Source organism: Pseudomonas sp. Irchel 3H9 (assembly GCF_900187495.1).
GTDB classification, from domain to species: Bacteria; Pseudomonadota; Gammaproteobacteria; order Pseudomonadales; family Pseudomonadaceae; genus Aquipseudomonas; species Aquipseudomonas sivasensis.
In genome coordinates this window covers 1-56248 of record NZ_FYDK01000008.1, presented here as the reverse complement: position 1 = coordinate 56248, position 56248 = coordinate 1, and the positions used below count along the sequence as shown (strand labels likewise).

Annotated in this window: 62 protein-coding genes, 4 tRNA genes and 1 rRNA gene (1 of these 67 cut by a window edge); 5 read left to right on the top strand and 62 right to left on the bottom strand. The window is 56.2% G+C overall.

Going from position 1 to position 56248, the window contains the following annotated elements:
- From CKW32_RS24190 to CKW32_RS24170, 5 genes are all read right to left on the bottom strand, one after another.
- Window positions 1–752, bottom strand: partial view of a sugar nucleotide-binding protein gene (locus CKW32_RS24190; RefSeq protein WP_032884551.1) — the 5' portion only. The gene continues 133 nt to the left of window position 1, outside the view; only the first 752 of its 885 coding nucleotides appear in the window; it begins with the start codon at window positions 750–752; its stop codon lies off the left edge, out of view.
- 112 nt (window positions 753–864) lie between these two features.
- Window positions 865–2949, bottom strand: coding sequence for a mechanosensitive ion channel family protein (locus CKW32_RS24185; RefSeq protein ID WP_095186185.1), 2085 nt, complete (start codon window positions 2947–2949; stop codon window positions 865–867).
- A 58-nt stretch (window positions 2950–3007) separates the two neighbouring features.
- Window positions 3008–3838, bottom strand: coding sequence for a hypothetical protein (locus CKW32_RS24180; protein WP_050442793.1), 831 nt, complete (start codon window positions 3836–3838; stop codon window positions 3008–3010).
- Window positions 3839–5410, bottom strand: a complete 1572-nt coding sequence (locus CKW32_RS24175; protein ID WP_095186184.1) for a hypothetical protein — start codon at window positions 5408–5410, stop codon at window positions 3839–3841.
- An 18-nt stretch (window positions 5411–5428) separates the two neighbouring features.
- Window positions 5429–6871 carry an OmpA family protein gene (locus CKW32_RS24170; RefSeq protein ID WP_032884764.1) on the bottom strand — a complete coding sequence of 481 codons (1443 nt, stop codon included), beginning with the start codon at window positions 6869–6871 and terminating at the stop codon, window positions 5429–5431.
- 266 nt (window positions 6872–7137) lie between these two features.
- On the opposite strand from CKW32_RS24170, the gene CKW32_RS24165 reads away from it, so the two are divergent.
- Genes CKW32_RS24165 through CKW32_RS24155 form a run of 3 tightly spaced genes read left to right on the top strand, consistent with a single transcriptional unit; the run spans window position 7138 to window position 10116 of the window.
- On the top strand, window positions 7138–7917 hold the full coding sequence (locus CKW32_RS24165; protein ID WP_032884548.1) for an endonuclease/exonuclease/phosphatase family protein: 780 nt from the start codon (window positions 7138–7140) through the stop codon (window positions 7915–7917).
- Entirely contained in the window at window positions 7914–9182 is a 1269-nt protein-coding gene (clsB, locus tag CKW32_RS24160) for a cardiolipin synthase ClsB (RefSeq protein WP_095186183.1), read from the top strand. The genes CKW32_RS24165 and clsB overlap by 4 nt, the downstream gene beginning before the upstream one ends.
- Window positions 9172–10116 carry a lysylphosphatidylglycerol synthase domain-containing protein gene (locus tag CKW32_RS24155; protein ID WP_095186182.1) on the top strand — a complete coding sequence of 315 codons (945 nt, stop codon included), beginning with the start codon at window positions 9172–9174 and terminating at the stop codon, window positions 10114–10116. The genes clsB and CKW32_RS24155 overlap by 11 nt, the downstream gene beginning before the upstream one ends.
- Before the next feature lie 5 nt (window positions 10117–10121).
- Here the strand turns inward: CKW32_RS24155 and CKW32_RS24150 are convergent, their stop codons facing one another.
- The 3 genes from CKW32_RS24150 to CKW32_RS24140 form a co-directional block, all read right to left on the bottom strand.
- Window positions 10122–10877, bottom strand: coding sequence for a S9 family peptidase (locus CKW32_RS24150; RefSeq protein WP_095186181.1), 756 nt, complete (start codon window positions 10875–10877; stop codon window positions 10122–10124).
- Window positions 10867–11976: a DUF3182 family protein gene (locus CKW32_RS24145; RefSeq protein WP_095186180.1), complete on the bottom strand. Its 1110-nt coding sequence runs from the start codon at window positions 11974–11976 to the stop codon at window positions 10867–10869. Before CKW32_RS24145 ends, CKW32_RS24150 begins: the two co-directional genes overlap by 11 nt.
- Window positions 11977–12147: 171 nt before the next feature.
- Window positions 12148–13107: a GlxA family transcriptional regulator gene (locus CKW32_RS24140; protein WP_095186179.1), complete on the bottom strand. Its 960-nt coding sequence runs from the start codon at window positions 13105–13107 to the stop codon at window positions 12148–12150.
- Between the two features lie 96 nt (window positions 13108–13203).
- On the opposite strand from CKW32_RS24140, the gene CKW32_RS24135 reads away from it, so the two are divergent.
- Window positions 13204–13767 carry a cysteine hydrolase family protein gene (locus CKW32_RS24135; protein ID WP_032884542.1) on the top strand — a complete coding sequence of 188 codons (564 nt, stop codon included), beginning with the start codon at window positions 13204–13206 and terminating at the stop codon, window positions 13765–13767.
- A gap of 20 nt (window positions 13768–13787) precedes the next feature.
- On the opposite strand, the gene tam is transcribed toward CKW32_RS24135, so the two are convergent.
- From tam to CKW32_RS24115, 4 genes are all read right to left on the bottom strand, one after another.
- The gene (gene tam / locus CKW32_RS24130) at window positions 13788–14549 is read right to left on the bottom strand and encodes a trans-aconitate 2-methyltransferase (RefSeq protein ID WP_095186178.1); all 762 of its coding nucleotides are present in this window, start codon (window positions 14547–14549) and stop codon (window positions 13788–13790) included.
- 89 nt (window positions 14550–14638) lie between these two features.
- The gene (locus CKW32_RS24125; RefSeq protein WP_143499437.1) at window positions 14639–15445 is read right to left on the bottom strand and encodes a hypothetical protein; all 807 of its coding nucleotides are present in this window, start codon (window positions 15443–15445) and stop codon (window positions 14639–14641) included.
- A gap of 122 nt (window positions 15446–15567) precedes the next feature.
- Window positions 15568–16083 carry a single-stranded DNA-binding protein gene (locus tag CKW32_RS24120; protein ID WP_003232445.1) on the bottom strand — a complete coding sequence of 172 codons (516 nt, stop codon included), beginning with the start codon at window positions 16081–16083 and terminating at the stop codon, window positions 15568–15570.
- Between the two features lie 9 nt (window positions 16084–16092).
- Window positions 16093–17487: an MFS transporter gene (locus CKW32_RS24115; RefSeq protein WP_095186176.1), complete on the bottom strand. Its 1395-nt coding sequence runs from the start codon at window positions 17485–17487 to the stop codon at window positions 16093–16095.
- A gap of 178 nt (window positions 17488–17665) precedes the next feature.
- On the opposite strand from CKW32_RS24115, the gene uvrA reads away from it, so the two are divergent.
- Window positions 17666–20500 (top strand): excinuclease ABC subunit UvrA, encoded by a 2835-nt coding sequence (gene uvrA, locus CKW32_RS24110; RefSeq protein ID WP_032884538.1) that lies wholly within the window; start codon window positions 17666–17668, stop codon window positions 20498–20500.
- Between the two features lie 63 nt (window positions 20501–20563).
- Here the strand turns inward: uvrA and bfr are convergent, their stop codons facing one another.
- The 50 genes from bfr to rrf form a co-directional block, all read right to left on the bottom strand.
- Window positions 20564–21028 carry a bacterioferritin gene (bfr, locus tag CKW32_RS24105; RefSeq protein ID WP_032884537.1) on the bottom strand — a complete coding sequence of 155 codons (465 nt, stop codon included), beginning with the start codon at window positions 21026–21028 and terminating at the stop codon, window positions 20564–20566.
- Between the two features lie 155 nt (window positions 21029–21183).
- A complete protein-coding gene (locus tag CKW32_RS24100; RefSeq protein ID WP_095186175.1) occupies window positions 21184–22632 on the bottom strand; it encodes a catalase in 1449 nt (482 codons plus the stop codon).
- A gap of 237 nt (window positions 22633–22869) precedes the next feature.
- On the bottom strand, window positions 22870–23256 hold the full coding sequence (gene rplQ, locus CKW32_RS24095; RefSeq protein ID WP_003176402.1) for a 50S ribosomal protein L17: 387 nt from the start codon (window positions 23254–23256) through the stop codon (window positions 22870–22872).
- A gap of 41 nt (window positions 23257–23297) precedes the next feature.
- Window positions 23298–24299: a DNA-directed RNA polymerase subunit alpha gene (gene rpoA / locus CKW32_RS24090; protein ID WP_003176403.1), complete on the bottom strand. Its 1002-nt coding sequence runs from the start codon at window positions 24297–24299 to the stop codon at window positions 23298–23300.
- Between the two features lie 22 nt (window positions 24300–24321).
- Complete coding sequence (gene rpsD / locus CKW32_RS24085) at window positions 24322–24942, bottom strand: 30S ribosomal protein S4 (RefSeq protein ID WP_003176404.1); 621 nt, start codon at window positions 24940–24942, stop codon at window positions 24322–24324.
- Window positions 24943–24960: 18 nt separating this feature from the next.
- Entirely contained in the window at window positions 24961–25350 is a 390-nt protein-coding gene (rpsK, locus tag CKW32_RS24080) for a 30S ribosomal protein S11 (protein ID WP_002555466.1), read from the bottom strand.
- 30 nt (window positions 25351–25380) lie between these two features.
- Entirely contained in the window at window positions 25381–25737 is a 357-nt protein-coding gene (rpsM, locus tag CKW32_RS24075) for a 30S ribosomal protein S13 (protein ID WP_003210063.1), read from the bottom strand.
- A gap of 129 nt (window positions 25738–25866) precedes the next feature.
- Window positions 25867–25983 carry a 50S ribosomal protein L36 gene (gene rpmJ / locus CKW32_RS24070; protein WP_002555468.1) on the bottom strand — a complete coding sequence of 39 codons (117 nt, stop codon included), beginning with the start codon at window positions 25981–25983 and terminating at the stop codon, window positions 25867–25869.
- Between the two features lie 27 nt (window positions 25984–26010).
- On the bottom strand, window positions 26011–27339 hold the full coding sequence (secY, locus tag CKW32_RS24065) for a preprotein translocase subunit SecY (RefSeq protein WP_017736663.1): 1329 nt from the start codon (window positions 27337–27339) through the stop codon (window positions 26011–26013).
- Entirely contained in the window at window positions 27340–27777 is a 438-nt protein-coding gene (gene rplO, locus CKW32_RS24060) for a 50S ribosomal protein L15 (protein WP_003176407.1), read from the bottom strand.
- Window positions 27778–27780: 3 nt separating this feature from the next.
- The gene (rpmD, locus tag CKW32_RS24055; protein ID WP_003176408.1) at window positions 27781–27957 is read right to left on the bottom strand and encodes a 50S ribosomal protein L30; all 177 of its coding nucleotides are present in this window, start codon (window positions 27955–27957) and stop codon (window positions 27781–27783) included.
- Window positions 27958–27959: 2 nt separating this feature from the next.
- Window positions 27960–28460, bottom strand: a complete 501-nt coding sequence (rpsE, locus tag CKW32_RS24050) for a 30S ribosomal protein S5 (RefSeq protein ID WP_003176409.1) — start codon at window positions 28458–28460, stop codon at window positions 27960–27962.
- A 3-nt stretch (window positions 28461–28463) separates the two neighbouring features.
- Window positions 28464–28814 carry a 50S ribosomal protein L18 gene (gene rplR, locus CKW32_RS24045; protein ID WP_003176410.1) on the bottom strand — a complete coding sequence of 117 codons (351 nt, stop codon included), beginning with the start codon at window positions 28812–28814 and terminating at the stop codon, window positions 28464–28466.
- Between the two features lie 10 nt (window positions 28815–28824).
- Window positions 28825–29358 carry a 50S ribosomal protein L6 gene (gene rplF / locus CKW32_RS24040; RefSeq protein ID WP_003176412.1) on the bottom strand — a complete coding sequence of 178 codons (534 nt, stop codon included), beginning with the start codon at window positions 29356–29358 and terminating at the stop codon, window positions 28825–28827.
- A gap of 12 nt (window positions 29359–29370) precedes the next feature.
- On the bottom strand, window positions 29371–29763 hold the full coding sequence (gene rpsH / locus CKW32_RS24035; protein ID WP_010566853.1) for a 30S ribosomal protein S8: 393 nt from the start codon (window positions 29761–29763) through the stop codon (window positions 29371–29373).
- A gap of 208 nt (window positions 29764–29971) precedes the next feature.
- Window positions 29972–30277 (bottom strand): 30S ribosomal protein S14, encoded by a 306-nt coding sequence (gene rpsN, locus CKW32_RS24030; RefSeq protein WP_003176414.1) that lies wholly within the window; start codon window positions 30275–30277, stop codon window positions 29972–29974.
- Window positions 30278–30290: 13 nt separating this feature from the next.
- Window positions 30291–30830 carry a 50S ribosomal protein L5 gene (rplE, locus tag CKW32_RS24025; protein WP_003176415.1) on the bottom strand — a complete coding sequence of 180 codons (540 nt, stop codon included), beginning with the start codon at window positions 30828–30830 and terminating at the stop codon, window positions 30291–30293.
- 20 nt (window positions 30831–30850) lie between these two features.
- A complete protein-coding gene (gene rplX / locus CKW32_RS24020) occupies window positions 30851–31165 on the bottom strand; it encodes a 50S ribosomal protein L24 (RefSeq protein WP_003176416.1) in 315 nt (104 codons plus the stop codon).
- Window positions 31166–31176: 11 nt separating this feature from the next.
- Window positions 31177–31545, bottom strand: a complete 369-nt coding sequence (gene rplN, locus CKW32_RS24015) for a 50S ribosomal protein L14 (protein WP_002555479.1) — start codon at window positions 31543–31545, stop codon at window positions 31177–31179.
- A 23-nt stretch (window positions 31546–31568) separates the two neighbouring features.
- Window positions 31569–31835 (bottom strand): 30S ribosomal protein S17, encoded by a 267-nt coding sequence (rpsQ, locus tag CKW32_RS24010; RefSeq protein WP_003176419.1) that lies wholly within the window; start codon window positions 31833–31835, stop codon window positions 31569–31571.
- Between the two features lie 2 nt (window positions 31836–31837).
- The gene (gene rpmC, locus CKW32_RS24005; protein ID WP_002555481.1) at window positions 31838–32029 is read right to left on the bottom strand and encodes a 50S ribosomal protein L29; all 192 of its coding nucleotides are present in this window, start codon (window positions 32027–32029) and stop codon (window positions 31838–31840) included.
- Complete coding sequence (gene rplP / locus CKW32_RS24000) at window positions 32029–32442, bottom strand: 50S ribosomal protein L16 (protein ID WP_003232424.1); 414 nt, start codon at window positions 32440–32442, stop codon at window positions 32029–32031. Before rplP ends, rpmC begins: the two co-directional genes overlap by 1 nt.
- Window positions 32443–32454: 12 nt before the next feature.
- A complete protein-coding gene (gene rpsC / locus CKW32_RS23995) occupies window positions 32455–33141 on the bottom strand; it encodes a 30S ribosomal protein S3 (protein ID WP_003176422.1) in 687 nt (228 codons plus the stop codon).
- 13 nt (window positions 33142–33154) lie between these two features.
- The gene (gene rplV / locus CKW32_RS23990; protein WP_003103908.1) at window positions 33155–33487 is read right to left on the bottom strand and encodes a 50S ribosomal protein L22; all 333 of its coding nucleotides are present in this window, start codon (window positions 33485–33487) and stop codon (window positions 33155–33157) included.
- 11 nt (window positions 33488–33498) lie between these two features.
- Window positions 33499–33774, bottom strand: coding sequence for a 30S ribosomal protein S19 (rpsS, locus tag CKW32_RS23985; RefSeq protein ID WP_003232420.1), 276 nt, complete (start codon window positions 33772–33774; stop codon window positions 33499–33501).
- 16 nt (window positions 33775–33790) lie between these two features.
- On the bottom strand, window positions 33791–34615 hold the full coding sequence (gene rplB / locus CKW32_RS23980; RefSeq protein ID WP_032884535.1) for a 50S ribosomal protein L2: 825 nt from the start codon (window positions 34613–34615) through the stop codon (window positions 33791–33793).
- Between the two features lie 14 nt (window positions 34616–34629).
- Window positions 34630–34929 carry a 50S ribosomal protein L23 gene (gene rplW, locus CKW32_RS23975; protein WP_002555488.1) on the bottom strand — a complete coding sequence of 100 codons (300 nt, stop codon included), beginning with the start codon at window positions 34927–34929 and terminating at the stop codon, window positions 34630–34632.
- A complete protein-coding gene (gene rplD, locus CKW32_RS23970) occupies window positions 34926–35528 on the bottom strand; it encodes a 50S ribosomal protein L4 (RefSeq protein WP_017135963.1) in 603 nt (200 codons plus the stop codon). The genes rplW and rplD overlap by 4 nt, the downstream gene beginning before the upstream one ends.
- A gap of 12 nt (window positions 35529–35540) precedes the next feature.
- Complete coding sequence (rplC, locus tag CKW32_RS23965; protein WP_003194649.1) at window positions 35541–36176, bottom strand: 50S ribosomal protein L3; 636 nt, start codon at window positions 36174–36176, stop codon at window positions 35541–35543.
- Window positions 36177–36257: 81 nt separating this feature from the next.
- Window positions 36258–36569, bottom strand: coding sequence for a 30S ribosomal protein S10 (rpsJ, locus tag CKW32_RS23960; RefSeq protein ID WP_003186070.1), 312 nt, complete (start codon window positions 36567–36569; stop codon window positions 36258–36260).
- 159 nt (window positions 36570–36728) lie between these two features.
- Window positions 36729–37922, bottom strand: coding sequence for an elongation factor Tu (tuf, locus tag CKW32_RS23955; RefSeq protein ID WP_003176426.1), 1194 nt, complete (start codon window positions 37920–37922; stop codon window positions 36729–36731).
- 30 nt (window positions 37923–37952) lie between these two features.
- Window positions 37953–40058 carry an elongation factor G gene (gene fusA, locus CKW32_RS23950; protein ID WP_010206921.1) on the bottom strand — a complete coding sequence of 702 codons (2106 nt, stop codon included), beginning with the start codon at window positions 40056–40058 and terminating at the stop codon, window positions 37953–37955.
- A gap of 30 nt (window positions 40059–40088) precedes the next feature.
- Complete coding sequence (rpsG, locus tag CKW32_RS23945) at window positions 40089–40559, bottom strand: 30S ribosomal protein S7 (protein ID WP_002555493.1); 471 nt, start codon at window positions 40557–40559, stop codon at window positions 40089–40091.
- 118 nt (window positions 40560–40677) lie between these two features.
- Entirely contained in the window at window positions 40678–41049 is a 372-nt protein-coding gene (rpsL, locus tag CKW32_RS23940; protein ID WP_002555494.1) for a 30S ribosomal protein S12, read from the bottom strand.
- Between the two features lie 217 nt (window positions 41050–41266).
- A complete protein-coding gene (gene rpoC, locus CKW32_RS23935; RefSeq protein WP_032884534.1) occupies window positions 41267–45466 on the bottom strand; it encodes a DNA-directed RNA polymerase subunit beta' in 4200 nt (1399 codons plus the stop codon).
- Window positions 45467–45530: 64 nt separating this feature from the next.
- Window positions 45531–49604 carry a DNA-directed RNA polymerase subunit beta gene (gene rpoB / locus CKW32_RS23930; protein ID WP_032884533.1) on the bottom strand — a complete coding sequence of 1358 codons (4074 nt, stop codon included), beginning with the start codon at window positions 49602–49604 and terminating at the stop codon, window positions 45531–45533.
- 219 nt (window positions 49605–49823) lie between these two features.
- Window positions 49824–50189, bottom strand: coding sequence for a 50S ribosomal protein L7/L12 (gene rplL, locus CKW32_RS23925; protein WP_003176432.1), 366 nt, complete (start codon window positions 50187–50189; stop codon window positions 49824–49826).
- A gap of 78 nt (window positions 50190–50267) precedes the next feature.
- Entirely contained in the window at window positions 50268–50768 is a 501-nt protein-coding gene (rplJ, locus tag CKW32_RS23920; RefSeq protein WP_003232405.1) for a 50S ribosomal protein L10, read from the bottom strand.
- A gap of 199 nt (window positions 50769–50967) precedes the next feature.
- Window positions 50968–51663, bottom strand: a complete 696-nt coding sequence (rplA, locus tag CKW32_RS23915) for a 50S ribosomal protein L1 (RefSeq protein ID WP_032884532.1) — start codon at window positions 51661–51663, stop codon at window positions 50968–50970.
- Window positions 51663–52094, bottom strand: coding sequence for a 50S ribosomal protein L11 (gene rplK, locus CKW32_RS23910; protein ID WP_003176435.1), 432 nt, complete (start codon window positions 52092–52094; stop codon window positions 51663–51665). The genes rplA and rplK overlap by 1 nt, the downstream gene beginning before the upstream one ends.
- A gap of 117 nt (window positions 52095–52211) precedes the next feature.
- Window positions 52212–52745: a transcription termination/antitermination protein NusG gene (gene nusG, locus CKW32_RS23905; protein WP_003176436.1), complete on the bottom strand. Its 534-nt coding sequence runs from the start codon at window positions 52743–52745 to the stop codon at window positions 52212–52214.
- A gap of 9 nt (window positions 52746–52754) precedes the next feature.
- Window positions 52755–53123: a preprotein translocase subunit SecE gene (secE, locus tag CKW32_RS23900; protein WP_032884531.1), complete on the bottom strand. Its 369-nt coding sequence runs from the start codon at window positions 53121–53123 to the stop codon at window positions 52755–52757.
- 45 nt (window positions 53124–53168) lie between these two features.
- A tRNA-Trp gene (locus CKW32_RS23895) sits at window positions 53169–53244 on the bottom strand.
- 161 nt (window positions 53245–53405) lie between these two features.
- Window positions 53406–53481: transfer RNA gene (locus CKW32_RS23890), tRNA-Thr, on the bottom strand.
- A 25-nt stretch (window positions 53482–53506) separates the two neighbouring features.
- A tRNA-Gly gene (locus CKW32_RS23885) sits at window positions 53507–53580 on the bottom strand.
- A 24-nt stretch (window positions 53581–53604) separates the two neighbouring features.
- Window positions 53605–53689 (bottom strand) — tRNA-Tyr (locus tag CKW32_RS23880).
- A 142-nt stretch (window positions 53690–53831) separates the two neighbouring features.
- Window positions 53832–54278, bottom strand: coding sequence for a hypothetical protein (locus CKW32_RS23875; RefSeq protein WP_095186174.1), 447 nt, complete (start codon window positions 54276–54278; stop codon window positions 53832–53834).
- A gap of 7 nt (window positions 54279–54285) precedes the next feature.
- Window positions 54286–55035 carry a pantothenate kinase gene (locus CKW32_RS23870; RefSeq protein WP_095186173.1) on the bottom strand — a complete coding sequence of 250 codons (750 nt, stop codon included), beginning with the start codon at window positions 55033–55035 and terminating at the stop codon, window positions 54286–54288.
- Window positions 55025–55984 (bottom strand): bifunctional biotin--[acetyl-CoA-carboxylase] ligase/biotin operon repressor BirA, encoded by a 960-nt coding sequence (gene birA, locus CKW32_RS23865; protein WP_095186172.1) that lies wholly within the window; start codon window positions 55982–55984, stop codon window positions 55025–55027. Before birA ends, CKW32_RS23870 begins: the two co-directional genes overlap by 11 nt.
- Window positions 55985–56151: 167 nt before the next feature.
- Window positions 56152–56248, bottom strand: a 5S ribosomal RNA gene (rrf, locus tag CKW32_RS23860); the annotation flags it as partial.

The window sequence follows — 56248 nt, the reverse complement described above, 5'->3', positions numbered from 1 at the left end:
CGGGCCGCGTGGGCTTGGGCGGTGGGCGATTCAATGGCCAACGGATGGAAAGTACGCGCTTCGGTGAGGATCGCCTGACCCAGCGCCAGCGGCGTAGTCGCCTCCTGGCCGGCGTAATGGTAAGTGCCCCACAGCGGCGCCGCGCAATCAAGTTGCTTGAGCACCGAAATGATCACCCGCGCCGCATCATCCACCGGCGTCGGGTTGCCGCGGCGGTCATCCGCCATCAGCAATTCATCCGGTTTCTCGGCCCGGGCCAGGAAGCGCCCGAGGGTGCCATCCACACTGTCATCCAGCAGCCAGCCAAAGCGCAGCAACACATGCTGCGGGCACGTGGCGCGCACACTCTGTTCGATACGCCACAACGCCTGGCCACGCAGGCCCAAGGGCACCGGCTCGTCTTTTTCGCTGTAGGCGGTGGCACGGGAGCCATCGAATACGCGGTAGCTGGACGGTTGCAGCAAGGTGATGTTGTGGTGTTGGCACAGTTCGGCCAGGCGCTCGATAGCGAACTCCTGCGAAGCCAAACGGGTTTCGCTGACGGCTTCGGCCTGGAACCAGTCGAAGTAGTAGGCGAGATTGATCAAGGCATCGGGACGGGTGTCGTCGAGCAATTGGGTGAGGCTCGCGGCATCCCAGCCGTCTTGGGGCGGTTTGGGTGCGAGGAAACCGATGTCTTCCTCTGCACCGAGGCGAATCAGCGCCTGCCCGAGGGCATTCCCGCCGCCCAATAACATAAGGCGCATTCGCATAGATTGAGCAGGCCCGGTCTGTTTGGAACGTTGGCTATGGTCGGCAGGCCCGTGGGCCTTGCCGCTGGCATTTGCCAGAATCGTTGCATTTTGCGGGTTTGTAGCGCAACCGTCACGGATTAAGTGTCTTGACGCCTGGCTCTGCGGGCTCATGCTCCAACGCCGCACGCTGGGGCACCATGACCTGCTGGGGATAAGTTTGCGCGAAGTGCACCTCGGGGCAGTTATCCACAAGCTTTTTCAGACGCTGGTTAAACGCGCGACTGACAGCATATTGCCCACCCGATACCGTGCGGAACTGCGCTGTGAGCACCACACCATTGAGGTCCATCTTGTCGACACCAAACACTTCCAGGGGCCCTTGCAAGTTGTACTTGAGGAAGACATCGTCGCGGATCGACTGACCGGCTTCACGAATCAACTCCACGGCCTTGTCCACATCGGTGTCGTAGGTGAACTGCACCGAGAAGAACGCATAGGCAAATTGCCGCGACTGGTTGGTGACCGCCTTGATCTGCCCGAACGGCACCGAATGCACAAAGCCCTTGCCGTCACGCAGACGCAGGGTGCGGATAGTCAGGCCCTCGACGGTGCCGGCGTGGCCGGAGTCGAGCACCACCCAGTCGCCGATGGACAGCGTGTCTTCAATGATGATGAACAGCCCGGTGATCACATCCTGCACCAGTTGCTGAGAACCAAAACCAATGGCCAGGCCGACCACACCAGCACCCGCCAGTAGCGGCGCGACATTGATGCCAAGGTTGGCCATGGTGGTGATCGCGCAGATGACCACCAGGATGATCTTCACCGCATTACGCAACAGCGGCAGTATGGTTTTCACCCGCGTGCTCGGCTGGCGACTGGAGCGCTTGTTTACCGGCGGTTTCAGCGCTTCCTGGATCGCAGTGTCGAGCACCACCCAGAACAACCATGTCATCAGCAGGATCAGGCCGATGCTGCTCAAAGAGTCGCTGATCGCCCGCCCTACCGAGTTGCGCTGGGCAAACTCGAACAGGGACACGCCCCAGATCCGCCCAAGGATTTCGATAAAGGCGATCGCCATGACAATGCGCAGGATCGCGTGCAACAGGCTCAAGAAGCGATCTTTATAGGCGCTGCTGCGCTGGATCGCTACCTGGCTGCGGGACTTGAACAGGTGTTGCAACACGGTGCTCAAGAACACGGTGCCAATCAGCAGAATCGTGGTGAACAGCGCGCAACGCAGGGCTTTCTGGTTATCGTCACCGGCGCCGATGAGGTTGATTGCCGAGACCAGCACCATCAATAGAATCGGCCAGTACCAAAGGCCGGAAAACACCCGCAAAGATTGCTGCAACGCCGGATGTTTAAGGCGCTGGGCCAGTGGCCGATTGCGGATCAGATGGGCGACCGGCCGACGCAAGCGCACCACCAGCACGCCGAAAATCACCGCCGCGAACAGGCCGGTAAATACCGCAATACTGCTGGTGATATTGCCGCCAAGCTGGCGGGCGATTTGCGGGCTGGTCAGGGCATCGCTGAGGGCGGCGAGGAAGCCAATCAGGAACAGCGGCTTGGGGCAGTAATCGCGAATAATCTGCACCGCCGGCCGCTTGTGGCCGAAATTGAACATGACAATCACGCACAACAGCATCGAGGTGGAAAAGATCCCGCTGCTGGTGGCATAGGCAAAACACAGTGCCAACGCGCGCCCCACCGAAGTGGGCAGGAAGTGACTGACATAAAGGGTCAGCGGCAGGCAGATCAGCGCCGGGATCGTGTAGAGCACCACATACCCGAGCACCGCATGCAGGCGTTTGCGCTGTGCGACGAATGACCGTCGGCCCAAGCGCTGCACGATAAAACGCCCCAACAACGTCAGCACGGTAAATGCGCCGACCCACACACCTGACAGCAGCAGAAAATTCCCGGCCACACTCCACGGCGAACGTTCTGACGTTTGGTCGACCAACCGCCCTACTTCATCCGCCGCCCTGTCCGCACGCAGGCGCCAGGCGTCGATCAGGCTCTGATTGAGGTCGAGCTTGTCCTGCACGTCGTCGATGCTGGAACTGATGGCACCGAGCAGTCCGCCTTCCACCAGCAACTCTGGCTTGGCCGGCGTCTCGGGTTCGGGCGCAACCGCCGCGGCGTGCAGTGCGCCACTGCCGCAAAACAGCAGCGCACCGAGCAGTAATGCAGTCTTGAGATTCAGCAAAACACCGAGTTCCTTCAGAAGGGTCTGTAAGGAACTGACGGGTTTCAGCAGGGATGGTTCACTTCAGGTCGACATTCAGGCTTGGCGCGCCAAACGCTACCAACTGCGCGTTAGAGCCGGCGAAATAGCCTTTCCAGAAGCCTTCCAACGCTTGGATGGTCTTGCCGGAGCGATAAGCCTGCTTGACGTCCTTGGTCACCAACGCCGCACCGGCCACATAGACACGCGCGCCCTGCAGGTCGGCGAACAGGCCTTTGTCGGCCACCCGCTTCAGCTCGGCGTCGGGTTGCAGATCACGAATCCGGTTGTTGGCGTAGAAGCTGCCGAAGTCGCTGTTTTCCAGCATGTCGGAAATCAACAACACCACACGTTCCTGAGCCGGTTGCTGGCCCAGGTCTTTGCCGATATCACGCAACGACTGGAAGATCTCACTGCGCGCAATCTCTTCGGACGCTTCACGCAGCGTGGTCACAAACACCTTGCCAAAGGTCTTGTTGAAGAAGCTGCGTTGCTCGGCCAGGCACGTATCAAAGGTGCGCAGCGATTGCATGCCCACGCGCTCACGGACTTTCTCGTCGATGCCCTGGTTGAGTTCACCGGCAAAGCGCAATTGCATGAACTGCCCCGGCAGAAACGCCGAGAAGCTGTACAGTCGGACCTTATCGCCCGGCTGAACAAAGCGCTGCACCTGGGCCCAAGTGGCCTTCTGAATGACCTCAGGCATCGGGATCGTCTGATCAATGATCACCGTCAACTCGCGCCCCGCAGCCACGGGCCGAAACTCAGCGACCTTGGCGTACGGATAGCAATCCGGAATGTCGTTGCGCTCGCCGGCCACCGCCATCAATGGCGCCAGCAACAGGGCACAGAAAAAGCGCGGGATCATCATTCAGGCACCTGTTGCGTCAAAGTCTTTAACCAACTGCTGTTCGGCACGCAGCGCCAGCACATCTTCCAGGGCGTGGCCTTTGGCACGGCTGATCGTTGCCAATTGCTCTTCGGTGTAGGCCGTCAGGTCTTTGCCGCGCAGGGCGTCGAGACCTTCCGGGGCAGCCACCGCCACTGGTGCCTGCACCGGGGCTGGTGCTGGTGCTGGTGCAGCGACTTCCGCTACCGCCGGTGCGGCAGGTGCGGCAGGTGCAACCGGAACATTGACGGGTTTGGCCGCCGGTTGCGGATTCCCTGGCAACGCCTGTTTGCGCGCCACGAAGGTCTCGAAACTGCGATTGTGTGCAGTGGTCAACGCCGCCTGCTGCTGGGCGTTGGTGGTGGTGCGCCCGGCGAGCTTGAGCTGCAATTTGCTCAATTTGTGATCGGCATGGGAGGCAATTTCCACGCGCTGGCTCTGCATCCAGTTTTCCAGGGCTTCGCCGCTGGAGAACTTGTGGGTGTGCTCCCAGGCAGTCTTGGACTCAACCCCGGCAAAACCGAAGATCGACGCCAGCCAGATACTGGTGATCTGAATCGCGATGTAGATCACCGACAGCACGATGAAGGTGATCAGCGAGGCTTTGCGGATCGCGTCCATCTTGTCTGTCAGGGTTTGCTTGTCTGCCTGATCGTTGATCGCCGCCGAATCGGCCGGCAGTTCGAACGGGCTGGCCGAGTCGTAATTCTGCTGGGCAAAGGCATGCGGGCTGCCGACCATTTCGGTCTCGATGCTTTTGAGCTGCATGGTGCGGATACCGAACGCCGCAATCGCGATAATCGCGATCCAGATACCGGTGGTGATCATCCAGCCACGGCTTGGTGTCACGGTGTGGTTGGTGTTGATGCGCGCCAGGATACGGTTGTAGTCCTTGCCGTCTTTATCGCTTTCGGTGTCTTTGATCCCGATGCCCGGCAACTCCTTGAGCTGATTCGGGCGGTCGCTGTCGCTGTCGTTTTCCCACCAGTGGCGAGCCTTGCTGATCAGCGCGTTCTTGTGCGCGGCACGGCCGGTGACTTCGGCCAGGATCGCCGAGGCGACCGCCAGCAGGAAGGCGAACAACCAGCCCATCCAGCTTTGGTCATTGGCCGACAGGTTCTGGTTAATGAATGGCACCAGTACGTAGGCGAAACCCACGGCCTCGAACATGATCAGCATAAAAATCAGGGCAAACACCCAGAACGGTCGCTCCCGGCGGCCACGCTCGCCGATGGTGCGCAGGTAGGATTCGCTTTTATTAAAGAAGTCGACGTCTTCCGCGCCGATTTTTTCATAGCGCGAGTAGTACGCGTCGCACAGCTCGCTCTCGGATTTCGGCCAGCCATAAGCGTCGAGCATCAGGCTCTGCTTGGACAGGCGCGCCACCTTGCCGATCACGGGCACGCCGTGCCAAACACGCATGACGAAATAACCCACTTTTTCCCAATACGCTTGAATCAGGATCGCCGCCAGCAGCGTGGAAATCACCAGGCCGGTGATTAGCTTGTTTGCCCAGAGCAGGGCCGTCAGCGCATTAAAGCTGAAGTCTTCCATGGTGTATGTCCTTGAGTCTTACGCGCGAATCGGCACGAAACGGGTAGTGAAAGCTTCACGGCTGCGCGGGTAGAACAACGCACCGTCCGTGGCTTCGGAGTTTTTCTTGCTGAACACCACGTCGATACACGACACCGGTGCCTTGGGGTCTTGGATGAAAACGCGATAGAGCACCAGGTCCTCACCTTCGTAGGTGTTGGCCACGGCTTTGCTTTTGATCGACTTGCGGTTGCCGTCCTTGTAGCCCTGGACCACTTCGATGAAGGGTTGGCGGTCGACGCTGGCGCCGTCACGCAGGATCGAAACCGGCGACAGCGTCACCAGGTGGCCATTGACCACATTGGCCCACACGCGGTTGTTGTAGCCCGGCAGGTACTCGGTGGTGACTTGGGTGTCGAGCGCCTTGCCGCTGGCGAGGTTGAACACCTTGCCGGTTTCTCGCGGGCGGTCGGCTTCGCAACTGCTGTTGGGCAGATCGTTGGCTTGCGCGCTGCTGACCAGAGCGAACCCGGCCTTTTTCGGCGCGATGCCTTGGGCCAGGGTCCAACGCGTGTCGCTGGCCGGCTGGCCGCCAAAGTCGACCAAGGCGGTACCGGCATCGGCGGGCTTGCTCTCGGCAGCCGGTTTGGTGGTGGCAGCAGGCTTGTTTTTCGGCGCGCGGGCGACGGTGCGCGCAGGCTCGGTCGAGGTTCCGTGCGCCAGGTATTTGGAGTTGTTCTGTTCGGCGTTGACCCGTTTGACCAGCATGTTGCGGTCGGTCACTTCAACGATCTCAACCCGACGGTTCTTGCCGCGTTGCTGCACATCGCTGTTGTCGGCGATTGGCCGCGAAGCCCCCGCCCCCTGGAAAAACATACGCTGCGGGGCGATGCCTTGCTCGGCCAGGATCGACGCCACGGCGCGGGCACGTTGCTCGGACAACCGCTGGTTGGTGGCGGCGCTGCCGGTAGCGTCGGTGTGGCCGACGACCAGAATCGCCGCTTGGCTGTTCTGGCCCTGCTTGGGCGCGAACGCGGCGGCCAACTTGCGGACCTGGCGCTGACCATTGGCGCTCAACTGCGCGCTGCCGGTGGCGAACATGCCTTCATCCTGCACTTGGGCAACGATGCCCGCTTCAGTCGGTGCCGGCGCGCGGGCGTTGCCGCTGGCGACCTCCTGGCTCTGCAGGGTTTGCACCTGGATATTCAGGTTCTCTTCCTTGGCGATCCGCTCCAGTTCCTGCAAACGGTTCTGCCACAAGTTACCCGCCACACAACCGGCCGCCGCGCCCACACCACCGCCGACGATCGCCTTTTTGGCATCGCCCGTGATCGCATACGTCAGGCCTGCACCGAGCAATGCACCACCGGCGCAACCGATGGCCGTGCCGTAGTTTTTGCCGGCGTCGTTAAGCGTCGCACAGCCGCTGAGCGCCACGGCGCCAGCAAGCAGGCTGATTTTTCGGGTAAAGGAGGTATTCACTTGATGGGTTCCGGCCTTCATGAAAAGAGCCGCCGACCCACTGCCAACGCCGAATACGCGCCAACTGCATCATCCATGAACAGGCCCTGCACAATCGTTGAATGGGGTAAATAGCGCGGGATTGGATCACGTCAGTGATGGCAATTCAACAGCATTTGTAACTCCATGCGTCCTTCAGAACCGTCCGTAGGACGCTCGAAACTTTCTCCAGCCGCCAGCAGTCAGCCATTACATGAAGCCAAGCCCCACTCTTCACAGGAATACACATGACTGCGATCCCCGACTGGGTGCCCGTTACCCCCAGCGTCGCCATCACGCGCTTTACAGTGCTGACGGTCAATATCCACAAGGGCTTCACCGCCCTGAACCGACGCTTCATCCTGCCCGAGCTGCGAGAAGCGGTGCGCAGCGTGGGCGCAGACATGGTGTTCCTGCAGGAAATCCATGGCACCCACGAGCGCCATCCGCAGCGCTACAGCGACTGGCCGAACATGCCGCAGTACGAGTTTCTGGCCGACAGTATCTGGCCGCAGTTCGCTTACGGGCGTAACGCGGTTTATCCCCATGGCGACCACGGCAATGCGCTGCTGTCGAAATTCCAGATCGTGAGCTACGACAACCTCGACATCTCCCAAAGCGGCCATGAAAACCGTGGCCTGCTGCATTGCGTGTTGCGCTTGCCGGGCAGCGGGCAGGAAGTGCACGCAATCTGTATCCACCTGGGCTTGCGCGAGGTGCATCGCCAGCAGCAATTGCGTTTGCTGGAGCAGCGCATCCGCGAGATTCCCGCCGATGCGCCGTTGGTGGTCGCCGGCGATTTCAACGACTGGCGCCAGCGGGCCGATTTGAGCCAAAGCGGCCTCACCGAGGTGTTCGTGCACACCCTTGGCAAACCGGCGCGCACCTTCCCGGCACGCCTGCCGTTGCTGCCGCTGGACCGCATTTATGTGCGCAACGTGAAGGTTCACAACCCACAGGTGCTGACCACACGGCCGTGGTCCCATCTTTCAGACCATGTGCCGCTGTCGGTGGAGATTGAGCTATGAACATTGCGGTCGAGCACATCTCTACCGACCAGCCGCCGGACGAAACCAAGGCACGCGACCTGGATTACGGCTGGCAAAGCGGTAATCAGGTCGAGTTGCTGGAGAACGGCGAAGCGTACTTTCCCAAGGTATTCGAGGCGCTGCGCCAAGCCCGGCGCGAGATCCTGCTGGAGACCTTTATCCTTTTCGAAGACAAGGTTGGCCATGAGCTGCAACGTATCCTGATCGAGGCGGCGCAGCGTGGGGTCAAGGTCGTGGTCAGCCTGGATGGCTTTGGCTGCGGCGAGCTGAGCGCGGGGTTTCTCGGTGAGCTGGCCGAAGCCGGCGTGACGGTGCAGATGTTCGATCCGGCGTCCAAGACGCTGGGGATTCGCACAAACTGGTTCCGCCGCCTGCACCGCAAGATTGTGGTGGTGGACGCCACCGTGGGGTTTATCGGCGGGATCAACTTCTCTGCTGATCACTTGGGGGATTTCGGCCCCGAGGCCAAACAGGATTACGCGGTGCAGGTAATTGGCCCGGCGGTGGCAGACTTGCATCACTTTGCCTTGGCACAAAGCGGTCGCCAGGTGCGCACGCGGCGCGGGTGGCGACGGCGCCAGCAGCGGCCTTCAGCGTGGTCGAGCGAGCACGGCGACGGCCTGGTACGGTTGATTTACCGTGACAACCTGCAACACCGCGACGATATCGAAGAAGCGTATATCCATGCCCTGAGCAAGGCCCAACACCGAGCGGTGATCGCCAACGCGTATTTCTTCCCCGGCTACCGCCTGCTGCGGGAAATCCGCAACGCCGCGCGCCGCGGTGTGCATGTGCAGTTGATCATGCAGGGCCAACCCGACGTGCTGCTGGCCAAACTGGCAGCACGCATGCTCTACGACTACCTGCTCAAAGACGGTGTAGTGATTCACGAATACTGCCAGCGCCCGCTGCACGGCAAAGTCGCATTGGTGGATGACGAGTGGAGCACTGTAGGTTCGAGCAACTTGGACCCCTTGAGCCTGGCACTGAACCTGGAAGCCAACGTGTTGATTCGCGACCGCGCGTTTAATCAGCAACTGTACGAGCGCCTCGAAGTGCTCAGTAAAAATCACTGCCAGACCATGCCGGAAAACCGCAAGCCACGCCTGTGGTTGTGGCGATTGACCGTCGGCTTCCTGGTGTTCCATGTGATGCGCCATTTCCCCGCGCTGACCGGTTGGCTGCCTGCGCACAAACCGCGCTTGAAACCCTTCGTGCATGAGGAACAGCGCCATGAAAGCTGAGCGTTTCAAGCGTTGGAAGAAGCCCCTGACCATCGCCTTCTTCCTGCTGCTGATCGTGCTGTTCACCCTGCTCGCCCGCAGGATCGACTGGAGCGAGGTGGTCCAGACGCTGGGTGATTTCAAACTGCATACCTTGCTGATAGCAGGCGCGTTGACCCTGTGCAGCTTTATCGTCTACGCCTGCTTCGACCTGATCGGCCGCACCTACATCCGCCAGCCATTGCGCTGGAAGCAGATTCTGCCGGTGGGCATCATCAGCTACGCGTTCAACCTCAACCTCAGCGCGTGGGTCGGCGGCATCGCCATGCGCTATCGGCTGTATTCAAGGTTGGGCGTGAGCACCGGCAATATCGCCAAGATTCTGGGCCTGAGCCTGGCCACCAATTGGTTTGGCTACATGGCGCTGGCGGGCGCGGTTTTCAGCAGCGGGCTGGTGACCATGCCGCCGGGCTGGAAGCTGAGCAGCGGCGCGCTGCAAGGGGTGGGTGTATTGCTGGTGTTGGCCAGCCTGGGCTACCTGGCGGCCTGCCAATTTTCGAAAAAACGCGCGTGGTCGATCCGAGGCATCGAGATCAACCTCCCATCGCTGCGCATGGCCTGCTTGCAACTGGCGTTGGGCGCGTTGAACTGGTCGCTGATGGCGGCGGTGATTTTTACCCTGCTGCCCGCCAAGTTGGACTATCCGCTGGTACTGGGTGTGCTGTTGATCAGCGCGATTGCCGGCGTAGTCACCCATATCCCAGCCGGGCTTGGGGTGCTGGAAGCGGTGTTTATCGGGCTGTTACAGCATGAGGCGTCGCGGGGCAGTTTGCTGGCGGGGTTGATTGCGTATCGGGCGATCTACTTCATCTGCCCGCTGCTGATTGCACTGGTGATGTACTTGGGCGTGGAAGCCAAGGCCAAGGCGTTGCGGGTGAAGAAAACACCCGCCTGAACGAACTACTGGGATTGGAGGATGCTCAACCGCTCGCCGACCACCATCTCGGTGATCCAGTCCACCAGGATCGAGGTGTAGGCCTGTTGGGAAACCGGATCGCTGAGGGAGTGGTCAGCGCCATCGATGATGCGGTGAGTCAGGGAATGGGTCTGCTGGCACGCGGCGCGGTAACTCATGATGGTGGCGTGGGGCACATGATCATCGGTTTCCGATTCGACAATCAGCACATCACCGGTAAACGCCGCACAAGCATGTAAGGCGCGGTTAGTCTCGGCATGCACCAGGGTGCTGCGGTAATCCATCAAATCGACCTTATCCAGATCGCGCTTGGGCTTGAGCCATTCCTGATCGCGGTACAACGCCGGCACACGCAGCGCCAGCCAGCGTACCGGGCGCAGCGAGGTGAGGATTGCAGCCAGGTAGCCGCCATAACTGGTGCCCACGACCGCCACCGCCGAGGTGTCGATGGCAGGATGGGCGAGCAGCCGGTCATACGCCGCCAGCAGGTCCCGCAGGTTGTCTTCGCGGGTGACGCGGTTCAATGGAATACCGTTGCCAGCATGACCGCGCAGGTCGAAGGTCAGGCACACACACCCAAGGCCGGCTATGCCTTTGGCCCGCTCCAGATCCCGCTCTTGGCTACCGCCCCAGCCGTGCACAAACAACACGCCCGGCACTTTGGATTTAGGGCTCAGAAACGTGCCGCTCATTTGTTCGTCGTCGATATCGATGGAAATGCTTTCACTTCTAGCCGTCATAAGATTTAACCGTCACGTACTTGAGAAGAAAGTCGCTGTTTTCCGCGGGGCCGCGGTACACCTCAATGGCATCCGCCGGCAGCGCTTGGTCCACGTAGGTTTCTACCGAGGACACATGAATGGCTTTAAGGCCCGGGTGGTTGATGAAGCTCTGCAGCGCCGCGACTTCCGCGCTGCTGGCGCCGCCCATGCGCCAGGATTGTTCGAGCACGCCACTGCGACGCTGGCCGTGGTTATCCAAACCTTGAGCGATGTCGTAGTTGCGCCGTGAGGCATAGAAGCTGGGGTAGGTTTCATCAGCTGCCGTGTCGAAGACCTGCGCTTGCTCGATGGCCAGGCGTACGTCCTCGGGCAGATCGAGCTTAAGCAAGTCTTCGTAATAACCGGGTACGACCAGCAGGTCGGATCCGCCATAGACACCTTCGCCCTCCCCGTCTTCGGTCAGGTATTGCTCGCCGCAGTAACTGAACACGTGATCGCCTATAAAACTCTGGCCCACGCTATGGGTGACCACATCATGCAGGTCCTGCTCCAACACCACGCCTTCGTCGAACAATTGCACGGCCTCAGGCCTGGCCAGCACGGCTTTGAAGGCATCGAGGCTGTGGATAACTTCCTGGCCGCGTCCAGCGCAGGCGTGCACTGGTTTCAGGCGAATGGGCCCGTCGTTGAGCAAACGCGTGGCAGCGGGCAGTGCGTCTTCGAGCGCGAATACACTGAGGCCTTCCAACACGACTTTTTTTACCCGCTCGCAGAACAACGACGACCACCCCTCTGGCGCCTTGGCCTCAGGGCTTAGCAAGCCATGACTGATGGCTTTGGTGCAGATGAAGTCGTGATCGACATAGCCGCCCCACAGATCTTCGGGACCTTTGACGTTAAGGGCGCGGGCTTGCGCCGGGCCCACAAGGGTTTGCGTGGGCAGTAAATACAGCTCACGGCCAGCGTGTTTTTGCGGATCGTAGCTGCCACCGAATTTAAGCCCCAGAATTTGCGCCAGCCAGCGGGCCAGGGCGAGGTTTGTGTGGACTTCATGCTGAGGTGCGCCCTCTCGTATGGAGTAAGCGACCACCCATTTTTTGCGTTGTGTCGGGGTCATGCGTCCCCCTTGGCCTTCCGGCCATGTGTGTATCAAGAAGGCTGCAGGGATCAGGCCAAAACACAGAGGGGCGGGACCGTTTTGAAATCAATCAGTTACTGAAAAACCGATGGCATTTGGCCTGTTTTATTCTGCACGACGAGGCGTCAAGTGCGCGGCGTTCTGCACGATTCACACGCCAAAACGGCTGCGATAATCACTGGGCGCCAGACCTGTGATTTTCTTGAAAATGGCGCGAAAGGCGCTGGGATCCTGATAGCCCACGGTCCAGGCGATATGGTCGATGGTGCCGTTGGTGAACTCCAACATCTGCCGCGCCTTGCCCACACGCAGGTGCTGGCAGTATTCGGTGGGTTTCAAGCCAGTGGCGCCGCGAAAGCGCCGCAGGAAAGTACGTTCTTCCAACCCCGCCTCTTGCGCCATGGTCGCGACGGACACATCTACCGCCCCGCTGGCTTGCAACCAATGTTGAACCTTGAGAATGGCCGCGTCTCCATGACCGAGGATCGGCGCAAAGTTACTACCGCACTGGCTGGCGCTGTCGCTGTGTTCGATGACCAAGAACCGCGCGGTGTCGGCAGCGATGCTCGGCCCCATGAGACGGTCAACCAGACGCAGGCCCAGTTCGGACCACGCCATCAGCCCGGCCGTGGTAATCAGGTCGCCGTCATCGACAATAGGTTTGTCCGCCTCCAGGCGCACAGAGGGGTAACGTGCGGCAAAAGACTTGGCGGAAGACCAATGGGTAGTAGCGCTGCGCCCATCCAGCAAGCCACTGCGCGCCAGCATGATCGAGCCGATACAGACGCCACCGAGTACGGTCCCCGTCGCGTGCTGCTGACGAAGCCACTCCAGCAGCGCAGGCGGCGCTTGTTCTTCGGTGAACTCACCGATCGACGGGGGCACCAGCACGGCCATCATCGGCTGGTCGGGGCCTGGGTGGCTGTCGAATACCCTTTTCGGCGAGCCATCGGCACTTACCTGCCAATGACTGATACGCAGCAGCGGCAGTTGTGCAGACTGATGCTCGGCCGCAATCCGGTTGGCCACGCCGAACAGGTCGGTCAGGCCATGCACGGCGGCCAATTGCGCCCCTTCGTAGATCAACACGCCCAGCTCAACAACAGCCATTGTCAGTTTTCCCCCTGTTATTGTCGGTGCAGCCAATCCCCGGCGCCGGCGCCAGCTAAGATACTGGGCCCATCAACCCATCACGAGGCAATACCCATGGCCAAGCAAGCGCTCATCCTAATCGATATCCAGAACGACTACTTCCCCCAGGGCAAGTGGCCGCTTGATGGTGTGGAAGCTGCGGCGGACAAGGCTGCGCAGGTGCTCAAGGCGTTCCGCCAGGCAGGTGATGCGGTGATTCATGTGCGCCATGAATTCACGTCCGAAGATGCACCGTTCTTCACGCCTGGGTCACAAGGCGCGCAGTTGCATCCAAAGGTACTGAACGAAAGCAATGAGCCTGTGGTGCTTAAACATTTCGTGAACTCGTTTCGTGAAACCAATCTGCGCGCCTTGCTGGAACAACGCAGCATCACCGAACTGGTGGTGGTCGGCAGCATGAGCCATATGTGCGTCGATGCCGTGGTGCGGGCCGCAGCGGATCTGGGCTACAAGGTCACGGTGATTCATGATGCCTGCGCCACCCGCGATCAGGAGTTCAACGGGCAGGTGATTCCGGCCGCGCAGGTGCATGGCGCGTACATGGCCTCGTTGGCGTTTGGGTATGCGGGCGTGGTGTCGGCGGAGGAGTATTTGAAGGCGCAAGCAGCGGCGGCGTAAACGCTGCTTGCCTGGGTGTTTTAGCGGGTCGCGATAATAAAGAGGCGCGGGAACGGCAGTAACACGGTGCCATCGGCCAGGGCTGGATACGCCTGGGCAATCCGCGCCTGATATTCCTGTAGAAAGGCGGCTTTTTCACCATCGGTCAAAGGCGCAAGGAATGGACGCAATCCCGTGCCCTTGAACCACTCCACCACAGCCCCGTGATCTGCCAACGGGTGCAGGTAGGTCGTGCGCCATACGTCAACGGCAGCGCAGTGCTTGCTCAGCAACTCGTAGTAGTAGCTCGCCGCGTACCGCTCATTGTGTTTGACCGTACCAAGCTTTGCAGACCACGGGCCCTCAGCCGCGACTTCACGCGCAAGCCGGTGTGCAGGCTCATCGAGGTTGTCCGGGGTTTGCACTGCCAGCGTGCCGCCGGGCGTCAGTTGGTTGACCAGATGAGGGTAAAGCGTGCTGTGGTTGGGCACCCATTGCAGCGAAGCGTTGGCCAGGATCACGTCGAATTTTTGCGCGGGACTCCAGGCGCCGATATCGGCCAGTTCAAAGCTCAATTCCGGCAGGCGTTTGCGGGCGTCGATCAACATATCGTCGGAGCTGTCCATGCCGATGACATGTGCTTGAGGGAAGCGCTCGGCCAGCACTTCAGTGGAGTTGCCAGGGCCGCAACCCAGGTCAACGGCGGTTTTCACGTCACTATTTGGAATGGCTGCAACCAAGTCACGGACCGGACGGGTGCGTTGTTGCTCGAACATCGTGTACTGCTTGGCAGACCAGGTCATCGCGGCTTTCCTTGTTCTTTGGAAGGGGCTACAGCCTAAATCGTGTGACCCATGAGGACAAATGCCAGGGCCGGAGATCTTCTATGCCGTCATTTCATCCGCTTCAGAAAACTCATGTACGGATCGCCATTGAGGATAAAGTCTTCGCGCATCCGGCCGTCAAGCATGGGTTCAAGACTGGTAGGGGTGAGTAATTTGTGCTTTGGGAGACGAAACGCCTGTTCATGGTCCGAGTAGGTATACCGTTGGAAATGCAGTGCATTGCCTATCCAGTGGACGTCGTTGTAGAGGTAATGCCAGTTTTTGTCACTGGGCGTACTCAGGTAAAAAACCCCGTTCACATCTCGGGTAATTTCATACATCACAAAATTACTGGAGCTCCATTTGCCGACGTAGCGGTCCATACCCGGATGGTCGGGAATGGCTGGGGCAGCGACGAAATCACTGTCAGTGTAGGGCGTACTCCGGGCCTGCTCGGCCTTGAGCTGAGGGTAGCGTTCGCACACAGAATCGATGCTGTCGACTTTTTCAAGGTCGTACCTGATTTCCATGCCATCCGTTCGGGAAGTGAACTGCATGGCCTCGGGAGAAAAGGTCAGCACCTTCAGCTCAATGGTTTTGGTCGGTAATATCATGTTGATTACGTCCCCATTGTCAGCCACGGAATAAGCGACCACGTTCGTCGGTTCCCGAGTTGATTTCACGCAGTCGAAAGCGTGCATCAACAATTGGCCATCGGACCTGAACTCAGCCACGGTCGTTTGACCTTCGTTCAATGCCTGCATGGCCCAGAGGCCGACAATCAGGTTTTTAGAAGCCTTTGGCTCAGCGTGTAACGCGGTGCAGCCGGCCGCCAAAACGACGGCCAATACGTAGCGCAGCAGTGTGTTCGACACGATGTTCATCCATGACTGTGTGGGTCGGCGGTTCTCAATGCGAACCTACAAACAAAAAAGCCCCAAGAGCAGGGCTCATGGGGCTTTTCGGGAAAGCTTAACGGATTGCTCCGAGCGATATCCTAGAAAGGAATATCGTCATCAAAGCTATCGAAATCCGGAGCCGGTTGCGGAGCGGCCTGTTGTGGCGCCGGACGCGACTCACGCTGTGGCTGCTGGCTTGGCTGTGGACGCGACTGCTGTGGACGCGGTGCCGAGTTGGACATGCCGCCCTGGCCCTGTTGATCGCCTTGTGGACGACCGCCCAGCAGTTGCATGGTGCCTTGCATGTCGACCACGATTTCAGTGGTGTAACGCTTGATGCCGTCTTTTTCCCACTCGCGGGTCTGCAGTTTGCCTTCGATGTAGACCTGCGAACCTTTGCGCAGGTATTCGCCGGCGATCTCTGCAACCTTGCCAAACATCGACACACGGTGCCACTCGGTTTTCTCGACCTTCTGGCCGGTTTGCTTGTCGGTCCACTGTTCGCTGGTCGCCAGACTCAGGTTGGTCACGGCGTTACCGTTAGGCAAGTAGCGAACTTCGGGATCCTGGCCGCATGTACCGACCAATATGACTTTGTTAACCCCACGGGCCATAACGTTCTCCTAAGCTGGGCGCGCTGTCGGCACTGGATTGACCAGTTGCTCAAGCGTCGCGCGATCCAATAATTCGGTGTCCAATTTGATGTAAATGGCCGCCTCTTCGGCGACCACGACTGCATCTGTTACCCCTACGACTGCCTTCAGGCGCTCTACCAGACCGCTTTCACGGATCGCCTCAGGCGATAGCGGCAAACGCAGACTTGTGACGTAGGGAGGTTCGCGCATGGTAACAGCAAAGACCAGCCAAAGTGCAGCAAGCCCGGCGCATCCGAGGAACACAACCGACAAACCGCCATGCTGGAACATCCAGCCGCCCATGATGCCGCCCAACGCCGAGCCAAGGAACTGGCTGGTGGAATACACCCCCATGGCCGTGCCTTTGCCACCCGCCGGTGAAACTTTACTGATCAGCGAAGGCAATGAAGCCTCCAGCAGGTTGAACGCGGTAAAAAACACCACCGTCCCGATCACAAGCGCCCGAAGGCTGTCGCCGAACTGCCAGAAGAATAGTTCAGTGAGCATCAATGTCGCGACGGCGCCCAGGAGAACTCGTTTCATTTTGCGTTTCTTCTCGCCGTAGATGATGAACGGAATCATGGCGAAGAACGAAATCAGCAGAGCAGTGAGGTAGACCCACCAGTGCTGCTCCTTGGGCAGCCCGGCTTTTTCCACCAGGGCCAGGGGCAAGGCGACGAAGCTGCACATCAGCATTGCGTGTAATACGAAGATACCTAAATCCAGGCGCAGCAGGTCTGGGTGCTTGAGCGTCGGCAACAACGCCTTGCGTGCGACACCCGACTCCCGGTGCTGCAACGTGCCGGTGGAGCGCGGCACCATAAAGGCCACGATCACGATCCCGAACAACGCCATGCCGCCGGTGGCCAGGAATAAGCCGTGCAGGCCGAAAGCACGAGTCAGCAAGGGACCGACCACCATGGCCACCGCAAACGACAGGCCAATGGTCATGCCGATCATGGCCATGGCCTTGGTGCGGTGTTGTTCGCGGGTCAGGTCAGAGAGGAGCGCCATCACCGCAGCGGAAATCGCCCCAGCACCTTGCAGGATACGCCCGGCGATCACACCCCAGATGGAATCGGACTGCGCCGCGAGCACACTGCCGAGGGCGAAGACGATCAGCCCGAGGTAAATCACCGGACGCCGGCCAATGCGGTCGGAAATGATCCCAAAGGGGATCTGAAAAATCGCCTGGGTCAGGCCATAGGCGCCAATCGCCAGGCCGATCAGTGCGGGGGTCGCGCCTGCCAGATCCATTCCATAGGTCGCCAGTACCGGCAACACCATGAACATGCCAAGCATACGGAACGCGAACACCAGGGCCAGACCGCTTGCTGCTCGGGTCTCGCCGCTACTCATGCGTTCGCTGTGGGGATCGTGCATGGAAAAACCTCGTGTGAACCGGCGGCGATTCTACCAGTCCCATCGATTGAGAGGGTATATGCGGCGCTTTGCCGCGCAGCTTTCATGTAAGGCTGCACCCGGCACTTTGACAGTGTATATTCATCCAGTCTTTAGCCGTATACTCCGGCATTATTTACGCCCGCCGTGCGAGGCCATCTTGGACAAGATCCTGATTCGTGGGGCTAGAACCCACAACCTGAAGAACATCGACCTGACCCTGCCCCGGGACAAACTGATTGTCATCACCGGCTTGTCCGGCTCGGGCAAATCGTCCCTGGCGTTCGACACGCTGTATGCCGAAGGTCAGCGCCGCTATGTGGAATCGCTGTCGGCCTATGCCCGGCAGTTCCTGTCGATGATGGAAAAGCCTGACGTCGACACCATCGAAGGTCTGTCGCCGGCGATTTCCATCGAACAGAAGTCGACCTCCCACAACCCACGCTCCACCGTGGGCACCATCACCGAAATCTACGACTACCTGCGCCTTCTGTACGCGCGGGTAGGTATTCCCCGCTGCCCGGACCACGACATTCCGCTGGAAGCCCAGACCGTCAGCCAGATGGTCGACTTGGTACTGGCCCAGCCGGAAGGCGCCAAGCTGATGCTGCTGGCCCCGGTGATTCGCGAGCGTAAGGGCGAGCACCTTTCTGTTTTCGAAGAGCTGCGTGCCCAGGGTTTTGTACGCGCACGCATCAACGGCAAGCTGTATGAGCTGGATGAAGCGCCAAAGCTCGACAAGCAGAAGAAGCATTCGATCGATGTAGTGGTCGACCGTTTCAAAGTGCGCGCCGACCTGCAGCAGCGTCTGGCCGAGTCATTCGAAACCGCGCTGAAACTGGCGGACGGTATTGCCCTGGTGGCGCCGATGGATGACGAGCCGGGTGAAGAGATCATCTTCTCCGCACGCTTTGCCTGCCCGATCTGTGGCCACGCCATCAGCGAGCTGGAACCCAAGCTTTTTTCCTTCAACAACCCGGCCGGCGCTTGCCCGACCTGCGATGGTCTTGGGGTAAAGCAATTCTTCGACATCAAACGCCTGGTCAACGGCGAGCTGACGTTGGCGGAGGGGGCAATACGCGGCTGGGACAGGCGTAATGTCTACTACTTCCAGATGCTGGGTTCACTGGCGTCTCACTATAAATTCAGCCTTGAAGTGCCATTCAACCAACTGCCAGCAGATCAGCAGAAGGTCATCCTTAATGGCAGTGGCTCGCAGAACGTCGACTTTAAATACCTGAACGACCGTGGCGACATCGTCAAGCGCTCCCACCCGTTCGAAGGCATCGTGCCGAACTTGGAGCGGCGCTACCGCGAGACCGAATCGGCGAGCGTGCGCGAAGAGTTGGCGAAATTCCTCAGCACTCAACCTTGCCCGGATTGCCGTGGCACTCGCCTGCGTCGTGAGGCGCGGCATGTATGGGTGGGTGAGAAGACGCTGCCGGCAGTGACCAATCTGCCGATTGGCGATGCCTGTGAATACTTCGGTGTCCTCAAGCTGACAGGACGCCGTGGGGAGATTGCCGACAAAATCCTCAAGGAAATCCGTGAGCGGTTGCAGTTCCTGGTTAACGTGGGCCTGGATTATCTTTCGCTGGATCGCAGTGCCGATACTCTGTCGGGCGGTGAAGCGCAGCGTATTCGCCTGGCCAGCCAGATTGGTGCCGGGCTGGTAGGCGTTTTGTACATCCTTGATGAGCCGTCCATTGGTTTGCACCAACGGGATAACGACCGACTGCTGGGTACGCTGAAACACCTGCGGGATATCGGCAACACGGTAATCGTAGTCGAGCACGACGAAGACGCGATTCGCCTGGCGGATTATGTGGTCGATATTGGCCCAGGTGCCGGCGTACATGGTGGGCATATTGTTGCCGAGGGTACGCCGGCCGAAGTCATGGCTCACCCGGACTCGTTGACCGGCAAGTACTTGTCTGGCCGCGTGAAGATTGAGGTACCGGCTAAACGCACGCCGCGCAACAAGAAGATGGCGCTACACCTCAAAGGTGCACGCGGGAACAACCTGCGTAATGTCGACCTGGAGATTCCGCTGGGCTTGCTGACCTGTGTGACTGGTGTTTCCGGATCGGGCAAGTCGACACTGATCAACAACACGCTGTTCCCACTGAGCGCAACCGCCCTGAACGGTGCAACCACCCTGGAAGCGGCGGCACATGACAGCATCAAAGGCCTGGAGCATTTAGACAAGGTCGTCGACATCGACCAAAGCCCGATTGGCCGCACACCGCGTTCTAACCCAGCGACCTACACTGGGCTGTTCACACCGATTCGCGAGCTGTTCGCCGGTGTTCCGGAGTCACGCTCGCGTGGCTACGGTCCTGGCCGGTTCTCGTTCAACGTCAAGGGCGGGCGCTGTGAGGCGTGCCAAGGCGATGGCCTGATTAAGGTGGAGATGCACTTCCTGCCGGATATTTATGTGCCGTGCGACGTATGCAAGAGCAAGCGCTATAACCGCGAAACCTTAGAGATCAAGTACAAGGGCAAGAACATCCACGAAACCCTGGAGATGACCATCGAGGAAGCTCGCGTGTTCTTCGACGCGGTTCCAGCATTGGCGCGCAAGCTGCAAACACTGATGGATGTAGGCCTGTCGTATATCAAGCTGGGACAGTCGGCGACCACGCTGTCCGGGGGTGAGGCGCAGCGGGTGAAGCTGTCTCGCGAGCTGTCCAAGCGCGATACGGGCAAGACTCTGTATATCCTCGATGAACCGACCACGGGCCTTCACTTCGCAGATATCCAGCAACTGCTGGACGTGCTTCACCGATTGCGCGACCACGGCAACACTGTGGTCGTGATTGAGCACAACCTTGATGTGATCAAGACTGCTGACTGGTTGGTGGATCTGGGGCCGGAAGGCGGTTCCAAGGGTGGCCAGATCATCGCGGTAGGTACACCGGAGCAAGTCTCCGAAATGCCGCAGTCCCACACCGGTTACTACTTGAAGCCGCTGTTGGAGCGTGATCGGGCCTGATGTATGCCCCATAAAAAAGCCCCTGTCACTTTGCGGTGACAGGGGCTTTTTAGTAGCCGGAAATCAGAACTGCGATTGCAGATAATTCTCCAGCCCTACCAACTTGATCAGGCCCAACTGCTTTTCCAGCCAGTAGGTGTGATCTTCTTCGGTGTCGTTTAACTGCACACGCAGGATTTCCCGCGTGACGAAGTCGCTGTGCTGCTCGCAGAGCTCGATGCCCTTGCAGAGCGCAGCACGCACCTTGTATTCAAGGCGAAGATCGGCTGCGAGCATGTCAGGTACGCTGGTGCCCACGTCCAGATCATCGGGACGCATGCGCGGCGTGCCTTCGAGCATCAGGATACGACGCATCAGCGCGTCAGCGTGCTGTGCCTCTTCTTCCATCTCGTGGTTGATACGCTCATAGAGTTCGGTAAAACCCCAGTCTTCGTACATACGCGAGTGGATGAAATATTGGTCACGAGCTGCCAGTTCGCCCGTCAGCAACGTGTTGAGGTAATCGATTACGTCGGGGTGACCTTGCATCGCCCTACATCTCCCTGCTTGAAAGTCTGTAGTTTGAACCATGATGACTCGGAGGTCACGGGACTAACGGCATAAAAGTGAAGATTTCCGGAGAAAAGTAGCGGAAATAACGCAAAAACCGCCCAAATGAGGGCGGTTCTGCTTATCGTTTAGAGTCAGTTAAGCGATACACCCAATGCCTTTGCGATTGCTTCTCCATATGCAGGGTCCGCTTTGTAGAAGTGCGCCAATTGACGCTGAACCACATCATTGGAAACCCCAGCCATTGCACCCGCGATGTTATTGGTGAGCAGGGCTTTCTGATCATCGTTCATCAGGCGGAACAGCGCACCGGCGTGGCTGTAGTAGTCAGTGTCTTCCCGATGATCGTAACGATCAGCGGCACCGCTCAGGGCCAAGGCTGGCTCGGCGTACTGCGGAGCTTGCTTAGGTGCATCGGCGTAGCTGTTTGGCTCGTAGTTAGGGGCGGCACCACCGTTGTTGCCGAAAGCCATCGACCCGTCACGCTGGTAGCTATTTACCGGGTTGCGCGGCGCATTTACCGGCAACTGCTGGTGATTGGTGCCAACACGGTAGCGGTGGGCATCAGCGTAGGCAAAAACCCGACCTTGCAGCATGCGGTCTGGGGACAGGCCAACACCTGGGACCATATTGCTCGGGCCGAATGCTGCCTGCTCAACTTCAGCAAAGTAGTTTTGCGGGTTGCGATTGAGCTCAAGCTCACCAACTTCGATCAACGGAAATTCCTTCTGCGACCAGGTTTTGGTCACGTCGAAAGGATTCTCGTAGTGAGCGTTAGCCTGGGCTTCAGTCATGATCTGGATGCAGACGCGCCATTTCGGGAAATCACCGCGCTCGATCGCACCGAAGAGATCACGCTGGGCGTAATCGGGGTCGGTACCGGCCAAGCGTGCAGCATCGGCTGGAGCCAGATTCTTGATCCCCTGCTTGGTTTTGTAGTGCCATTTCACCCAGTGACGCTCACCATTAGCATTGATCAGGCTGTAAGTGTGGCTGCCAAAGCCGTGCATGTGACGGTAGCCGTCTGGAATGCCACGGTCCGAAAACAAGATGGTCACTTGGTGCAGCGCCTCAGGGGAGTGCGACCAAAAGTCCCACATCATCTGTGCGCTTTTGAGATTGCTTTGCGGCAGACGCTTCTGAGTGTGAATGAAGTCAGGGAATTTCAGCGGGTCGCGAATGAAGAACACCGGAGTGTTGTTCCCCACGATGTCCCAGTTGCCTTCCTCAGTGTAGAACTTCAAGGCAAAACCACGTGGGTCGCGCTCGGTATCAGCAGAACCACGCTCACCGCCCACAGTTGAGAAGCGCAGGAAGGTCGGGGTCTGCTTACCCACAAATTCAAACAGCTTGGCGCTTGTGTACTGAGTGATGTCTTGGGTGACTGTAAACGTTCCGTAGGCACCCGACCCTTTGGCGTGTACGCGGCGCTCAGGAATGTTTTCACGGTTGAAGTGAGCGAGCTTCTCGATCAGATGGAAATCGTCGAGCAACAGCGGGCCACGCGGGCCAGCAGAACGGGAATTCTGGTTATCTGCAACGGGAGCACCGCTGGCGGTAGTAAGGATTTTATTCTGGCTCATGCTCAATTTTCCTCAGGTCGGACTTAGAACTGCCGGCTAATCGGCTTGGGAGGATTATTGATCAGCAACATAACACGTACAAATTCATTAAATTTCACGCATCAATAGAAAATTACTACCAACAACCTCAACCGCATAGTGCCAAGCCCCTACCCCGAAAACTTGTACAAATCGCGCTTTCGTTACGCGCACAAAAAACCGGGCACTAGGCCCGGTTCTTTGTTACAGCTTGTCGTCTTACTCGGCGCTTACAGCTTCGCCGGCAGTAGCACGATCAACCAACTCAACGTACGCCATAGGCGCGTTGTCACCAGCGCGGAAACCGCACTTGAGGATGCGCAGGTAGCCACCCTCACGGGTAGCGTAACGCTTGCCCAGGTCGTTGAAGAGCTTACCAACGATAGCTTTCGAACGAGTACGGTCGAAAGCCAGACGGCGGTTAGCCAGGCTGTCTGTCTTAGCCAAAGTAATCAGCGGCTCAGCAACGCGACGCAGTTCTTTAGCTTTCGGCAGTGTAGTTTTGATCAGCTCGTGCTCGAACAGCGACACCGCCATGTTTTGAAACATGGCCTTGCGGTGCGAGCTGGTACGGCTCAGGTGACGACCACTTTTACGATGACGCATGGTTCATTCCTTACCAAACTCACGTTCGGTGATTACGACGATCAGGCAGTCGCCTTGTCGTCCTTCTTAAGACTTGCAGGCGGCCAGTTGTCGAGGCGCATGCCGAGGGACAGACCGCGGGAGGCCAGAACGTCCTTGATTTCAGTCAAGGATTTCTTGCCCAGGTTCGGAGTCTTCAACAGTTCTACTTCGGTACGCTGAATCAGGTCGCCGATGTAGTAAATGTTTTCCGCCTTAAGGCAGTTAGCCGAACGTACAGTCAGTTCCAGATCGTCAACCGGGCGAAGCAGGATCGGATCGATCTCGTCTTCCTGCTCGATTACCACTGGTTCGCTGTCACCTTTGAGGTCGACGAACGCAGCCAACTGCTGTTGCAGAATGGTTGCAGCGCGGCGGATAGCCTCTTCAGGATCCAGAGTACCGTTGGTTTCCAGATCAATAACCAGCTTGTCCAGGTTAGTACGCTGTTCGACACGGGCGTTTTCCACCACGTATGCGATACGGCGAACCGGGCTGAACGAAGAGTCGAGCTGCAAGCGACCAATGCTGCGGCTTTCGTCTTCATCGCTCTGACGCGAGTCGGCCGGTTCATAACCACGACCACGAGCTACAGTGAGCTTCATGTTCAGGGCGCCGTTAGACGCCAGGTTAGCGATTACGTGATCGGGATTAACGATCTCGACATCATGATCCAGCTGAATATCGGCAGCGGTAACCACCCCCGAACCCTTCTTCGACAAGGTCAGCGTAACTTCGTCACGGCCGTGCAGCTTGATAGCCAGACCTTTAAGGTTCAACAGGATTTCAATTACGTCTTCCTGTACACCTTCGATGGCGCTGTACTCGTGGAGCACACCGTCAATCTCGGCCTCGACTACTGCACAGCCGGGCATTGAGGACAACAGGATGCGGCGCAGCGCGTTGCCCAGGGTGTGGCCAAAACCACGCTCGAGAGGCTCGAGTGTGATCTTGGCGCGGGTTGGACTGACAACCTGCACATCAATGTGGCGGGGTGTCAGGAACTCATTTACCGAAATCTGCATGGATGCACCTATTTTCTAGCCCTTACTTGGAGTAGAGCTCGACAATCAGGCTTTCGTTGATGTCGGCGGACAGATCACTGCGAGCAGGAACGTTCTTGAAAACGCCCGACTTCTTCTCAGTGTCTACTTCTACCCATTCTACGCGGCCACGTTGGGCACACAGATCGAGAGCTTGGACAATGCGAAGTTGGTTTTTTGCTTTCTCGCGAACTGCGACCACGTCACCAGCACGAACCTGATAAGACGGAACGTTTACGGTCTGACCGTTAACGCTGATCGACTTGTGCGATACCAGCTGACGGGATTCGGCACGAGTCGAACCAAAGCCCATACGGTATACAACGTTGTCCAGACGGCATTCGAGCAGTTGCAGCAGGTTTTCACCAGTTGCACCTTTCTTGCCAGCAGCTTCTTTGTAGTAGCCGCTGAACTGACGCTCGAGAACGCCGTAGATACGACGAACCTTCTGCTTTTCACGCAGTTGGGTGCCGTAATCGGACTGGCGACCGCGGCGTTGGCCGTGGATACCAGGTGCTGCTTCAATGTTGCACTTCGATTCGATCGCGCGCACGCCGCTCTTCAGGAAGAGATCGGTGCCTTCGCGACGAGCGAGTTTGCATTTTGGACCAATGTAACGAGCCATTCTTTACAATCTCCTGGATTACACGCGGCGCTTCTTCGGCGGACGGCACCCGTTGTGCGGGATTGGCGTCACGTCGGTGATGCTGGCGATCTTATAGCCACAGCCGTTCAAAGCACGGACAGCAGACTCACGACCTGGACCTGGACCTTTGACGTTAACGTCGAGGTTTTTCAGGCCATATTCCAGCGCAGCTTGACCAGCACGTTCAGCAGCTACTTGAGCAGCAAACGGGGTGGACTTGCGGGAACCGCGGAAACCCGAACCACCGGAGGTAGCCCAAGAAAGCGCGTTACCTTGACGGTCGGTGATGGTCACGATTGTGTTGTTAAAAGATGCATGGATGTGGGCGATGCCATCAACCACTGTCTTTTTAACTTTTTTACGAGGACGAGCAGCAGGTTTTGCCATGATTAATTTCCTGTCGATTCGCGTGGGCGATTACTTGCGGATCGGCTTACGCGGACCTTTACGGGTACGCGCGTTAGTCTTGGTACGCTGACCGCGTACTGGAAGACCACGACGATGACGCAGACCACGGTAGCAACCGAGGTCCATCAAACGCTTGATTTTCATGTTGATTTCGCGACGCAGGTCACCTTCAGTGGTGAACTTCGCCACTTCGCCACGCAACAGCTCAATCTGCTCGTCGCTCAGATCCTTGATCTTAGCGGCTGGGTTTACCCCAGTGTCTGCGCAAATTTTCTGCGCAGTAGTGCGACCAACACCATAGATGTAGGTCAGCGAGATAACAGTGTGCTTGTTATCTGGAATGTTAACGCCTGCAATACGGGCCATTCAGTGGGACTCCAATTGACAGCTACCTACGCCCCGGAAGCCAAGAAATAGGGCGCGAGATAATATCGCTGTAATAACAAATAATCAACCCGGCAGCGCACTAGCTGCCGGGCTTCAAGCGGATCACACTCAGCCTTGGCGCTGTTTGTGACGCGGTTCCGCGCTGCAAATTACTCGAACAACACCTTCGCGGCGAATAATCTTGCAGTTACGGCACAGCTTTTTCACCGATGCACGAACTTTCATCACCAACTCCTCGAACCTTATGGGTACTCAGCGCAACATGCCGCTGCCGTAACCCTTCAGGTTGGCTTTCTTCATCAGGGATTCGTACTGGTGCGAAACGAGGTGCGATTGTACTTGGGACATGAAGTCCATCACAACCACGACCACGATCAGCAACGAGGTCCCGCCAAGGTAGAACGGAACGTTTGCTGCAACCACAAGGAACTGGGGCAACAGGCAGACGGCCGTCATATATAGAGCACCGAACAGGGTCAAACGAGTCAGAACGCCATCAATGTAGCGCGCAGACTGCTCACCTGGACGGATACCCGGAATAAAGGCACCGGACTTCTTCAGGTTTTCCGCTACGTCTTTCGGATTGAACATCAACGCCGTATAGAAGAAGCAGAAGAAAATAATCCCTGCACTAAACAGCAGAATATTCAACGGCTGACCAGGAGCGATCGACTGAGAGAGGTCCTGCAGCCAGCCCATATTTTCAGACTGACCAAACCAGGTACCCAACGAAGCCGGAAACAGCAAAATGCTGCTCGCGAAAATTGCCGGAATAACACCGGCCATATTCACTTTCAGCGGCAAGTGGCTAGTCTGCGCAGCAAAGACCTTACGGCCCTGCTGACGCTTGGCGTAGTGAACAGCAATACGACGCTGGCCACGCTCAATGAACACCACAAAACCGATAATCGCTACTGCCAGCAAACCGATAGCAACTAGGGCAAAGATATTGATATCACCCTGACGTGCAGACTCGAAAGACTGCCCAATCGCTCTCGGAAGACCGGCGACGATACCTGCGAAAATCAACATCGAGATACCGTTACCAACACCGCGCTCAGTAATCTGCTCACCCAGCCACATCATGAACATCGCACCGGCCACAAATGTGGATACCGCGACGAAATGGAAGCCAAAGTCACCAGTGAACGCAACGCCCTGCCCAGCCAGGCCAACGGACATGCCGATAGCCTGAACCAGAGCGAGAGCAACAGTGCCGTAGCGGGTGTACTGGCTAATCTTGCGACGGCCAGCTTCACCTTCCTTCTTCAACTGCTCCAGCTGCGGGCTGACGGCGGTCATCAACTGCATGATGATCGATGCCGAGATATACGGCATGATCCCCAGTGCAAAGATGCTCATCCGTTCCAGCGCGCCGCCGGAAAACATATTGAACAAGCTAAGAATGGTCCCCTCATTCTGTCGAAACAGGTCTGCGAGTCGGTCCGGGTTGATACCTGGAACCGGGATGTGTGCGCCTATTCGGTAGACGATAATCGCCAGGAACAGAAAACGCAGACGAGCCCAAAGTTCAGACATACCGCCTTTGCCGAGCGCTGAGAGAGCACCTTGCTTAGCCATTTATTCCTCGAACTTGCCGCCAGCTGCTTCGATAGCCGAACGCGCACCTTTGGTGGCGCCGATTCCCTTGCCGATAGTGACAGCGCGAGTCACTTCACCGGACAGCATGATTTTCACACGCTGTACGTTGACGTTGATCACGTTGGCATCTTTCAGGGTCTGCACAGTAACGATGTCGCCTTCCACTTTAGCCAGCTCGGACAGACGCACTTCTGCGCGATCCATAGCTTTCAGGGATACGAAACCGAACTTAGGCAGGCGACGATGCAGCGGCTGTTGACCGCCTTCAAAGCCTGGAGCAATGGTGCCACCGGAGCGGGAGGTTTGACCTTTGTGACCACGGCCACCAGTCTTACCCAAACCGCTACCGATACCACGGCCCGGACGATGCTTTTCGCGACGGGAGCCCGGCGCTGGACTCAGATCATTGAGTTTCATCGATTAACCCTCTACACGCAGCATGTAGTAAGCCTTATTGATCATCCCGCGATTCTCGGGAGTATCCTGGACTTCTACAGTGTGACCGATGCGACGCAGACCCAAACCTTTAACACACAGTTTGTGGTTAGGAATGCGGCCGGTCATGCTTTTGATCAGCGTTACTTTAACGGTAGCCATGATCAGAAGATCTCCTTGACAGTCAGACCACGCTTAGCAGCGATGGACTCAGGAGATTGCATGGCTTTCAAACCTTTGAAAGTGGCGTGAACCACGTTTACAGGGTTAGTCGAGCCGTAGCACTTGGCCAGAACGTTCTGAACACCAGCAACTTCGAGGACAGCACGCATAGCGCCGCCAGCGATGATACCGGTACCTTCAGAGGCAGGCTGCATGTACACCTTCGAAGCGCCATGGGCGGACTTCATTGCGTACTGCAGAGTGGTACCGTTCAAATCAACTTGGATCATGTTGCGACGAGCAGCTTCCATTGCCTTCTGGATCGCAGCAGGCACTTCACGTGACTTGCCACGGCCGAAGCCAACGCGCCCTTTACCATCACCTACCACGGTCAACGCAGTGAAAGTGAAGATACGGCCGCCTTTAACGGTTTTAGCTACGCGGTTAACTTGAACCAGCTTCTCAATGTAGCCTTCGTCGCGCTTTTGGTCGTTATTTGACATAACTTAGAACTCCAGCCCAGCTTCACGAGCAGCATCAGCCAGCGCTTTCACGCGGCCGTGGTACTTGAAGCCAGAGCGGTCGAAAGCCACTTGCGAGACGCCCGCGGCCTTAGCACGCGTAGCGACCAGCTGGCCAACCTTAGTGGCCGCGTCGATGTTGCCAGTGGCACCATCACGCAGTTCTTTATCCAAAGTCGAGGCGCTTGCCAGGACTTGGTTGCCGTCGGCCGAGATGACCTGGGCGTAGATGTGCTGCGACGAACGGTACACGCAGAGACGCACGACTTCGAGTTCGTGCATTTTCAGGCGTGCTTTGCGAGCGCGACGCAGTCGAGTAACTTTTTTGTCGGTCATTTGCTATGCCCTACTTCTTCTTGGCTTCTTTACGACGGACGACTTCGTCCGCGTAGCGCACACCTTTGCCTTTGTAAGGCTCTGGTGGACGGAAGTCGCGGATCTCAGCGGCCACCTGACCTACCAGCTGCTTATCGATACCCTTGATCAGGATATCGGTTTGGCTAGGGGTCTCAGCGGTGATGCCTTCCGGCAGTTCGTAATCCACTGGGTGCGAGAAGCCAAGGGCAAGGTTCAAAACCGTGCCTTTTGCTTGCGCTTTGTAACCAACACCGACCAGCTGGAGCTTGCGCTCGAAGCCTTGGCTTACGCCTTGGACCATGTTGTTTACCAACGCACGCGTGGTACCGGCCATTGCGCGAGTTTGTTGATCGCCATTGCGAGCAGCGAAACGCAGCTCACCAGCTTCTTCAACGATCTCAACGGACGAATGGATGTTCAGTTCAAGAGTGCCCTTGGCACCCTTCACCGAAAGCTGTTGGCCTGCGAATTTGACTTCGACACCGGCTGGCAGCTTAACGGGGTTCTTAGCGACGCGAGACATGCTTATCCCCCCTTAGAACACAGTGCAAAGAACTTCGCCGCCGACACCGGCAGCGCGCGCAGCACGATCCGTCATCACACCTTTGTTGGTGGAGACGATAGACACGCCAAGACCGCCACGAACTTTCGGCAGATCTTCAGCGGACTTGTACTGACGCAGGCCTGGACGGCTAACGCGCTTCACTTCCTCGATGACCGAACGGCCTTCGAAGTACTTCAGCTCGATGGACAGCAGTGGCTTGGTTTCGCTGCTGATCTGATAACCCGCAATGTAGCCTTCGTCTTTCAGGACTTTGGCAACAGCTACCTTCAACTTGGAAGATGGCATGCTTACGACGGACTTTTCAGCCATCTGGGCATTACGGATACGAGTTAGCATGTCCGCTAACGGGTCCTGCATACTCATGGGCTAGACGCTCCTAATACAAAAAAATTAGCCTTGCGGCTACATATGTCGCCGAGAATCTCCGAGCGTAAAAAACACGGGCTCAGGCGAGCCGCGTATTTTAGACACACTCCGGAAATGAAACAAGCCCCAAAAGGGGCTTGTTCCAGATTCAAGGTCACCGGCGGTCAGTATCTTGCGATGCAGACCCCCTAGACGCTGAAAGTACTTACCAGCTAGCTTTAACCAGACCTGGTACGTCACCACGCATTGCAGCTTCACGCAGTTTGTTACGGCCGAGGCCGAACTTGCGGTAAACGCCGTGTGGACGACCGGTCAGGCGGCAGCGGTTACGCATGCGCGAAGCGCTTGCGTCACGTGGCTGCTTCTGCAAAGCAACTGTAGCTTCCCAACGCGCTTCTGGACTTGCGTTCAGATCAACGATGATTGCTTTCAGTGCTGCACGCTTCTTGGCGTACTTGGCAACCGTGAGCTGACGCTTCAGCTCGCGGTTTTTCATGCTCATCTTGGCCATGGTCCTACTCCAATCAGTTGCGGAACGGGAATTTGAAAGCACGCAACAGAGCGCGACCTTCATCATCGTTCTTGGCAGTGGTGGTCAGGGTGATGTCCAGACCGCGGAGAGCATCGATCTTGTCGTAGTCGATTTCCGGGAAGATGATCTGCTCTTTCACGCCCATGCTGTAGTTACCACGACCATCGAAGGACTTGGCATTCAGGCCGCGGAAGTCGCGAACCCGAGGCAGGGAGATCGACAGCAGACGATCCAGGAATTCGTACATACGCTCACGGCGCAGAGTCACTTTGACGCCGATCGGCCAACCTTCACGGACTTTAAAGCCAGCGATGGATTTCCGAGCGTAAGTCACAACGACTTTTTGACCGGTGATCTTTTCCAGGTCAGCAACAGCGTGTTCGATGACTTTTTTGTCACCGACCGCTTCGCCCAAACCCATGTTCAGGGTGATTTTGGTAACGCGTGGAACTTCCATCACGTTCGAGAGCTTAAGTTCTTCCTTAAGCTTCGGTGCGATTTCTTTCCAGTAAATCTCTTTTAGTCGTGCCATGGTCTTCTACCTAGCAGTGTTCAAGCATCAACCGCTTTTTGGGTCGACTTGAAGACACGAATTTTCTTGCCATCTTCTACTTTAAAACCAACGCGGTCAGCCTTGTTGGTTTCGCCGTTGAAAATGGCGACGTTAGAAGCGTCCAGAGGAGCTTCTTTTTCGACGATACCGCCCTGCACGCCCGACATAGGGTTAGGCTTGGTATGGCGCTTAACCAGGTTCAGACCACCAATAACCAGACGGTTATTAGCGAGAACCTTAAGAACCTTACCGCGCTTACCTTTGTCTTTGCCGGCGATCACGATGATCTCGTCGTCACGACGAATCTTTTGCATGTCGGATCTCCTTACAGCACTTCTGGGGCGAGCGAGACGATCTTCATGAACTTCTCAGTACGAAGTTCACGCGTCACTGGCCCAAAGATACGGGTGCCGATCGGCTCTTGCTTGTTGTTCAGAAGAACAGCAGCGTTGCCATCAAAGCGGATAATAGAGCCGTCTGCACGGCGTACACCGTGACGAGTGCGAACTACAACAGCAGTCATCACTTGGCCTTTTTTCACCTTACCGCGAGGAATTGCTTCCTTCACGGTAACTTTGATGATGTCACCGATACCAGCGTAACGACGATGGGAGCCACCCAGCACCTTGATGCACATAACACGGCGAGCGCCGCTGTTATCGGCCACATCGAGCATGGATTGAGTCTGAATCATATAATTTCTCCGACCCCTAGTCCTTAGACTTCCACAGCGCGTTCGAGAACATCAACCAGCGCCCAAGACTTGGTCTTGGCCAGCGGACGAGTTTCACGAATAGTGACCTTGTCGCCGATGTGGCACTGATTGGTTTCGTCGTGCGCGTGCAGCTTAGTCGAACGCTTAACATATTTACCGTAGATCGGGTGCTTAACGCGACGCTCGATCAAAACGGTGATGGTTTTGTCCATCTTGTCGCTGACAACACGGCCAGTCAGCGTACGGACAGTCTTTTCGGCTTCAGCCATGATCACTTACCTGCCTGCTGGTTGAGCACAGTCTTCACGCGAGCAATGTCACGCTTAACTTGCGAGAGCAGATGAGACTGCCCCAACTGGCCAGTTGCTTTCTGCATACGCAGATTGAACTGGTCGCGCAGCAGGCCGAGCAGTTGCTCGTTCAGCTGCTGTGCGGATTTTTCACGAAGTTCATTCGCTTTCATCACATCACCGTCCGTTTAACAAAGGCGGTGGCGAGCGGCAGCTTTGCAGCAGCCAGGGCAAAAGCCTCACGCGCCAGCTCTTCAGTTACACCCTCGATTTCATACAGGACTTTGCCTGGCTGAATCTGGGCTACCCAGTATTCCACGTTACCCTTACCTTTACCCATCCGAACTTCGAGGGGTTTTTTGGAGATCGGCTTGTCCGGGAATACACGGATCCAGATCTTGCCGCCACGTTTAACGTGACGGGTCAGTGCACGACGCGCTGACTCGATCTGACGAGCGGTGAGACGACCACGAGCTACAGACTTCAGCGCGAACTCGCCGAAGCTGACTTTGCTACCGCGCTGAGCCAGACCACGGTTGTGGCCTGTCATCTGCTTGCGGAACTTCGTACGCTTTGGTTGCAACATTTGGCGTACCCCTTACTTAGCAGCTTTTTTACGAGGCGCTGGTGCTTGTGGTTTCAGTTCTTCTTGGCGACCACCAATTACTTCGCCTTTGAAGATCCAAACCTTTACACCGATCACACCATAAGTGGTGTGAGCTTCGTAGTTGGCATAGTCGATGTCGGCACGCAGGGTGTGCAGTGGCACACGACCTTCGCGATACCATTCAGTACGTGCGATTTCAGCACCGCCGAGACGACCGCTCACTTGGATTTTGATGCCTTTGGCACCAATGCGCATGGCGTTCTGTACGGCGCGCTTCATAGCGCGACGGAACATTACGCGACGCTCCAGCTGCTGAGCTACGCTCTGCGCAACCAGCATACCGTCGAGCTCCGGCTTACGGATCTCTTCGATATTGATGTGCACAGGCACACCCATTTGCTTGGTCAGGTCCTGACGCAGTTTCTCAACATCTTCACCTTTCTTCCCGATAACGATACCTGGACGAGCGGTGTGGATGGTGATACGTGCAGTTTGTGCCGGGCGATGGATATCGATACGGCTTACGGACGCGCTTTTTAGTTTGTCTTGGAGATACTCACGCACCTTCAGATCAGCGAACAAATAGTCCGCATAAGTCCGACCGTCTGCGTACCAGACGGAGGTGTGCTCCTTGACGATTCCCAGGCGAATGCCAATGGGATGTACTTTCTGACCCATCTCTTCGACTCCGTTACTTGTCAGCAACCTTGACAGTGATATGGCAAGACCGCTTGACGATGCGATCAGCACGGCCTTTGGCACGTGGCATGATGCGCTTCAGCGAACGCCCTTCGTTGACGAAAACGGTGCTGACCTTCAGGTCATCAACGTCTGCGCCTTCGTTATGCTCGGCGTTGGCTACGGCCGACTCCAGCACTTTCTTCATGATCTCGGCGGCTTTCTTACTGCTGAAAGCCAACAGGTTGAGCGCTTCGCCCACCTTCTTCCCGCGGATCTGGTCGGCGACCAAGCGGGCTTTCTGGGCGGAGATTCGAGCGCCCGACAACTTAGCGGCTACTTCCATTTCCTAACCCCTTAACGCTTGGCTTTCTTGTCTGCCACGTGCCCACGATAAGTGCGGGTACCGGCAAACTCGCCTAGTTTGTGGCCGACCATGTCTTCGTTCACGAGAACTGGGACGTGCAAGCGACCGTTGTGTACAGCGATGGTCAGACCGACCATTTGTGGCAGGATCATCGAACGACGCGACCAGGTTTTCACCGGTTTGCGATCGTTCTTTTCCGCCGCCACTTCGATCTTCTTCAGTAGGTGAAGATCAATAAAAGGACCTTTTTTCAGAGAACGTGGCACTGTCGTATCCCTCTATTTACTTGCGACGACGGACGATCATTTTGTCGGTACGCTTATTACCACGAGTCTTCGCGCCCTTAGTCGGGAAGCCCCATGGCGATACCGGATGACGACCACCAGAGGTACGACCTTCACCACCACCGTGTGGGTGGTCAACCGGGTTCATGGCAACACCACGAACGGTTGGGCGAACGCCACGCCAGCGCTTGGCACCAGCTTTACCCAGCGAACGCAGGCTGTGCTCGGAGTTCGAGACTTCACCTAGGGTCGCGCGGCATTCAGCCAGAACTTTACGCATCTCACCAGAACGCAGACGCAGGGTCACGTAGACACCTTCACGAGCGATCAGCTGAGCCGAAGCACCAGCGGAACGAGCGATTTGCGCGCCTTTACCTGGCTTCAATTCGATGCCGTGTACGGTGCTACCAACTGGAATGTTACGCAGCTGCAGAGCGTTGCCCGGCTTGATCGGCGCCAAGGCACCTGCGATCAGCTGGTCGCCAGCACTCACACCTTTAGGTGCGATGATGTAGCGACGCTCGCCATCTGCGTACAGCAGCAGAGCGATGTGAGCAGTACGGTTTGGATCGTATTCGATACGCTCAACAGTGGCAGTGATGCCATCTTTGTCGTTGCGACGGAAGTCGACCAAACGATAATGCTGCTTATGGCCACCACCGATGTGACGAGTGGTAATACGACCATTGTTGTTACGACCACCAGTCTTCGATTTTTTCTCGAGCAGCGGTGCGTGAGGAGCGCCTTTATGCAGCTCCTGGTTGACCACCTTGACCACAAAACGGCGGCCAGGGGAAGTCGGTTTGCATTTAACGATTGCCATGATGCACCCCTTCCTTACTCAGCACTGCTGCTGAAATCGAGATCTTGGCCTGGCTGAAGGGAGATAACTGCCTTCTTCCAGTCATTACGCTTGCCCAGACCGCGAGCAGTGCGCTTGCTCTTACCCAGAACATTCAGGGTAGTAACACGCTCTACTTTCACGCTGAACAGGCTTTCGACGGCCTTCTTGATTTCCAGCTTGGTTGCGTCAGTTGCAACCTTGAAAACGAACTGGCCTTTCTTGTCAGCCAGAACCGTAGCCTTTTCGGAAACGTGCGGGCCAAGCAGAACTTTAAATACGCGTTCCTGGTTCATCCCAGCAGCTCCTCGAATTTCTTCACGGCCGACACGGTGATCAACACCTTGTCGTATGCGATCAGACTAACTGGATCGGAACCTTGCACGTCACGTACATCAACGTGTGGCAGGTTGCGAGCAGCCAGGTACAGGTTCTGATCAACAGCTTCAGACACGATCAAAACATCGGTCAGGCTCATGTTGTTCAGTTTGCCCAGCAGATCTTTGGTTTTTGGACTTTCAACAGCGAAGTCCTGAACCACGACCAGACGATCAGTACGCACGAGTTCAGCAAGGATGGAGCGCAGAGCTGCGCGGTACATCTTCTTGTTGAGCTTCTGAGTGTGATCCTGTGGACGAGCTGCGAAAGTGGTACCGCCGCCACGCCAGATTGGGCTACGGATAGTACCGGCACGAGCACGGCCAGTGCCTTTCTGACGCCATGGGCGCTTACCGCCACCACGAACGTCGGAACGGGTCTTTTGCTGCTTGCTACCTTGACGGCCGCCGGCCATGTAGGCCACGACTGCTTGGTGAACGAGCGTCTCGTTGAATTCGCCGCCAAATGTCAGTTCGGAAACTTCGATCGCTTGAGCGTCATTTACATTTAATTGCATGTCAGCTTCCCCTTAACCGCGAGCCTTGGCCGCTGGACGTACAACCAGGTTGCCGCCAGTAGCGCCAGGAACAGCACCCTTGACCAACAACAGATTGCGTTCAGCGTCGACGCGCACTACTTCGAGGGACTGCACGGTCACGCGCTCAGCGCCCATATGACCGGACATTTTTTTGCCCTTGAATACACGACCAGGAGTCTGGCACTGGCCAATAGAGCCCGGGACGCGGTGGGAGACGGAGTTACCGTGAGTGTTATCTTGACCACGGAAATTCCAACGCTTGATCGTACCCTGGAAGCCTTTACCTTTGGACTGACCGGTTACATCAACCAGTTGACCAGCGGCGAAGATTTCAGCGTTGATCAGATCGCCAGCCTGGTAGTCGCCATCTTCAAGACGGAACTCCATAACAGTGCGACCAGCTGCAACGTTTGCTTTAGCGAAGTGACCTGCTTGAGCAGCAGTCACGCGCGAAGCACGACGCTCGCCGACAGTGACTTGCACTGCACGATAGCCATCGGTCTCTTCAGTTTTGAACTGGGTGACGCGATTCGGTTCGATCTCAATGACCGTAACCGGAATGGAGACACCTTCTTCGGTGAAAATACGGGTCATACCGCATTTACGACCGACTACACCAATAGTCATGTTGTAAACCTCATGAGTGTACGGGGCTTTCACCCGCTATGGCCGCCCATTTCAGAGCGTTACACGACTAAGACCCGAGTCTTAGCCGAGGCTGATCTGAACTTCCACACCGGCCGCCAGATCAAGCTTCATAAGTGCATCAACGGTTTTATCCGTTGGCTGGACGATGTCCAGTACGCGCTTATGAGTACGGATCTCGTACTGGTCACGCGCGTCTTTGTTGACGTGCGGGGAGACCAGAACGGTGAACCGCTCTTTACGGGTAGGCAGTGGAATTGGACCACGCACTTGAGCACCAGTACGTTTCGCGGTTTCCACGATTTCCTGGGTGGATTGGTCGATCAGGCGATGGTCAAAAGCCTTCAACCTGATACGGATTTGCTGATTTTGCATTGGATTTCAGACTCCGGCTGCTATTCCCACCGAGCGCAATACGCCCGTTAAAAGGAGGCGCAATTCTATAGACGGCCCAGATGGGTGTCAACCCAATAAAAAAGGCCCCCGCTAAGCGGGGGCCTCCTCAAAACATCAGAGCTATCTCAGAAGAGATAATTACTCGATGATTTTAGCTACAACGCCAGCACCAACGGTACGGCCGCCTTCACGGATTGCGAAGCGCAGACCGTCTTCCATAGCGATGGTTTTGATCAGGGTGACAACCATTTTGATGTTGTCGCCTGGCATTACCATTTCTACGCCTTCCGGCAGTTCGCAGTTACCAGTAACGTCGGTAGTACGGAAGTAGAACTGTGGACGGTAGCCTTTGAAGAACGGAGTGTGACGACCGCCTTCTTCTTTGCTCAGCACGTACACTTCAGCTTCGAACTTGGTGTGCGGCTTAACCGAACCCGGCTTAACCAGAACCTGGCCACGCTCAACGTCGTCACGCTTGGTACCACGCAGCAGAACGCCGCAGTTCTCGCCAGCACGACCTTCGTCGAGCAGCTTACGGAACATTTCAACACCGGTGCAGGTGGTGACGGTAGTGTCACGCAGACCAACGATTTCCAGTGGATCTTGAACCTTAACGATACCGCGCTCGATACGACCAGTCACAACAGTACCACGACCGGAGATCGAGAATACGTCTTCGATTGGCATCAGGAACGGCTTGTCGATAACACGAACTGGATCTGGGATGTAGCTGTCCAGAGTCTCAACCAGTTTACGAACGGACGTGGTGCCCATTTCGTTGTCGTCTTTGCCTTCCAGAGCCATACGAGCAGAACCGATGATGATCGGAGTGTCGTCACCTGGGAAGTCGTAAGTGCTCAGCAGATCGCGCACTTCCATCTCAACCAGTTCCAGCAGCTCAGCGTCGTCTACCAGGTCAGCCTTGTTCAGGTAAACCACGATGTACGGAACGCCAACCTGGCGGGACAGCAGGATGTGCTCACGGGTTTGTGGCATCGGACCATCAGCGGCCGAACAAACCAGGATCGCGCCGTCCATCTGGGCAGCACCGGTGATCATGTTCTTCACATAGTCGGCGTGACCTGGGCAGTCAACGTGAGCGTAGTGACGGATCAGCGAGTTGTATTCAACGTGCGCAGTGTTGATGGTGATACCACGAGCTTTTTCTTCTGGCGCGCTGTCGATTTTATCGAAATCAACGATTGCGGAACCGAACACTTCGGAGCAAACGCGAGTCAGAGCAGCAGTCAGAGTGGTTTTACCATGGTCAACGTGACCGATGGTGCCAACGTTGACGTGCGGTAGGGAACGATCAAATTTTTCTTTAGCCACGACAATTAACTCCTTGCCTAAAGGACTGAATCAGCCTTGTTTTTTGGATACAGTTTCAGCGATGTGCGCCGGAGCTGTGTTGTATTTTTTGAATTCCATAGAGTAGCTTGCGCGACCCTGGGACATGGAGCGAACGTCGGTCGCATAACCGAACATCTCACCCAACGGAACCTCGGCGCGAATCACTTTGCCGGAAACCGTGTCTTCCATACCCAAGATCATGCCGCGACGACGGTTAAGGTCGCCCATGACATCACCCATATAGTCTTCAGGTGTAACAACTTCTACCGCCATGATTGGCTCAAGCAACTCACCACCGCCCTTTTGGGCCAGTTGCTTGGTTGCCATGGAAGCAGCCACCTTAAACGCCATCTCGTTGGAGTCGACGTCGTGGTAAGAACCGTCAAAAACGGTTGCTTTCAGGCCGATCAGCGGATAGCCGGCAACAACACCGTTCTTCATCTGCTCTTCGATACCCTTCTGGATAGCAGGGATGTATTCCTTAGGAACAACACCACCCACTACTTCGTTCACGAATTGCAGACCTTCCTGACCTTCGTCAGCAGGAGCAAAACGGATCCAGCAGTGACCGAACTGACCACGACCGCCGGACTGACGAACGAACTTGCCTTCGATTTCACAGTTTTTCGTGATGCGCTCACGATAGGAAACCTGAGGCTTACCGATGTTGGCTTCGACGTTAAACTCACGGCGCATCCGGTCAACCAGGATGTCCAGGTGCAGCTCGCCCATGCCAGAGATGATCGTTTGACCAGTCTCTTCATCAGTCTTAACGCGGAAAGATGGATCCTCCTGAGCAAGCTTGCCCAAAGCGATACCCATTTTTTCCTGGTCATCCTTGGTCTTAGGCTCTACGGCAACCGAAATAACCGGCTCCGGGAAGTCCATGCGAACCAGGATGATTGGCTTAGCAGCGTCGCACAAAGTCTCACCAGTGGTGACATCCTTCATGCCGATCAGGGCCGCGATGTCACCAGCGCGCACTTCCTTGATCTCTTCACGGGCGTTTGCGTGCATTTGCACCATACGACCCACGCGCTCTTTCTTACCTTTAACCGAGTTGATCACACCGTCGCCGGATGCCAACACGCCCGAGTAAACGCGGACGAAAGTCAAGGTACCCACGAATGGGTCGGTAGCGATCTTGAACGCCAGGGCCGAGAACGGCTCGCTGTCGTCTGCATGACGCTCCATTTCCTCTTCCTCGTTATCAGGGTTGGTACCCTTGATAGCAGGAATGTCGGTTGGAGCAGGCAGGTAGTCGATCACAGCATCGAGAACCAGGGGAACACCCTTGTTCTTGAACGAGGAACCGCAAACAGCCAAGACGATCTCACCAGCGATAGTACGCTGACGCAGAGCGGCCTTGATTTCCACGTTGGTGAGTTCTTCACCTTCGAGGTACTTGTTCATCAGCTCTTCGCTGGCTTCGGCAGCTGCCTCAACCATGTTGTTGCGCCACTCGTCAGCCAGCTCCTGCAGTTCAGCAGGGATAGGCTTACGAACAGGAACCATACCTTTGTCGGAATCATTCCAGTAGACCGCTTCCATGTTGATCAGATCGATCTGACCCTGGAAGTTGTCCTCGGAACCGATAGCCAGTTGGATTGGCACCGGAGTGTGACCCAGACGCTGCTTGATCTGACCGATCACGCGCAGGAAGTTGGCACCAGCACGGTCCATCTTGTTTACGTAAACAAGACGTGGAACGCCGTATTTGTTGGCTTGACGCCATACGGTTTCCGACTGAGGCTCAACACCCGAAGTACCACAGAACACAACGACAGCGCCATCGAGTACGCGCAGGGAACGCTCAACTTCAATGGTGAAGTCTACGTGGCCCGGGGTATCGATTACGTTGAAGCGATGCTCGTCTTTGTACTGCTTCTCAGAACCTTTCCAGAAGGCGGTAATAGCAGCAGAAGTAATGGTAATACCACGCTCCTGCTCCTGAACCATCCAGTCTGTGGTCGCGGCGCCATCATGCACCTCGCCCATTTTGTGACTTTTGCCGGTGTAAAACAGTACGCGCTCGGTGGTGGTGGTTTTACCAGCATCCACGTGAGCAACGATACCGATGTTACGGTAGCGGCTAATCGGAGTAGTACGAGCCATAAAGCCCTCGCAAAATTAGTGAAGCTAAGATTAGAAGCGGTAGTGCGAGAAAGCTTTGTTAGCTTCAGCCATACGGTGCACGTCTTCACGCTTCTTAACAGCAGCACCTTTACCTTCAGCAGCGTCCAACAGTTCGCCAGCCAAACGCAGAGCCATAGACTTCTCGCCACGCTTACGGGCGAAGTCTACCAACCAGCGCATTGCCAGGGCGTTACGACGGGACGGACGAACTTCAACCGGAACCTGATAAGTAGCGCCGCCTACACGGCGCGACTTCACTTCGACCAGCGGAGCGATGGCGTCGAGAGCTTTCTCGAAGATTTCCAGGGGGTCGCTGTTCTTGCGTTCTTTAACCTTTTCCAGCGCGCCATAAACGATACGCTCGGCAACGGCTTTCTTGCCGCTTTCCATCACGTGGTTCATGAACTTGGCCAGAATTTGGCTTCCGTATTTTGGATCGTCAAGCACTTCGCGCTTGGCTGCTACGCGTCTTCTTGGCATGGATAAGCCCTCAAACGGTCTTCAGGTTCGCTCGGAATCAGTGCCCTTTCGGGACGCCTCCGACCTTACTCTTATCGACTCAGAAAATAAGATGGTTCAGTTTTACAAAAAGCCGCTACTACTTAGGCTTCTTGGTACCGTACTTCGAACGACCCTGGTTACGACCTTTAACGCCGGAAGTATCCAAGGAGCCGCGTACGGTGTGATAACGAACACCTGGCAAGTCTTTTACACGACCGCCACGAATCAGCACCACGCTGTGCTCTTGCAGGTTGTGGCCTTCACCGCCGATGTACGAGGAAACCTCGAAACCGTTGGTCAGACGCACACGACACACTTTACGCAGTGCCGAGTTAGGTTTTTTCGGCGTAGTGGTATACACGCGAGTGCATACGCCACGACGTTGCGGGCAGTTCTGCAGCGCAGGCACGTCGGATTTCTCGACGATACGCTTACGCGGCTGACGTACCAGCTGGTTGATAGTTGCCATCTACTAGCTCCACTGTTGTCTTGCGACGCTATTGTCTTGCAAGAAAAGCAAAAATGGCAGGAACGAGTTCCCGCCAAATTTAGGGGTACAAGAGTCTAAAGAGGATCTTGCCCCCAGTCAAGGCAAGGCCCCGACCTCCCCTCTCGTCGAACCGGGGCAAAATTGCCTCGATCCGACGAATGGGACTGCCAGGGCCCAGACTTATTTATTGCAGAACTCAGTTACCGCTTGAGTTCAGCGCTTCGGTCAGTGCAGCTTCCACTTCACTGGCGCTTACGCGCAGCGGCTTGTCAGCATCACGGCGGCGCTTACGCTCGCTGTGGTAAGCCAAACCGGTACCAGCCGGGATCAGACGACCCACGACCACGTTTTCTTTCAGGCCGCGCAGGTAATCGCGCTTGCCGGTTACCGCTGCTTCGGTCAGTACGCGAGTGGTCTCCTGGAAGGAGGCCGCCGAGATGAACGACTCAGTGGACAACGACGCCTTGGTGATACCCAGCAGAACACGAGTGAACTTGGATACGAATTTCTCGTCGCCAGCCAGACGCTCGTTCTCTACCAGTACGTGAGTCAGTTCCATCTGGTCGCCCTTGATGAAACTGGAATCGCCGGATTCAGCGATTTCAACTTTACGCAGCATCTGACGCAGGATGGTCTCAATGTGCTTATCGTTGATCTTCACGCCTTGCAGACGATAAACATCCTGGATCTCGTTAACGATGTACTTGGCCAGCGCACTCACACCCAGCAGACGCAGGATGTCGTGTGGATCGCTCGGGCCGTCGGAGATAACTTCGCCGCGGTTTACCTGTTCGCCTTCGAAGACGTTCAGGTGACGCCACTTCGGAATCAGCTCTTCGTACGGATCGCTACCGTCGTTCGGGGTAATAACCAGACGGCGCTTGCCTTTGGTCTCTTTACCGAACGCGATGGTGCCGCTGACTTCAGCCAGAATCGATGCTTCTTTCGGACGACGAGCTTCGAACAAGTCGGCAACACGCGGCAGACCACCGGTGATGTCACGGGTCTTCGAAGTTTCTTGCGGGATACGAGCGATAACATCACCGATCGCAATCTTCGCACCATCCGCTACACCGACCAGGGCGTTAGCTGGCAGGAAGTACTGAGCGATTACGTCAGTGCCTGGCAGCAACAAATCCTTGCCGTTGTCATCGACCATCTTAACGGCAGGACGGATGTCTTTACCGGCAGCTGGACGATCTTTCGCGTCGAGTACTTCAATGTTGGTCATACCGGTCAATTCGTCAGTCTGACGCTTGATCGTGATGCCTTCTTCCATGCCCACGTAGGTCACGGTACCTTTCATTTCGGTAACGATTGGGTGAGTGTGCGGATCCCACTTGGCCACGATTGCGCCAGCGTCGACCTTGTCACCTTCTTTAACCGAAATCACAGCACCATACGGCAGCTTGTAACGCTCACGCTCACGACCGTAGTCGTCAGCGATTGCCAGCTCACCGGAACGGGATACCGCAACCAGACAACCATCCACTCGCTCAACGTGCTTCAGGTTGTGCAGACGGACAGTACCGCCATTCTTCACCTGAACGCTGTCAGCTGCGGAGGTCCGGCTTGCCGCACCACCGATGTGGAACGTACGCATGGTCAGCTGGGTACCCGGCTCACCGATGGATTGGGCAGCGATAACGCCGACCGCTTCACCGATATTCACCTGGTGACCACGAGCCAAGTCACGGCCATAGCACTTGGCGCAAATACCGTAGCGGGTTTCGCAGCTAATCGGCGAGCGAACAATCACTTCGTCGATGCTGTTGAGTTCGATGAACTCGACCCACTTCTCATCAACCAGAGTGCCGGCAGGAACGATGATTTCCTCAGTACCTGGCTTGAACACGTCACGCGCAATAACACGACCCAATACGCGCTCACCCAGCGGCTCTACAACGTCACCGCCTTCAATGTGCGGAGTCATGAGCAGGCCGTGCTCGGTGCCGCAATCGATCTCGGTTACAACCAGATCTTGTGCAACGTCTACCAGACGACGTGTCAGGTAACCGGAGTTAGCGGTTTTCAACGCGGTATCCGCCAGACCTTTACGAGCGCCGTGAGTGGAGATGAAGTACTGAAGTACGCTCAAACCTTCACGGAAGTTCGCAGTAATCGGCGTTTCGATGATGGAACCGTCCGGCTTGGCCATCAGGCCACGCATACCGGCGAGCTGACGGATCTGCGCAGCAGAACCCCGTGCGCCCGAGTCGGCCATCATGTACATCGAGTTGAAGGACTCCTGGTCGACTTCGACGCCATGACGGTCGATGACTTTCTCTTTCGAGAGGTTGGCCATCATCGCCTTGGAAACTTCATCGTTCGCCTTGGACCAAAGGTCGATCACTTTGTTGTACTTCTCGCCCTGTGTTACCAGGCCCGAGGCGTACTGGCTTTCGATCTCTTTCACTTCGTCAGTAGCAGCACTGATGATGCGGGCTTTTTCATCCGGGATAACAAAGTCGTTAACACCGATGGAAACGCCGGAAATGGTCGAATAAGCAAAACCGGTGTACATCAACTGGTCAGCGAAGATAACAGTCTCTTTCAAACCAACCACGCGGTAGCACTGGTTGATCAACTTGGAGATCGCCTTTTTCTTCATCGGCAGGTTGACGACATCGTACGACAGACCTTTTGGCACAACTTGATACAACAGTGCACGGCCGACAGTAGTGTCGACGATACGAACGTTGCTCACGCTTCCGCCATCACGATCGTTGACGGTTTCGTGGATCCGCACCTTGACCTTGGCGTGCAATGCGGCTTCGCCGGCACGGAACACACGGTCAACTTCCTGCAAGTCCGCAAATACACGACCTTCGCCTTTGGCGTTGATCGCTTCACGCGTCATGTAGTACAGACCCAATACAACGTCCTGCGACGGAACGATGATTGGCTCACCGTTGGCTGGCGACAGAATGTTGTTGGTCGACATCATCAACGCACGCGCTTCCAGCTGGGCTTCCAGCGTCAGCGGTACGTGCACGGCCATTTGGTCGCCGTCGAAGTCGGCGTTGTACGCAGCACAGACCAGAGGGTGCAGCTGAATAGCCTTACCTTCGATCAGTACCGGTTCAAACGCCTGGATACCCAGACGGTGAAGGGTCGGTGCACGGTTGAGGAGGACCGGGTGTTCGCGAATCACTTCAGCAAGAACGTCCCAAACCTCTGGCAGTTCGCGCTCGACCATTTTCTTGGCCGCTTTGATGGTGGTCGCGAGACCGCGCATTTCCAGCTTGCCGAAGATGAACGGCTTGAACAGCTCGAGAGCCATCTTCTTAGGCAGACCGCACTGGTGCAGACGCAGGGTCGGGCCTACGGTAATTACCGAACGACCGGAGTAGTCAACACGCTTACCGAGCAAGTTTTGACGGAAACGACCTTGCTTACCCTTGATCATGTCGGCCAGGGATTTCAGAGGACGCTTGTTGGAACCCGTGATAGCGCGACCACGACGACCGTTGTCGAGCAGGGCATCAACCGCTTCTTGCAACATACGCTTTTCGTTGCGCACGATGATGTCCGGAGCGGACAGATCAAGCAGGCGCTTCAAGCGGTTGTTACGGTTGATCACGCGACGGTATAGGTCGTTGAGGTCGGAGGTCGCAAAACGACCGCCGTCCAACGGTACCAGCGGACGCAGGTCTGGCGGCAGAACCGGCAGAACGGTCAGCACCATCCACTCTGGCAAGTTGCCGGAACCCTGGAAGGCTTCCATCAACTTCAGACGCTTGGACAGCTTCTTGATCTTGGTTTCGGAGTTGGTTTGCGGAATTTCTTCACGCAGACGGCCAATCTCGTGTTCCAGGTCGATAGCGTGCAACAGTTCGCGGACCGCTTCGGCACCCATGCGCGCATCGAAATCGTCGCCGAACTCTTCCAGCGCTTCGAAGTACTGCTCGTCGTTCAGCAACTGACCCTTTTCAAGGGTGGTCATGCCTGGGTCGATAACGACATAGCTCTCGAAGTAGAGAACGCGCTCGATATCACGCAGGGTCATGTCCATCAGCAAACCGATACGGGACGGCAGCGATTTCAGGAACCAGATGTGAGCAACCGGCGAAGCCAGTTCGATGTGCGCCATGCGCTCACGACGAACCTTGGCCAGTGCAACTTCAACGCCACACTTCTCGCAGATCACACCACGGTGTTTCAAGCGCTTGTACTTACCGCACAGGCACTCGTAATCCTTTACCGGGCCAAAGATCTTGGCGCAGAACAGGCCGTCACGTTCAGGTTTGAACGTACGGTAGTTGATGGTTTCCGGTTTTTTAACTTCACCGAACGACCACGAACGGATCATCTCAGGCGATGCCAACCCAATACGGATGGCGTCGAACTCTTCGACTTGACCCTGGTTTTTCAGCAAATTCAGTAGGTCTTTCAAGGCCTTTCCTCCTGGCGGAGCAGAGAGCGGGCTAAACAGCCCCGCTCTCGATTCGCGTCACGTGTTATTCGGTTTCCAGATCGATATCGATGCCGAGGGAACGAATTTCTTTGATCAACACGTTGAAAGACTCGGGCATGCCCGGCTCCATACGGTGATCGCCGTCCACGATGTTTTTGTACATCTTGGTCCGACCGTTCACATCGTCCGACTTCACTGTGAGCATTTCTTGCAGAGTGTAAGCAGCACCGTATGCTTCCAGTGCCCAGACCTCCATCTCCCCGAAACGCTGACCACCGAACTGAGCCTTACCACCCAGCGGCTGCTGGGTAACCAGGCTGTACGAACCGGTAGAACGAGCGTGCATCTTATCGTCTACCAAGTGGTTCAGCTTCAGCATGTACATGTAGCCAACAGTAACCGGGCGCTCAAACTTGTTGCCGGTACGGCCGTCGAACAGCTGCATCTGGCCGCTTTCTGGCAGGTCTGCCAGTTTCAGCATGGCCTTGATTTCGCTTTCCTTGGCACCGTCGAACACCGGGGTAGCCATCGGAACGCCACCGCGCAGGTTCTTCGCCAGATCCAGGATTTCCTGGTCGGAGAAGGTGTCCAACTCTTCGTTGCGACCGCCGATCTCGTTGTAGATCTCGTGCAGGAACTTACGCAGGTCTGCGACCTTGCGCTGCTCTTCGATCATACGGTTGATCTTCTCGCCCAGACCTTTGGCCGCGAGGCCCAGGTGGGTTTCAAGGATCTGACCAACGTTCATACGCGATGGTACGCCCAGCGGGTTGAGGACCACGTCGACCGGAGTGCCATTGGCATCGTGCGGCATGTCTTCAACGGGCATGATCACGGAGACCACACCTTTGTTACCGTGACGACCGGCCATCTTGTCGCCCGGCTGGATGCGACGACGGATTGCCAGGTAAACCTTGACGATTTTCAGCACGCCTGGAGCCAGGTCATCGCCCTGCTGCAGTTTGCGCTTCTTATCTTCGAACTTGTCGTCCAGCAGACGGCGGCGATCAACGATGTACGCCTGGGCCTTCTCGAGCTGCTCGTTCAGAGCATCTTCAGCCATGCGCAGTTTGAACCACTGGCCGTGCTCAAGACCGTCGAGGATTTCGTCGGTGATGTCCTGACCTTTCTTAAGACCTGCGCCGCCTTCAGCCTTGTGGCCTACCAAAGCGGAACGCAGACGTTCGAAGGTCGCGCCTTCAACGATACGGAACTCTTCGTTCAGGTCCTTGCGGATCTCGTCGAGCTGAGTCTTCTCGATGGACAGCGCACGAGCATCACGCTCAACGCCATCACGGGTGAAGACCTGCACGTCGATGACAGTGCCCTTGGTACCAGTAGGTACACGCAGGGAGGTGTCTTTAACGTCGCTGGCTTTTTCACCGAAGATGGCACGCAACAGCTTCTCTTCTGGAGTCAGTTGGGTCTCGCCTTTCGGAGTGACCTTACCCACCAGGATGTCGCCTGCGCCAACTTCAGCACCTACATAAACGATACCGGCTTCGTCCAGCTTGTTCAGTGCAGCTTCACCCACGTTCGGGATGTCCGCAGTGATCTCCTCCGGCCCAAGCTTGGTGTCACGTGCCACACAGGTCAGTTCCTGAATGTGGATCGTGGTGAAGCGGTCTTCTTGAACAACACGCTCGGACAGGCAGATGGAGTCTTCGAAGTTGAAGCCGTTCCACGCCATGAACGCGATGCGCATGTTCTGACCCAGTGCCAGTTCACCCATGTCGGTGGACGGGCCGTCGGCCATGATGTCGCTACGCTGGACGCGATCACCCTTGCTCACCAGCGGACGCTGATTGATGCAGGTGTTCTGGTTCGAGCGGGTGTATTTGGTCAGGTTGTAGATGTCGACACCGGCTTCGCCAGTTTCAACTTCATCATCAGCAACACGAACCACGATACGGCTGGCATCAACAGAGTCGATCACGCCGCCACGACGAGCCACGACGCAAACGCCGGAGTCACGCGCTACGTTACGCTCCATGCCGGTACCTACCAGCGGCTTGTCAGCGCGCAGGGTCGGTACAGCTTGACGCTGCATGTTGGAACCCATCAACGCACGGTTGGCGTCATCGTGCTCCAGGAACGGGATCAGCGACGCTGCAACCGAAACTACCTGCTTCGGCGAAACGTCCATCAAGGTGACGTCTTCCGGCGCCTTGACGGTGAACTCATTCAGGTGACGAACAGCTACCAGCTCGTCAATCAGGACTTTCTTGTCGTTCATCGTGGCCGAAGCCTGAGCGATCACGTGGTCAGCTTCTTCGATGGCGGACAGGAACACGATCTCGTCAGTGACCAGAGCGTCTTTCACCACACGGTACGGGCTCTCGAGGAAACCGTATTGGTTAGTGCGCGCGTAGGCCGCCAAGGAGTTGATCAGACCAATGTTCGGACCTTCCGGTGTTTCGATCGGGCAAACGCGACCGTAGTGCGTCGGGTGTACGTCACGAACTTCAAAGCCAGCACGTTCACGGGTCAGACCGCCCGGGCCCAGTGCGGAAACACGGCGCTTGTGGGTGATCTCGGAGAGAGGGTTGTTCTGGTCCATGAACTGCGAGAGCTGGCTGGAACCGAAGAACTCTTTCACCGCCGCAGCCACTGGCTTGGCGTTGATCAGGTCTTGCGGCATCAGGCCTTCGCTTTCAGCCATCGACAGACGCTCTTTGACCGCACGCTCAACACGCACCAGACCAACGCGGAACTGGTTCTCGGCCATTTCGCCTACGCAGCGAACACGACGGTTACCCAGGTGGTCGATGTCATCGACGATGCCTTTACCGTTACGGATGTCGACTAGAGTCTTCAGTACCGCAACGATGTCTTCTTTGCACAACACGCCCGAACCTTCGATCTCGGTACGACCGATACGACGGTTGAATTTCATCCGACCGACCGCAGACAGGTCGTAACGCTCAGGGCTGAAGAACAGGTTGTTGAACAGGGTCTCGGCAGCGTCTTTGGTTGGTGGCTCGCCAGGACGCATCATGCGATAGATCTCGACCAGCGCTTCCAGTTGGTTGCTGGTGGAGTCAATCTTCAACGTGTCAGAGACGAACGGACCGCAGTCGATATCGTTGGTGTACAGGGTCTCGATTCGAACAACCTGAGCCTTGGCGATTTTGGCCAGGATCTCAGTGTTCAGCTCGGTATTGCACTCAGCCAGGATTTCGCCTGTAGCCGGGTGAACGATGACCTTGGCGGTAGTGCGGCCCAGGACGTAGTCCAGAGGCACTTCCAGCGACTTGATACCGGCCTTTTCGATCTGGTTGATGTGGCGCGCAGTAATACGACGGCCAGCCTCAACGATTACCTTGCCATTCTCATCCTGGATATCCAGGACAGCAATTTCACCACGCAGACGCGATGCGATGAGCTCCAGGCTGAGGGTTTCATCCTTCAGGCTGAATACGTTGGTGGTGTAGAAAGCGTCCAGCACCTGCTCGGTGGTATAGCCGAGCGCGCGCAGCAGCACAGAAGCTGGCAGCTTACGGCGACGGTCGATACGCACGAACACGCAGTCTTTAGGATCGAACTCGAAGTCCAACCAAGAACCGCGGTACGGAATGATCCGCGCGGAGTACAGGAGTTTGCCGGAGCTGTGCGTCTTGCCGCGGTCGTGATCGAAGAACACACCCGGTGAACGATGCAGCTGAGAAACGATAACACGCTCGGTACCGTTGATAACGAAGGTACCGTTTTCAGTCATCAGTGGGATTTCACCCATGTAGACTTCTTGCTCTTTGATGTCCTTGATCGCTTTATTCGACGACTCTTTGTCGAAAATGATCAGACGGACTTTTACCCGCAAAGGTACGGCGTACGTAACACCGCGCAACACGCATTCTTTGACATCAAATGCCGGTTCGCCCAGGCGATAACCGACGTACTCCAGCGCAGCATTGCCGGAGTAGCTGATGATCGGGAAAACGGATTTGAAGGCCGCATGCAGGCCCACGTCGCGGAACTGATCTTTGGTCGCTCCCGCCTGCAAGAATTCACGATACGAATCCAGCTGGATAGCCAGAAGGTACGGGACATCCATGACGTCCGGCAACTTGCTAAAGTCCTTGCGGATACGTTTTTTCTCAGTATATGAGTAAGCCATCAGCGTTCCCCAGCTTGGTCACCTGCTTGTTTGGCCCCTCCGACGGGAGCAGCCAGAAAATCTTGCAAACCCCATGGTTTGCACCACCGCTTCGGATGGCTACAGCGCGTTAATGGCGGCGACCGAGTCGACAGCCAATAACGGAAAAAGGCCGGTGGCAAGAGCCACCAGCCATCAGCCTTCAGCTTAACGCTTGGGCTGGAGACGCAAAGTCGATGCTTACTTCAGCTCGACTTTAGCGCCTGCTTCTTCCAGAGTAGCTTTGGCTTTGTCAGCTGCGTCTTTCGACACTGCTTCCAGAACCTGGGCAGGAGCGCCGTCAACTACAGCCTTGGCTTCTTTCAGGCCCAGACCGGTCAGTTCACGTACTGCCTTGATCACGTTTACTTTCTTCTCGCCAGCTTCCAGCAGCATGACGTTGAATTCGGTTTGCTCTTCAGCAGCAACAGCAGCAACTGCTGGGCCAGCGGAAGCAGCGGCAGCGGAAACGCCGAATTTTTCTTCGAAAGCTTTGATCAGCTCAACAACCTGCAGAACCGACATTTCAGCTACGGCGTTGAGGATATCGTCTTGGGAGATAGACATTGCTGTATTTCCTGAATTGGGGGACGGCCTACGCGGCCATCGAAATAAACAAAAATACGCGAGAGAAGTCGCTCAGCCTTAGGCTGCGGCAGCTTCTTTTTGCTCGCGAACTGCAGCCAGAGTACGAGCCAGCTTGCTGGTAGCGCCTTGAATCACGCTCATCAGCTGCGAAATGGCTTCGTCGCGGGTCGGCAATGTTGCCAGTACGTCGATTTGGTTAGCTGCGAGGAACTTGCCCTCGAACGCAGCTGCCTTGATCTCGAACTTATCCTGACTCTTGGCGAATTCCTTGAACAAACGGGCAGCAGCGCCTGGATGATCTTTGGAGAAAGCGATCAGAGTCGGGCCGGTGAACACGTCATTGAGAACACTGTATTCAGTGTCAGCAACAGCGCGCTTGAGCAGGGTGTTACGTACAACACGTACGTATACGCCAGCTTCACGAGCCTCTTTACGGAGTCCGGTCATAGCGCCTACTGTCACACCACGGGCATCAGCCACGACAGCGGACAGGGCAGCTTTGGCAGCCTCGTTGACTTCAGCGACGATGGCCTTCTTGTCTTCGAGATTAATTGCCACGGGTTTAACTCCTGCTTGTTACCGTTTCATCTGGCCTAGGCCGGATGTCGTTTTGGTGTCTGATTCGGTAAGGAACCGGGAGCACCATCTGCGTAGGCTTTTGGTTTAAGACTTGCGTCGCCTACGGTCTTGGATAGCCCCCGCCAGGCAGGGACCCCAATTTTTTCAATTGACGCAATCGCTTGCGTCAATCTGTGTCTTATACGTCCAGCGAGCCTTGGTCGATGACCAGACCTGGGCCCATAGTGGTGCTCAGGGTAACGCGCTTGACGTAGATACCTTTAGAAGAAGCTGGCTTGATACGCTTAAGATCAGCGATCAGGGCTTCAACGTTTTCCTTCAGCTTGACGGCGTCGAAACCGACCTTGCCAACGGAGGTGTGAATGATGCCGTTTTTGTCGGTGCGATAACGAACCTGACCAGCCTTGGCGTTTTTAACCGCGGTAGCTACGTCTGGCGTTACAGTGCCGACTTTAGGGTTAGGCATCAGGCCACGTGGACCAAGGATCTGACCCAACTGACCTACAACACGCATTGCATCCGGGGAGGCAATAACTACGTCGTAGTTCAGGTCGCCGCCTTTCATTTCGGCAGCCAGGTCGTCCATGCCAACGCGATCAGCGCCAGCGGCCAGAGCAGCTTCAGCTGCCGGGCCTTGGGTGAAGACGGCTACACGTACAGTCTTGCCAGTACCGTGTGGCAGCACAGTAGCGCTACGAACGACTTGGTCGGACTTACGCGGGTCCACACCCAGGTTTACAGCAACGTCAACGGACTCGCTGAATTTGACAGTCGACAGCTCGGTCAACAGGGCTGCAGCGTCTACAAAGCTGTAGGCCTTGCCTGCTTCGATTTTGCCGGCGATAGCCTTTTGGCGCTTGGTCAGCTTAGCCATTACACACCCTCCACGTTAAGGCCCATGCTACGAGCAGAACCGGCGATGGTACGCACGGCTGCATCCATATCAGCTGCAGTCAGATCCGCGTTTTTGGTTTTCGCGATTTCTTCCAGCTGAGCACGAGTTACAGTGCCGACTTTAACGGTGTTAGGACGAGCGGAACCGCTAGTCAGACCAGCAGCCTTCTTCAGCAGAACCGAAGCCGGGGTCGACTTAGTTTCGAAAGTGAAGCTACGGTCGCTGTATACAGTGATGATCACTGGAGTCGGCAGACCTGGTTCAAGACCCTGAGTACGGGCGTTGAAGGCCTTGCAGAATTCCATGATGTTCACGCCATGCTGACCCAGAGCTGGACCAACAGGTGGGCTTGGGTTGGCCTGAGCGGCCTTCACTTGCAGCTTGATGTAAGCGGTAATTTTCTTGGCCATGAGGCACTCCAATTACGGGTTCAAACGCCTCGAAAGGCTCCCCGGTTACTTGCGCGTTTATCCCAGTGACGACAAAACCCCACAGCCTAAGGCTGCGGGGTTGGGATGCTTAGCCAGCTAGACCTTCTCGACCTGGCTGAACTCCAACTCTACAGGAGTAGAGCGACCGAAAATGAGCACTGCCACTTGGATCCGGCTCTTCTCGTAGTTAACCTCTTCGACAGTGCCGTTAAAATCAGCAAACGGACCATCTGTAACACGAACAACCTCACCCGGCTCGAACAAAGTCTTCGGCTTAGGCTTGTCACTACCATCAGCAACGCGACGCAGAATTGCTTCTGCCTCTTTATCAGTGATCGGAGCAGGCTTATCAGCGGTACCGCCAATGAAACCCATGACACGAGGCGTATCCTTGACCAAATGCCAAGTACCTTCATTCATGTCCATCTGAACCAAAACATAGCCAGGGAAGAACTTACGCTCACTTTTACGCTTCTGACCATTCCGCATTTCAACCACTTCTTCAGTGGGAACCAGAATTTCGCCGAAGCCATCTTCCATGCCTGCCAGCTTCACGCGCTCTAGCAAAGAGCGCATAACATGCTTCTCGTAACCCGAGTAAGCATGAACAACGTACCAACGCTTAGCCACGGGACACCCTTAGCCAACAATCAAGGAAACAAGCCAACCGAGCAGGGAATCAAGCCCCCACAACAGCAACGCCATAACCAGAACAACAGCCACAACAATCAACGTGGTCTGCGTGGTTTCTTGGCGAGTCGGCCAAACGACTTTACGGATTTCGGTGCGAGCTTCCTTTACCAGTACCGCAAAAGACTTGCCTTTAGCAGTCTGCAAGCCCACAAAGGCAGCCACAGCAGCAATAACAAGCAAAGCGAGCACACGGTACAGGATCGGCGAAGCAGAATAGTACTGATTGCCAACTACGCCTACGACCACCAACGCTACAACAACTAGCCACTTGACGAGATCGAAACGAGAGCTTTGAGCTTCAGCCTTAGGAGTCATCTATGAAGATCCTGTGAAAAGAAAGCCAGACACACCACGTGAATCTGGCAGGTCAGGAGGGAATCGAACCCCCAACCTACGGTTTTGGAGACCGTCGCTCTGCCAATTGAGCTACTGACCTAAAACAAAATCAGGCCGACCATTATGCAGGCCTGAAAAAGACTTTACAACAACCAACCCCAACAGACTTGAGACAACCTGGCAAAACCACCAGATACAAAACACTCAAGCCGAGGCAGCTGTTAAAACAAAGGCAGATATTTTCATATCTGCCTTGTTATATGGAGCTCTTGAGCGGATTTGAACCGCTGACCTCACCCTTACCAAGGGTGTGCTCTACCAACTGAGCTACAAGAGCAAAACACATGCACAACCTGCAAACTTGGAGCGGGTAGCGGGAATCGAACCCGCATCATCAGCTTGGAAGGCTGAGGTTCTACCACTAAACTATACCCGCGGAGCTTGCAGCTCACGCTAAAAATGGTGGAGGGGGAAGGATTCGAACCTTCGAAGTCGTAGACGTCAGATTTACAGTCTGATCCCTTTGGCCGCTCGGGAACCCCTCCTAAGCGAGCCGGCATTTTACATTACGCCGACCTTCTGTCAAGCATTTTCTCATTTAAATTATGAGGTTAGCTGCATTGACGCCGCATCTCATTAAATCCCCCTAAAGGTCTTCACTGCGAAGCGGGCGCCATTCTATGCAAACTATTCGACAGTTGCAATGCCTTCGCACAGCATTATTTTATGTTTTAACTCATTGAATTCCTTAACAAGGTTTTCAAAGGGCAGATCTTCAGCTAGGCGCCGGCTTTCCGGGGCCACCCGGAGCCAGTAACCTTGAGCATCTGGCGTACTCAGCAGTTGAACCTTGACCTTTATATCCAAGCTAGTGAGACGCTGCTCGACAGATTGCGCTTGGCGCTGGTCTGTAAATCCACCAATGTACAAACAGGTATTTTGCGAATCAGATACCTTTGCCCGCTCCCTGCGGATCACTGCATCCGAAGATTCACTCAGCAGACGAATATCCTGCTGAGCACCTCGATAGAGACTCAGAGGAGTAACGTCTTTAGCGCGCAGCGGGGCCTCTTGCTGGTGCCATATGTAGTAAAAGGCGTTGAGGATCAGTAAAAGCAAAAACAGCCAACGCATAAACACCTCAAGATAACGGGCACGCCATCGCCAGACCAACGAAAACCAAATCAGGAACGAGTCGAGCCTGCGGCACAGAGCCCAATACCAAATCAGCATCTCCGCCAGTCAGGAATATACTGAAGTCATCGCCCCAGTAGCTGCGCGCGAGCTCTACCTGGGTCAGAACAAATCCTCGAAGCATCAACGCACAGCCTCGCTCTACTGCCTCGACTGTTGTACGACCTGGTGAGAGGCACTCCAAAGCCCTTTCAGCAGCGGCATCGCCATACCTTATCTTTCGTGTATGTGTACGCAGCTGATTCCTCATGAGAGACATTCCCGGACAAATAAAGCCTCCCAGGTGCTCGCCATCCTCAGCTATAAAATCTGCAGTCGCCGCAGTGCCAAAATCGAGCACCAAGCAGGCACCCGAGGCCAATTTAAATCCACCGAGCATTGCCAACCAGCGATCCAGACCAAGGCGCTCAAAATCTTCGTAGCCGTTACGTACCCCAGCCACTTCACGAGCTGAAGCAGCACTGGTAACAACAACACCAAATGTCTCCACAAGCGCTTCAACCAGTTTTTCCGTCTCTTCCTGCGCACGGACGCTCACCAACCTGCAACGCGTCAGCAACAACTCAGGCAGCGCCAGCAGGCTATCAATCAAGGCAGCATCCGAACCTGCAACACCTTCAGCCGAGGCGTTCACCCCGCTCGAATCAAGCACACGCCATTTGATAAAGCTATTCCCACAGTCGAGCTCAAGAATCATCACGCAACCTCAGGCTTAGCTCACCACCACTGTATATTTTCTCAACACCATCAACACTCAAACGCAAAGCACCTTGACGATCAACACCCAGCACCACTCCATCGACCTGGTTGACACCGGCTATAAGCGACACAGCCCTCCCTTGCCAAGCGTGATTTTTCTCCCACTCATTCTGAAGCTCGGCAAAACCTAGCACCCGGTGTCGACCCAAGTAGCCTTGCAACTGCAAACCCAGCCGGGCAATCAGGGCGTTTCGATCAACAGGAAAACCCGTCTCTAACTGCACTGATGTCCATTGCTGATCAACCTCGTCAGCCTTCTGCATATTGACGTTGATGCCTATTCCAAGGACAACGTGACAGATATCAGCAGGATCCCCTACGAGCTCCAGCAAAATCCCGGCAATTTTCTTTTGCCCTACGAGAACGTCGTTTGGCCATTTTAAAGTCGCAGTCTGAACTCCAGACTCACGCAGGGCTTGCATGACCGCCAATCCAACCACAAGACTTAAGCCTTCCAACTGCCGAAGACCATCCTCAATACGCAATACAAGGCTGTAATAGACATTCTGGGCAAATGGACTGACCCACTTTCGACCACGCCTGCCTCTTCCCGCCGTTTGCTGCTCCGCAAGCACCAGAAAGGGCGTCGCGCACTCAACCCCAGCAAGACGCAAAGCTTCGGCATTTGTTGAGTCAATGGAATCGTAGATATGGATAGGCCATGCTAAATCAGGGGCATGCTGCTCAATTTCCGCAGCACTCAAGAAAACCAATGGGGATGCTAATTGATACCCCTTTCCACGAACCTTATGAACAGGCAGATTCAATTCGGCCTCAAGGTGCTGGAGTTGCTTCCAGACAGCACTGCGACTGACGCCCAGGGCGGCGCCAAGTGCTTCCCCGGAATGAAATCGGCCATCTTTCAGAAGTTCTAACAACGTCAGCATGCAAGTATCGCCTCACAATGAGGAACGCATGATAGCCATGCGAAAGACCATTGCATAGAAAGGCAGGCGTTTAGCCCTGAAGGCGGCCATGAGAAAACCTGCCGGCACTTTCCGCCCGCCCAAAACAAAACCCCATCTGCTTTCGCAAATGGGGTTTCGGAATTTAATCTTGACGATGACCTACTCTCACATGGGGAAACCCCACACTACCATCGGCGATGCATCGTTTCACTACTGAGTTCGGGATGGGATCAGGTGGTTCCA

Bases quoted from the DNA above. Each gene is read 5' to 3' on its own strand.
- rplC (WP_003194649.1), bottom strand. From the start codon at position 36,176: ATGACTATTGGTGTAGTCGGTCGTAAATGCGGTATGACCCGTATTTTC.
- rpsJ (WP_003186070.1), bottom strand. From the start codon at position 36,569: ATGCAAAATCAGCAAATCCGTATCAGGTTGAAGGCTTTTGACCATCGC.
- rplX (WP_003176416.1), bottom strand. From the start codon at position 31,165: ATGCAAAAGATTCGTCGTGACGACGAGATCATCGTGATCGCCGGCAAA.
- rpoB (WP_032884533.1), bottom strand. From the start codon at position 49,604: ATGGCTTACTCATATACTGAGAAAAAACGTATCCGCAAGGACTTTAGC.
- CKW32_RS24155 (WP_095186182.1), top strand. From the start codon at position 9,172: ATGAAAGCTGAGCGTTTCAAGCGTTGGAAGAAGCCCCTGACCATCGCC.
- CKW32_RS24120 (WP_003232445.1), bottom strand. From the start codon at position 16,083: ATGGCCCGTGGGGTTAACAAAGTCATATTGGTCGGTACATGCGGCCAG.
- rplR (WP_003176410.1), bottom strand. From the start codon at position 28,814: ATGACCGACAAAAAAGTTACTCGACTGCGTCGCGCTCGCAAAGCACGC.
- rplP (WP_003232424.1), bottom strand. From the start codon at position 32,442: ATGTTGCAACCAAAGCGTACGAAGTTCCGCAAGCAGATGACAGGCCAC.
- bfr (WP_032884537.1), bottom strand. From the start codon at position 21,028: ATGCAAGGTCACCCCGACGTAATCGATTACCTCAACACGTTGCTGACG.
- CKW32_RS24135 (WP_032884542.1), top strand. From the start codon at position 13,204: ATGGCCAAGCAAGCGCTCATCCTAATCGATATCCAGAACGACTACTTC.
- CKW32_RS23870 (WP_095186173.1), bottom strand. From the start codon at position 55,035: ATGATTCTTGAGCTCGACTGTGGGAATAGCTTTATCAAATGGCGTGTG.
- birA (WP_095186172.1), bottom strand. From the start codon at position 55,984: ATGCTGACGTTGTTAGAACTTCTGAAAGATGGCCGATTTCATTCCGGG.
- rpsM (WP_003210063.1), bottom strand. From the start codon at position 25,737: ATGGCCCGTATTGCAGGCGTTAACATTCCAGATAACAAGCACACTGTT.
- secY (WP_017736663.1), bottom strand. From the start codon at position 27,339: ATGGCTAAGCAAGGTGCTCTCTCAGCGCTCGGCAAAGGCGGTATGTCT.
- rplQ (WP_003176402.1), bottom strand. From the start codon at position 23,256: ATGCGTCATCGTAAAAGTGGTCGTCACCTGAGCCGTACCAGCTCGCAC.
- clsB (WP_095186183.1), top strand. From the start codon at position 7,914: ATGAACATTGCGGTCGAGCACATCTCTACCGACCAGCCGCCGGACGAA.
- CKW32_RS23875 (WP_095186174.1), bottom strand. From the start codon at position 54,278: ATGCGTTGGCTGTTTTTGCTTTTACTGATCCTCAACGCCTTTTACTAC.
- rpsN (WP_003176414.1), bottom strand. From the start codon at position 30,277: ATGGCCAAGATGAGCATGAAAAACCGCGAGCTGAAGCGTCAGCTCACG.
- rpoA (WP_003176403.1), bottom strand. From the start codon at position 24,299: ATGCAGATTTCGGTAAATGAGTTCCTGACACCCCGCCACATTGATGTG.
- rpsK (WP_002555466.1), bottom strand. From the start codon at position 25,350: ATGGCAAAACCTGCTGCTCGTCCTCGTAAAAAAGTTAAAAAGACAGTG.
- rplB (WP_032884535.1), bottom strand. From the start codon at position 34,615: ATGGCAATCGTTAAATGCAAACCGACTTCCCCTGGCCGCCGTTTTGTG.
- CKW32_RS24150 (WP_095186181.1), bottom strand. From the start codon at position 10,877: ATGACGGCTAGAAGTGAAAGCATTTCCATCGATATCGACGACGAACAA.
- rpsC (WP_003176422.1), bottom strand. From the start codon at position 33,141: ATGGGTCAGAAAGTACATCCCATTGGCATTCGCCTGGGAATCGTCAAG.
- CKW32_RS24175 (WP_095186184.1), bottom strand. From the start codon at position 5,410: ATGGAAGACTTCAGCTTTAATGCGCTGACGGCCCTGCTCTGGGCAAAC.
- rplK (WP_003176435.1), bottom strand. From the start codon at position 52,094: ATGGCCAAGAAAATTACCGCTTACATCAAGCTGCAAGTGAAGGCCGCT.
- rpsD (WP_003176404.1), bottom strand. From the start codon at position 24,942: ATGGCTCGTTACATTGGTCCAAAATGCAAACTCGCTCGTCGCGAAGGC.
- rpsG (WP_002555493.1), bottom strand. From the start codon at position 40,559: ATGCCAAGAAGACGCGTAGCAGCCAAGCGCGAAGTGCTTGACGATCCA.
- rpmC (WP_002555481.1), bottom strand. From the start codon at position 32,029: ATGAAAGCGAATGAACTTCGTGAAAAATCCGCACAGCAGCTGAACGAG.
- rplN (WP_002555479.1), bottom strand. From the start codon at position 31,545: ATGATTCAGACTCAATCCATGCTCGATGTGGCCGATAACAGCGGCGCT.
- CKW32_RS24180 (WP_050442793.1), bottom strand. From the start codon at position 3,838: ATGATGATCCCGCGCTTTTTCTGTGCCCTGTTGCTGGCGCCATTGATG.
- rpsE (WP_003176409.1), bottom strand. From the start codon at position 28,460: ATGTCAAATAACGACCAAAAGCGCGACGAAGGCTACATTGAGAAGCTG.
- CKW32_RS24115 (WP_095186176.1), bottom strand. From the start codon at position 17,487: ATGCACGATCCCCACAGCGAACGCATGAGTAGCGGCGAGACCCGAGCA.
- rplE (WP_003176415.1), bottom strand. From the start codon at position 30,830: ATGGCACGACTAAAAGAGATTTACTGGAAAGAAATCGCACCGAAGCTT.
- rpmD (WP_003176408.1), bottom strand. From the start codon at position 27,957: ATGGCTACCGTTAAAGTAACGCTGATCAAAAGCATGACCGGCCGCATT.
- rpsQ (WP_003176419.1), bottom strand. From the start codon at position 31,835: ATGGCTGAAGCCGAAAAGACTGTCCGTACGCTGACTGGCCGTGTTGTC.
- CKW32_RS24145 (WP_095186180.1), bottom strand. From the start codon at position 11,976: ATGACCCCGACACAACGCAAAAAATGGGTGGTCGCTTACTCCATACGA.
- rplL (WP_003176432.1), bottom strand. From the start codon at position 50,189: ATGTCTATCTCCCAAGACGATATCCTCAACGCCGTAGCTGAAATGTCG.
- CKW32_RS24140 (WP_095186179.1), bottom strand. From the start codon at position 13,107: ATGGCTGTTGTTGAGCTGGGCGTGTTGATCTACGAAGGGGCGCAATTG.
- rpsL (WP_002555494.1), bottom strand. From the start codon at position 41,049: ATGGCAACTATCAACCAGCTGGTACGTCAGCCGCGTAAGCGTATCGTC.
- rplD (WP_017135963.1), bottom strand. From the start codon at position 35,528: ATGCAATTAAATGTAAATGACGCTCAAGCGATCGAAGTTTCCGAACTG.
- CKW32_RS24165 (WP_032884548.1), top strand. From the start codon at position 7,138: ATGACTGCGATCCCCGACTGGGTGCCCGTTACCCCCAGCGTCGCCATC.
- rplV (WP_003103908.1), bottom strand. From the start codon at position 33,487: ATGGAAGTAGCCGCTAAGTTGTCGGGCGCTCGAATCTCCGCCCAGAAA.
- rplO (WP_003176407.1), bottom strand. From the start codon at position 27,777: ATGAAACTCAATGATCTGAGTCCAGCGCCGGGCTCCCGTCGCGAAAAG.
- rplA (WP_032884532.1), bottom strand. From the start codon at position 51,663: ATGGCTAAGCTGACCAAGCGCCAAAAGGCTATCGCCGGCAAAATCGAA.
- tam (WP_095186178.1), bottom strand. From the start codon at position 14,549: ATGACCTGGTCTGCCAAGCAGTACACGATGTTCGAGCAACAACGCACC.
- rplF (WP_003176412.1), bottom strand. From the start codon at position 29,358: ATGTCTCGCGTCGCTAAGAACCCCGTTAAGCTGCCAGCCGGTGTCGAA.
- secE (WP_032884531.1), bottom strand. From the start codon at position 53,123: ATGACTCCTAAGGCTGAAGCTCAAAGCTCTCGTTTCGATCTCGTCAAG.
- rplW (WP_002555488.1), bottom strand. From the start codon at position 34,929: ATGAACCAGGAACGCGTATTTAAAGTTCTGCTTGGCCCGCACGTTTCC.
- CKW32_RS24100 (WP_095186175.1), bottom strand. From the start codon at position 22,632: ATGAGCCAGAATAAAATCCTTACTACCGCCAGCGGTGCTCCCGTTGCA.
- rpsH (WP_010566853.1), bottom strand. From the start codon at position 29,763: ATGAGTATGCAGGACCCGTTAGCGGACATGCTAACTCGTATCCGTAAT.
- fusA (WP_010206921.1), bottom strand. From the start codon at position 40,058: ATGGCTCGTACTACTCCGATTAGCCGCTACCGTAACATCGGTATCGTT.
- rpmJ (WP_002555468.1), bottom strand. From the start codon at position 25,983: ATGAAAGTTCGTGCATCGGTGAAAAAGCTGTGCCGTAACTGCAAGATT.